The organism is Caulobacter sp. 10L414, from assembly GCF_056395525.1.
In genome coordinates this window covers 1-55439 of the sequence record NZ_JBFTJR010000020.1, presented here as the reverse complement: position 1 = coordinate 55439, position 55439 = coordinate 1, and the positions used below count along the sequence as shown (strand labels likewise).

Sequence of the window (55439 nt, the reverse complement as noted above, 5' to 3'; positions counted from 1 at the left end):
AAGGCGGCGCTGAAGCCCCCGCGGACGACGGCGTCGTGGACGCCGAGTTCGAGGAAGTGGACGGCACCGACAAGCCGGCTTCCTAAGCCATGGACGCGCCGGCGAACGATCCTTCGAGATCCGTTCGCCGGCGCGCTCGTTTTGCGGTGCGCCCGATTGACGCCTTGCGGCGGGGCGCCCTCTCCCCCACCTCTTTCTCGACACCCCCTGTCTTGTTGAGCCTTACGGGCGCCGAACGCTGACGATGCGCGACTATTACGAAATTCTCGGCGTGAACCGGACCTGCGACGACGCGGGCCTGAAATCCGCCTTCCGCAAGCTGGCGATGCAGCACCACCCCGACCGCAACGGCGGTTGCGAGGACGCGAGCGGCCGGTTCAAGGAAATCAACGAGGCCTACAGCGTCCTCTCCGACCCGCAGAAGCGCGCGGCCTACGACCGCTTCGGCCACGCCGGCGTCAACGGCCCGCAAGGCGGCCCGGGCGGCATGGGCGGCGGGTTCGACGCCAGCGACATCTTCGGCGACGTGTTCGGCGATGTCTTCGGCGAGATGTTCGGCGGCGGCCGTCGCCAGTCCAACGGCCCTCAGCGCGGCCAGGACCTGCGCTATGACCTGGAGATCTCCCTGGAGCAGGCCTATGCCGGCGCCGAGGTCGAGATCACCGTCCCGGCGGCCATGACCTGCGAGGTCTGCGACGGCTCGGGCGCCAAGCCCGGCACCAGCCCCACCGTCTGCGGCTCGTGCGGCGGCGCCGGCCGCGTGCGCGCCACCCAAGGCTTCTTCTCGGTCGAGCGCGCCTGTCCGCGCTGCGGCGGTTCGGGCCGCCTGGTGCTCGACCCCTGCGCCGGCTGCCATGGCCACGGCCAGGTCCGCAAGGAACGCATCCTGTCGGTCCGCATCCCGGCCGGCGTCGACGACGGCGCCCGCATCCGCCTGGCGGGCGAAGGCGACGCCGGCGTGCGCGGCGGCCCGCGCGGCGACCTCTACCTCTTCCTGTCGGTCAGCCCGCACGAGCTCTTCGAGCGCGACGGTCTGGATCTTCTGTGCACCGTGCCGGTGCCGATGACCGTGGCCGCCCTGGGCGGCGAGATCGAGGCCCCGTGCCTGAAGGGCGGCGAGACCTGCGACGGCACCTGCCGCGTCAGCGTCAAGGTTCCCGAAGGCGCCCAGACCGGCAAGACCGTCCGCCTGAAGGGCAAGGGCATGCCGTCGCTGCGCAACCGCCAGCGCGGCGACCTGGTGGTCGAGCTGTTCGTCGAAACCCCGACCCACCTCTCCGCACGGCAAAAGGAGCTCCTCAAGGAGCTGGCCGGCCTGTGCGACGAGAAGCAGAACCCCAAGTCGGCCAACTTCGTCGGCAAGGCCAAGCGCTTCTGGGAAGAAGTGACGGGGAACTGACCTTTCCCGACCCATTTCCGACTTCTGAAAGGCCCGCCCCCGTGACGGGCCTTTCGCATGTCAGCCTGGCCGCTTGCGAGCCCCGCCGAACTCTGCGCCTCTGCGGCAGCGAAGTTGGGGCGAAGCGATGAGCGGCGACACGGGGCGGGACCAAGGCTTGTTTCAGGGCCTTCTTCGGCGCGTGGTCGGCCCCAAGCCCCTGGCCGCCCCCTATCACGCCTTCACCAGCGCCTTCGATCGCGAGATCGAGGCCGATCACATAGACGACGTCATCGGGGCCCCCACACCCGAAGACGCCGCCTTGCTGAACCTGGCCTGGCGGGAGATGCAAACGGGCCTGCTGCCCTGGCGTACGCGCCTTCTGGTGGCGGCCGGCGAGGCTTCCGCCCGGATTCGCGCTGCGTCGCGGCCCAATGCGCTGGACGACACCATCATCGCCCTTCTGCTCGATCATTCCGGCTCGATGCGCGGCCAGAAGATGCTGTACGCCGCCGCGACCGCGGATCTCGCCCAGGAATTCCTGAGCGCTTTAGGGGTAGGCGTCGAGGTGCTGGGATTCACCACCTCGCGGTGGCGCGGCGGGCGTTCGCGCACGGAATGGGTCAAGCGCGGCCGTCCCGACGATCCCGGCCGGCTGAACGATCTGCTGCACATCGTCTATCGCGCCGCCGGCGATCGCCGCGCCAGCCTGGGCGACTATGCCTATCGCGCGATGTTGCGGCCCGACCTGCTCAAGGAAAACGTCGATGGCGAAGCCGTGCTCTGGGCGGTGGATCGTCTGCGTCGCCAGCCGCAGACGCGCAAGGTGCTGCTGGTGCTGTCGGACGGCGCGCCGGTCGATGATTCCACGCTCGAGGCCAACACGCTCGACTATCTCTCTCGCCATCTGGCGCATGTCGTCGGAGACCTCGCGGCCTCGGGCGATGTGGAGATCGCCGCCCTGGGCATCGGCTTCGACGTGCGCGCCTACTATCCGAATGCGGCCCATGCCGCGGACGCCATAAACATCGGCGCCGAGACCCTGGCCTTGCTGGAGCGGCTGCTGACGACCCCGCCGACCAAAACCTAGAAATCGCTCCGACGGTCGGGCGTTTGCGTTTTCTGCAAACTGCCCGCCCGCGCCGAAAAACCCCGGTCGCACCCCTTAACGAAAACCGCGACGCTCTGTACTTTCCGGTCGGATGAACGCCCCCGTTTCTCCGCCTGTCCAGACGTTCGACGCCACCGGCGCCACGCCGGTGATGCAGCAGTTTTTCGACATGAAGACCCGCCAGCCGGACGCGCTGCTGTTCTTCCGGATGGGCGACTTCTACGAGCTGTTCTTCGACGACGCGATCCGCGCGGCGGCCGCCCTGGGCATCTCCCAGACCTTCCGCGGCACCCATGCCGGCCAGCCGATCCCGATGGCCGGCGTGCCGCATCACGCGGCCGAGGCCTATCTGTCGAAGCTGATCCGCATGGGCTTCAAGGTCGCCGTCTGCGAGCAGATGGAAGACCCGGCCGAGGCCAAGAAGCGCGGCTCCAAGTCGGTGGTCCGCCGCGACATCGTCCGCGTCGTCACGCCGGGTACGCTGACCGAGGACGGCCTGCTGGACGCCCGGGGCGCCAACCGACTGGCGGCGGTGGCCATCCGCGCCGGCCAGGCGGCCGTGGCGGCCGTGGAGCTGTCCACCGGCGAGGTCGAATGCTTCTCGACCGGCAAGGACGGCGTCGGCCCGCTGCTGGCGGCCCTGTCGCCGTCCGAGACCCTGGTCGCCGACCGCCTGCTGGCTGACGACCACCTGGCCCAGACGCTGAAGATCTGCGGCGGGCTGATTCAACCCATGCCATCCGCCCTGTCCGAGCCGCAGGCCTCCGAGACCCGGGTCAAGCGCCTCTACGGCGTCGACACCCTGGACGGTTTCGGCGGCCTGGCGCCGGCCGAGGTCGGGGCGCTTGGCCTGATCGCCGCCCACCTGGAGATGACCCAGGCCGGCAAGCTGCCGGCCCTGCGCGCGCCCCGCCGCGCGGCCGAGGCCGACGTCATGTCGATCGACCCGGCCACCCGCTCCAGCCTGGAGATCGACCGCACCCAGAACGGCGACCGCAACGGCTCGCTGCTGGCCGCCATCGACCGCACCGTCACGCCCGGCGGCGCGCGCCTGCTGGCCTCGCGCCTGGCCCGCCCCCTGCTCGACCCGGCCGCCATCGACCAGCGCCTGGACGCCGTCGAGTGGTTCGTCGAGCACCGCTCGTTGCGCGAACGCCTGCGCGAGCAGCTGAAGGGCTCGGGCGACATGGCGCGCGCCCTGGCCCGCCTGGCCCTGGGCCGTGGCGGCCCGCGGGATCTCGCCTGCCTGCGCGACGGCCTCAAGACCGGCGAGAAGCTGGCCGGCATGGTCGGCGGCTCGGGCGACCCGCTGTCGCCGCCGCCGGTCGAGCTGGAAGGCGCGCTGGCGGCCCTGACGCCGTCGCTGCACCAGGGCGTCTCGCAGCTGCTGAACACCCTTGAGGCGGGACTTGGCCCCGACCTGCCGGCCCTGGCCCGCGACGGCGGCTTCGTGGCCCCCGGGATCCGCCCCGAACTCGACCAGGCCCGCGCCCTGCGCGACGACAGCCGCCGGGTCGTGGCCGCCCTGGAGCAGCGCCTGATCCAGGAAGCGGGCATCCCGCTGAAGATCCGCCACAACGGCGTGCTCGGCTATTTCGTCGAGGCCACCGCCGGCAAGGCCGATCCGCTGTTCCAGCCGCCGCTGAACGCCACCTTCATCCACCGCCAGACCCTGGCCAACCAGGTGCGCTTCACCACCGTGGAGCTGGCCGACCTGGACGCCCGCATCGCCCAGGCCGCCGAGCGGGCCCTGGCCATGGAAGTGGCCGCCTACGAGGACTGGCGCGCCGAGGCCTGCGCCCTGGCCGAGCCGATCCAGGCCGCCGCCGAGGCCCTGGCCCGCCTGGACGTGGCCTCCAGCCTCGCCGAATGGGCCGAGGACGCCGGCGCCGTGCGCCCGACCGTCGACAAGTCGCTGGCCTTCGAAGCCAAGGCCGCCCGCCACCCGGTGGTCGAGGCCGCGGTGCGTCGCGCCGGGGACCCCTACACCCCCAACGACTGCCGGCTGGACGCCGCCGGCGAGGTCGCAGCGCGCCTTTCCATCGTCACCGGTCCGAACATGGCCGGTAAGTCGACCTTCCTGCGCCAGAACGCCTTGCTGGCCATCCTGGCCCAGGCCGGCTGCTACGTGCCCGCCAAGAGCTTCCGGCTGGGCGTCGTCGACCGCCTGTTCAGCCGCGTCGGCGCCGGCGACGACCTGGCGCGCGGTCGCTCGACCTTCATGATGGAGATGGTCGAGACCGCCGCCATCCTGACCCAGGCCACCCCGCGCAGCCTGGTCATCCTCGACGAGATCGGCCGCGGCACCGCCACCTATGACGGCCTGGCCATCGCCTGGGCCTGCGCGGAGTCGCTGCACGACACCAACCGCTGCCGCGCCCTCTTCGCCACGCACTATCACGAGCTGGCGACGCTGGAGGAGCGCATGGCGCACGTCTCCAACCTCAGCCTCCGGGCCAAGGAATGGAACGGCGACCTCGTCTTCCTGCACGAGGCGGCCGACGGCCCGGCCGACCGCTCCTACGGCGTGCAGGTGGCCAAGCTGGCCGGCGTGCCGCCGCAGGTGGTCGCCCGCGCCAAGGAGGTGCTCGACCGCCTGGAGAGCAAGACCGAATCACCGGCCAAGCTCGACGACCTGCCGCTGTTCGCGGCCTCGGCCCCCATCGCCGCGGCGCCTGTCGTTTCGGCGCCCAGCGCCGTGGATGGCGCGCTGAAGGAGCTGGACGTGGACGGCATGAGCCCGCGCGAGGCCCTGGAGGCGCTTTATCGCCTTAAGGGTCTGCTCAAGACCTAGGATCAATCATAGGAGCATGGCGGCGGCCGGTTCCGGTGGTCGCTTTGGCCGCCCGCCTCGGACACCCATATAACCGCCATGCCTCGCCGCCTCCGCCCCACGCCCCTGGAACACGTCGTCGACGGTCACGCCCTGCGCGCGCGTCTGTCGGCCGCCGCCCTGGACGCCATCGGCGACGAGGCCGCCCAGCGCGCACGGGCGATCGACATCCTCAAGCAGGCCCTGTTCCGCGGCCGGATGATCGCCAAGGAGCGGCTGGAGAACGGCGCCGGCGGCCTGGAGACGGCGCGCCTGCTCAGCGGCGTCACCGACGAGGTGATCACCGCCCTCTACGACTTCACCACCGTGCACGTGTTCCGGGCCCGCAACCCCACCGAGGGCGAGCGCCTGGCGCTGCTGGCCGTGGGCGGCTACGGCCGCGCCACCCTGGCCCCGTTCAGCGACATCGACCTGCTGTTCCTGCGGCCCTACAAGCAGACGCCGCACGTCGAGAGCGTGATCGAGTACATGCTCTATGCGCTGTGGGACTTAGGCTTCAAGGTCGGCCACGCCTCGCGCACCATCGAGGAGTGCGTGCGCCTCTCGAAGGAAGACTTCACGATCCGCACCTCGATCCTTGAGGCCCGGCGTCTGACCGGCGACGAGCGCCTGGCCGCCGACCTCAAGAAGCGGTTCCGTGACGAGGTGATGAAGGGCACCGGCCAGCAGTTCGTGGCCGCCAAGCTGAAGGAGCGCGACGACCGCCAGGCCCGCGCCGGCGCCAGCCGCTACATGGTCGAGCCCAACGTCAAGGAGGGCAAGGGCGGCCTGCGCGACCTGCACACCCTGATGTGGATCGCCGAGTACCTGCATCCGGTCGACGCGCCGGAGGACGTCTTCAAGATGGAGGTGTTCTCGGGCCGCGAGACCAAGGCCTTCATCCGCGCCTTCGACTTCCTGCACGCCGTGCGCGCCCACCTGCACTTCACCACCGGCCGGCCCGAAGAGCGACTGACCTTCGACCTACAGCCCGAGATCGCCCGCCGCATGGGCTATGGCGACCGGGGCGACGCGCCGGCGGTCGAGCGCTTCATGCGCCGCTACTTCCTGATCGCCAAGGAGGTGGGCGCCCTCACCCGCGCCTTCTCGGCCAAGCTGGAAGCCGAGCACTTCAAGAACGAGCCCAAGGGCATCTCGCGCTTCCTTCCGGGGGCTAAGCCCAAGCGCAAGGCCCTGGACGCGCCGGGCTTCTACGAGGACGGCGGGCGCCTGAACATCGACGGGCCGGAGATCTTCGAGACCGATCCGGTCAATCTGATCCGGCTGTTCAAGATCGCCGACGAGCGCGACCTTGATCTGCATCCCGACGCCTTCACCGCCGTGACCCGCAACCTCGCCCTGATCACCTCGAAGGTGCGGCGCGATCCGGAGGCCACACGGGCCTTCCTCGATCTCCTGGCGCGCGGCAAGCGCAGCTACCGCACCCTGACTCTGATGAACGACGCAGGCGTGCTGGGCCGCTTCATCCCGGAGTTCGGCCGCGTCGTCGCCCAGATGCAGTTCAACATGTACCACTCGTACACGGTGGACGAGCACACCCTGCGGGCCGTCGGCCTGATCGGCGACATGGCCGCCGGGCGCCTGTCGGAAGACCATCCGCTGGCCGTGTCGATCATGCCGCTGATCGAGGACCGCGAGGCCCTGTTCCTGGCCATGCTGCTGCACGACACCGGCAAGGGCGGCGTGGGCGGCCAGGAGAAGGCCGGGGCCCGATCGGCCCGCAGCGCCTGCGAGCGCCTGGGGGTCGAGCGCAGCAAGGTCGAGCTGGTCGCGTGGCTGGTCGAGAACCACCTCGTGATGAGCGACTTCGCCCAGAAGCGCGACGTGTCGGATCCCGGCACCGTGGCGGCCTTCGCCCGCATCGTCGAGAACCCCGAGCGCCTGCGCCTGCTGCTGGTCATCACCGTGGCCGATATCCGGGCCGTCGGGCCCGGCGTGTGGAACGGCTGGAAGGGCCAGCTGCTGCGCGAGCTCTACAACGCCACGGAGGCGGTCTTCCGGGGCGGCCGGGGCAGTGACGCCACCGCCAACGTTCAACGCCACCAGGAGGCCGCTGCAGCGGCCGCGCGCGAGATCCTGATCGCCGCCGACCCCGCCGCCAAGGGCTGGGCCGCGGCCATGGAGGACGCCTATTTCGGCGCCTTCAGCCCGCAGGACCTGCTCGACCACGCCGCCCTGGCCCGCCGGGCCGCCATCCAGGGCGGCGCGGCCGCCGAGGGCAAGGTCAATCCCGGCGCCAACGCCGCCGAGATCGTCGTCGCCGCCAAGGACCGTCGCGGCCTGTTCGCCGACCTGGCCCTGGCCATCTCCTCACTGGGCGGCAACGTCGTGGGGGCCCGGGTCTTCACCTCCCGCCAGGGTCAGGCCCTCGACGTGTTCTACGTGCAGGACGTCACCGGCGCGCCGCTCGGCTGCGAGAACCCGCGCGCCCTGCGCCGCCTGGCCGACGCGCTGGAAGCGGCCGGCAGGGGCGAGGGCGTCAACGTCGAGGCCCGGCGCGGCGGCGAGCTGGCCCGCACGGCCGCCTTCGCCATCGCCCCGACCGTGGTCATCGACAACGAGGCCTCGCACGAGGCCACGGTGGTGGAGGCCTCCGGTCGCGACCGTCCGGGCCTCCTGCAGGCCCTGGCCCGCACCCTGGCCGACAACGGCCTGTCCATCCAGTCGGCCCACATCGACGGCTATGGCGAGCGAGCAGTCGACGCCTTCTATGTGCAGACGGCCGAAGGCGGGAAGCTGGCCGACGGCCGCAAGGTCTCGGCGCTGAAGAGCGACCTGCTGTCGGCGCTGGAGCAGAACGAGGCGGGCGCGCCCAGCACCCGTCCGGGTCTCAAGCGCGCGCGGGCCAGCGTCGCGCGCTGACGCGCGTCGATCTCGCGCCCTCCACCTGGTCTCCACTGAACCTCCCCGCGAAAGCGGGGAATGACGGCTCGCGCCTGGCGGAGGGGCGATCGCCTGTCCGCCCCCGGGTGAACGCGGCGCGCGGAAATCAATTCGAGATTCTGGTCAAATTATTCAGCGACGCTGACGCCGCCTGCTTGTGGAAAAATTCCGCCGCCGGAGCTTTCGACCAAGCGCTACCGGAAGCCATTTTTCCTTTCCCAACAAGGGATTAGGCGAAAACAGCGCCCTTCCCGCCCTCGCCTGTGGCGAACGGCGCGACCCAGGATACGGCCGCGCCTTTCTTCATGCGCCACAGAAGACCCCGAAAACGGGGTCGATCAGACGCCCCGCGTCAGGCGGTTGCAAAGATCGTCCAGCTGCTCGAGCGTCGCGTAGCGGACGATTAGCGAGCCGGCGCCGCCGCGATGGTCGATCTCGACATCGAGGCCCAGCACCGACGAGAGGTCGGCTTCGAGGGCCTGGGTGTCGGTGTCCTTGGCGCGCGGCGCACGCGGCGGCGCCGAGCCGCCGTTCTTGGCGCGCGGGGTCGCATCGCCGGTCTGGGCGACGCGGGCCAGGGTCTCGGTCTCGCGCACCGAGAGGCCGCCGTCGATGACCTGCTGGGCCAGGGCGCCCGGATCGGCGGCCGTGGCGATGGCGCGCGCGTGGCCCGCCGTCAGGGCGCCGGTGACCAGGTGCTGCTGCACCGCCTCGGGCAGGGCCAGCAGGCGCAGGGTGTTGGCCACGTGGCTTCGGCTCTTGCCGATCGTCTGGGCGATGGCGTCCTGGGTGCGGCCGAACTTGTCCATCAGCACGCGGTAGCTCAGCGCCTCTTCGAGGATGTTGAGGTCCGAGCGCTGGACGTTCTCGATGATGCCGATCTCGAGCACGGCCAGGTCGTCGAGCTCGCGCACGATGATCGGCACGCTCTTGAGGCCGGCGCGCTGGGCGGCGCGCCAGCGACGCTCGCCGGCGACGATCTGGTACTCGCCCGGAGCGCCCGGCGCGGGCCGAACGAGGATCGGCTGCAGCACGCCCTTCTCGGCGATCGAGTTGGAAAGTTCTACCAGGTCTTCCTCGCGGAAGGTCCGGCGGGGCTGGTCGGGATTACGCTTCAGCAGCTCGATCGGCGCCTCGCGCGAGCCGGCGGTATTGTCGCCCGGCGCCTGGGCCGGAGCGGCTTCGACCTCGCCCAGCAGCGCCGACAGACCGCGACCCAGACCCCGACGGCCTTCCGACATCCCCGCTTCACCGACCACGACCATCTCCTCGAAACTTCAACTTCAATAACGACTTGGGCCTGTATCCTCAGGCCGGCGCTCAAATGGGTAGGCCCTGTGGATCAGGCGGCCTGGGCCTGGCGGTCCTTCTCGCGGCTGATCACCTCGCGGGCCAGTCGCAGGTAGGCCTGGCTGCCGGCGCACTTGAGGTCGTAGAGAAGCACCGGCTTGCCGAAGGACGGCGCCTCCGACACGCGGACGTTCCGCGGTATGACCGCGTCGTACACCTTGTCGCCGAAATGCTCGCGCACGTCGCGGGCCACCTGCTCGGAGAGGCTGTTGCGGCGATCGTACATGGTCAGCACCACGCCCTGGATCTCCAGGCGCGGGTTCAGGCTGCCGCGCACGCGCTCGATGGTGCGGATCAGCTGGGTCAGGCCTTCCAGGGCGAAGAACTCGCACTGCAGCGGCACGAACACGGCGTCGGCGGCGGTCATGGCGTTGACCGTCAGCACGTTCAGCGACGGCGGGCAGTCGATCAGCACGTAGGTGTAGGGGCCGTTGGCGCGCAGCGGCTCCAGGGCGTCGCGCAGACGGTACGAGCGGCGCGCCACCTGGCCCAGTTCGAGCTCGACGCCCGACAGGTCGGCGTCGGCCGGGATCACGTCCAGGCCCGGCAGCGAGGTCTGCACGGCCGCCTCGATCACCGGCGCTTCGCCCATCAGCACGTCGTACAGCGTCTTCTTGCGCTGCAGTCGGCCGATCCCCAGGCCCGTGGAGCAGTTGCCCTGCGGGTCGGCGTCGATCAGCAGGACGCGCTCGCCGCAGGCGGCCAGCGCCGTGCCCAGGTTGATGGCCGTGGTGGTCTTGCCCACCCCGCCCTTCTGGTTGGCGACCGCCAGGACTCTCAGCTCAGACTTTGCGGACACGGCTCAGCCCCTTGATTTGCACGACATGGCCGCGCGGGTCGCTCTTGGAGCCCCGCACGTCCGACTCGAACTTCCAGGTCTTCTCGGCTTCAGCGATCTCGGCGGCGACCTCCTGGCCCTTCAGGAACCAGGCGACCGCGCCGCGCTTGAAATAGGGTTGCGCGTATTCCAGCAGGCGCGGCATCGGCGCGCAGGCCCGGGCCGTGACCACCTGCACCTTGAGGTCCAGGCTTTCGGCGCGGGCGTTGTGGATCTCGACCGGCAGGTCGAGCTCGCGGCAGACGGCGTCGAGGAAGCGGCAGCGCTTGGCCATGCTCTCGACGAGGTGGACCTTGGCCCCCGGAACGGCCTTCAGCAGGATCGCCAGCACCACGCCGGGCAGGCCCGCGCCCGCGCCCAGGTCGGCCCAGGTCTTGGCCTCCGGCGCGAAGGTCAGAAGCTGGGCGCTGTCCCAGGCGTGGCGGTTCCAATAGGCGGCCATCGAGGCCGGCCCGACGAGGTTCATCACCTCGTTCCACTCGGCCAGCAGCTCGCGATAGCGCGCCAGGTCGGCGACCTGGGCGTCGGTCGACCCCGTCAGCCTCTGGAAGGCCGCGGCGTCGACCGGGTCGAGCGTTTCGATGACGAGATCAGCAACAGCCATCAGGCGGCCCGGCCCCGTCGCACGTGGGCCAGCAGGGCCGTCAGGGCGCCGGGGGTGACCCCCTCGATGCGGGCCGCCTGGCCCAGCGTCAGGGGCTTCACCCGGATCAGCTTCTCGCGCACCTCGTTGGAGAGGCTGCCGATGTCGCGGTAATCGAGGTCGGCCGGCAGGCGCAGGTCCTCGTCCTTGCGCAGGGACTCGGCGTCGGCGCGCTGGCGGTCGAGATAGCCGGCATAGGCCGCCTCGATCTCGATCTGCTCGCGGGCCATCGGGCTCCAGTCGGCGATCTCTGGCCACACACGGACCAGGTCGTCGATACCGACGTCCGGATAGGCCAGCATGGCCAGGACGTCGCGGCGCTGGCCGTCGGCATTGACCTTGAAGCCGGCCTTCACGGCCTCGGCCGGGGTCATGTTCAGGGTGCGGGCGCGGCTGCGCACGGCCTCCAGCTCGGCCTTCTTGGCGGCCCAGGCGCCGGCGCGAACCTCGCCCACGACGCCCAGTTCGACGCCGCGCTCGGTCAGGCGCTGGTCGGCGTTGTCGGCGCGCAGGGTCAGGCGGAACTCGGCCCGGCTTGTGAACATGCGGTAGGGCTCGGTGACGCCACGGGTGACGAGGTCGTCGATCATCACGCCGATATAGGCCTCGTCGCGCGCGAAGACGGCCGGCTCCCGGCCCAAGGCGGAAAGGGCCGCGTTCATGCCGGCGACCAGGCCTTGCGCCCCGGCCTCTTCATAGCCCGTGGTGCCGTTGATCTGGCCGGCCAGATAAAGGCCCGGCAGGCGCTTGGTCTCCAGCGTGGCGTAGAGCTCGCGCGGATCGACATAGTCGTATTCGATCGCATAGCCGTAGCGGATCACCTCCACGGCCTCGAGGCCGGGGATGGTGCGCAGGAACAGAAGCTGGGTTTCGGCCGACACCGAGGTTGAGACGCCGTTGGGATAGACGGTGTCGTCGTCCAGGCCTTCCGGCTCCAGGAACACCTGGTGGCTGGTCTTGTCGGCGAAGCGGACGACCTTGTCCTCGATCGACGGGCAATAGCGCGGGCCGATCCCCGTGGCGCGACCGCCATAGACGGCGGACTCGCCCAGGCGATCGGCGATGATCCTGTGGGTTTCCTCGGTCGTGAAGGTGATGCCGCAGCGGATCTGCGGCACGTCGATCTTCTCGTTGAGGAACGAGAACGGCACGGGCTCTTCGTCGGCCGCCTGCATGTCGAGGCGGTCCCAGGCGATGGTCTTGCCGTCGAGGCGGGCGGGCGTGCCGGTCTTCAGACGGCCCATGTCGAAGCCCAGGCCGTAGAGACGGTCCGACAGACCGATCGACGGCTGGTCGCCGACGCGGCCGGCCGGGATCCGGGTCTCGCCCTGGTGGATGACCCCCTTGAGGAAGGTGCCGGTGGTCAGCACGACTTTGGGGGCGCGATAGACGCTCCCCTCCCCGTCGACGGCGCCGGCCACGTGGCCACCCTCGACGATCAGGTCTTCGGCCGCGGCCGCGACGACGTCGAGGTTGGGATAGGCGAACAGCTCGGCCTGCATGGCCTCGCGATAGAGCTTGCGGTCGATCTGCGAGCGTGGGCCGCGAACGGCCGGGCCCTTCGACCGGTTGAGCATGCGGAACTGGATGCCGGCCTTGTCGGCCATGCGGCCCATCAGGCCGTCCAGGGCGTCGATCTCGCGCACCAGGTGGCCCTTGCCCAGGCCGCCGATGGCCGGGTTGCACGACATCTCGCCGACGGTTTCACGTTTGTGGGTCAGCAGCAGGGTGCGCGCGCCGGTGCGCGCGGACGCCGCCGCGGCTTCACAACCGGCATGACCGCCGCCGATGACGATGACGTCCCAGGACTGGGGCGAAGAGTTGGACAAGGGAGAAACGCGCCTCAATGCGGAACGCCCCCGACCCAGCGGGAGCGTGCCTGACTTATAGCTTCAAGCCGCCCTGTGGGCGAGTCGAGTCCGGGGCGTTTCACGTGAAACGCGGTGCGCGTATCTGTGGTCAGGCTGTGGACGGTTCAAGCCCCTGTTCCACGTGAAACATTCACTTTCCAATGCAGAAGCTTGAAAAGACACGGTCAAGCACGTCTTCCGGATCGATGCGGCCTGTGATCCTGGAAAGTGCACGGGAAGCGAGGCGAACGTCCTCCGCGGCCAGTTCCACGTCGTGCTTTTCGGCCAGGGCGCGCTCAAGATAGGCCCTCGCCTCCCCCAGACGTTCGGCGTGACGGATGCGGGTCGCGGCCGGAAACTCGGCGCCCGACAGGGCTTCGACCACGTGAGCGGTCAGGGCGGCGCGGATCGGACCGCCCCCCTCCTCCCGCGCCGACAGCGCCACCACGTGCAACCCCAGCTGCGCCTTATGGGCGCGTATGGCCGCCACGGCGGCCGGCTCTACCAGATCGATCTTGTTGATCACCAGCCAGTCGCCGGCGCGGACAATTGCGTGGTGTTCAGAATGTTTCACGTGAAACTCGCCGGCGTCGACGACCCACATCCGCAGGTCCGCCTCCTCGGCCCAAACCCGCGCGCGGCGCACGCCCTCGGCCTCGATATCGTCGGCGGTCTCGCGGATCCCGGCCGTGTCGGCCAGCAGCGCCTTGTAGCCGCCCAGCACCAGGGGAACCTCGATGACGTCCCGCGTGGTGCCCGGCGTCGCGGTGACGATCGCGGCGTCGCGTTCGGCCAGGGCGTTCAGCAGCGTGCTCTTGCCGGCGTTCGGCGCGCCGACCAGGGCGATGCGGAAACCGTCCCGCACCCGGCGACCACGTGCGACATCGGCCAGGGCCGTGTCGATCTCGCCGGCCAGGGTCTGCAGTCCGGGCCGGGCGCGGGCCGCCACGTCTTCGGGCAGCTCCTCGTCCGGAAAGTCGACGGCGGCTTCCAGCATGGCCAGGGCCTGGACCAGCAGGTCGCGCCAGGCGTCGTAGCGACGGCCCAGGGCGCCGCCCAGCTGGCCCAGCGCCTGCTTGCGCTGGCCTTCGGTCTCGGCGTCGATCAGGTCGCCCACGGCCTCGGCCTGGGCCAGGTCGAGCTTTCCGTGCTGGAAAGCCCGCCGTGTGAACTCCCCCGGCTCGGCCAGTCGCAGGCCCAGGGCCGACAACGCGCCGAGCAGCGACTCCACGACCGCCCTGCCCCCGTGCACGTGAAACTCGGCGGCGTCCTCGCCGGTGTAACTGGCCGGTCCCTGGAACCACAGCACCAGGGCGTCGTCGAGCGCGACGCCGTCGTGGCGCAGGGTCCGCAAGGCCGCCTGGCGCGGCTTGGGCAGGTTTCCCGTGAGGGCGCGAACGGCCTCGCTGCTGGCGGGACCCGAGACGCGGATCACCGCCACGGCGGCGCGGCCGGCCGCCGTCGCCGGCGCGTAGATCGTATCGACCATCAGATCAGTCGCGCTTGCCGACCGCCGCTCCGGCCGCGGCCGTCATCAGCTTGCGGAAGCTGTCCTGGGCGCCGGCCCCGAACGCCATCCAGTTCTTCAGCAGCTCCTCGGGCGCCAGCATCGCCATGTTGGCGTCCATGCGGGCCTGCATCTCCTTGACGAGATGGTCGTTCAATCCGCTCACGTCGGGCAGGCCCAGGAAGGCCCGCGCTTCGACCGGGGTGCAGTCGATCTCGATCGTCATCTTCATCGAAAAAGTTCCCTGGCGGCAGGCCACGAGATTGTGACGCCGCGCACTGCTCGGGGCAGGTTAGAGCGCTTCGGTCGAAAGTCCCATCGACGGCTTATTGTATGTGGAGAGCCCCATGAGCGAGACCCTCACGATCAACACGCCCGATGGCGACTTCTCGGCCTATGTGGCGCGCCCCGCCACGGGAGACGCTGCGCCGGCCATCGTCGTCATCCAGGAGATCTTCGGCGTCAACCAGGTGATGCGCGACATCTGCGACAAGCTGGCCGGCGAAGGCTTCCTGGCCGTGTGTCCCGACCTCTTCTGGCGGATCGAGCCCGGCATCGACATCACCGACAAGTCGGAAGCCGAGTGGAAGAAGGCCTTCGAACTGTTCAACGCGTTCGACGTGGACGCCGGCGTCGCCGACATCGACGCCACCATCGACGCGGTCCGTCCCCTGTCGTCGGGCAAGGTCGGCGCGGTCGGCTACTGCCTGGGCGGCCTGCTGGCCTTCCTGACGGCGACCCGCACCGACGCCGACGCCTCGGTCTCCTATTACGGTGTCGGCCTCGAGAAGCATGTCGGCGAGGCCGAGAAGCTGGAGAAGCCGCTACTGCTGCACGTGGCCGAGGAAGACAAGTTCGTGCCCAAGGAAGCACAGCAGGTGATCTTCGCCGCGCTGAAGGATCACCCGCAGATCACGCTTCATACCTATGCCGGCCGCGACCACGCTTTCGCGCGTGAGGGCGGCGACCACTATGACGCCGCCGACGCCTCGCTCGCCAATGGCCGCAGCCTGGCCTTCTTCAAGAAGACCCTCGCCTGATGCTGGCCGTCGAAGCCAAGGCTGCCGGCGGGCCCGAGGTGCTGGAGGTCGTCGAGCGCGACCTCCCCTCGCCCGGCCCCGGCCAGATCCTCGTCCGTCACGCGGCCGTCGGTCTGAACTTCATCGACACCTATCACCGCTCCGGCCTCTATCCGGTGAAGTACCCGCAGGTGCTGGGCCTAGAGGCCGCGGGCCACGTGGTAGCGATAGGTGAAGGCGTCACCCGCTTCGCGGTGGGCGACCGCGTCGCCTACAACGGCACGATGGGCGCCTATGCGCAGGCCTCGGTGGTCCCGGCCGATCGCGCCGTGAAGGTTCCGGAAGGCGTCGACCTGGAGGTCGCGGCCGCCGTCCTGCTCAAGGGCATGACGGCCGAATTCCTGATCCGCCGCTGCTTCCCCGTGAAGGCCGGCCAGACCGTGCTGGTCCACGCGGCCGCCGGCGGCGTCGGCCAGATCCTGGTGCAGTGGGCCAAGGCCCTGGGCGCCAGCGTCATCGCCACCGTCGGCTCGGAGGCGAAGGCCCAGATCGTGCGCGACCTCGGCGCCGACCACGTGATCCTCTACGACCACGAGGATGTCGCAGCGAGGGTGGCCGAGATCACGGGCGGGGCCGGCGTGCCGGTCGTCTATGACGGCGTCGGCAAGGACACCTTCCAAGGCAGCCTCAAGAGCCTGGGCCGCCGCGGGGTGCTGGTCACCTATGGCAACGCCTCGGGTCCCGTACCGCCGTTCGCGCCGCTGGAGCTGGGGGCCAAGTCGGCCTTCATCACCCGCCCTCGCCTGTTCGACTACATCGTAACCACCGACGAGCTCGACGAGAGCGCCGCGGCCCTGTTCGAGGTCCTGGCCTCGGGCGCGGTGAAGATCGACATCGGCCAGCGCTTCCCGTTGGCGGAGGCTCGGGCCGCGCATGAAGCGCTGGAGGGGCGCAAGACGACCGGCGCGACGGTGCTGGTTCCCTGACGACGTGCAACGAAAGCCTCGTCCTTCGACAAGCTCAGAATGAGGCTTTCGACTGCGGTGGACGGGAACCACATGCTCCCCTTCTGAGGGAGCTTTCGCGGGGGGCTGAGGGGCGGCGCCGRCSGTGGAAGTCCCCCTCCGGCCCTTCGGGCCACCTCCCCCCAAAGGGGAGGATCTAGAACCACCGACCAACAAAAAGGCCCCGGATCGCTCCGGGGCCTTTCTCGTGTTTCACGTGAAACACCAAGCTTAAGTATTCATGCTCTGGAAGAAATCGCCGTTCGTCTTCGACTGGCGCAGCTTGTCGAGCAGGAACTCGATGGCGTCCGAAGCGCCCATCGGGTTGAGGATCCGGCGCAGCACGTAGGTCTTCTGCAGCTGGTCGCGCGGAGTGATGAGCTCTTCCTTGCGGGTGCCCGACTTGAGCACGTCGATGGCCGGGAAGATGCGCTTGTCGGCCACCTTGCGGTCCAGGACGATTTCCGAGTTACCGGTGCCCTTGAACTCTTCGAAGATGACTTCGTCCATGCGGCTGCCGGTGTCGATCAGGGCCGTGGCGATGATCGACAGCGAGCCGCCCTCTTCCACGTTGCGCGCGGCGCCGAAGAAGCGCTTGGGACGTTGCAGGGCGTTGGCGTCGACACCGCCGGTCAGCACCTTGCCCGACGACGGGACGGTGGTGTTGTAGGCGCGGCCCAGGCGGGTCACCGAGTCCAGCAGGATGACGACGTCGCGCTTGTGCTCGACCAGGCGCTTGGCCTTCTCGATCACCATCTCGGCGACTTGCACGTGGCGCGTGGCCGGCTCGTCGAAGGTCGAGGCGATGACCTCGCCCTTCACCGTGCGCTGCATGTCGGTGACTTCTTCCGGGCGCTCGTCGATCAGCAGCACGATCAGATAGCACTCGGGGTGGTTGGTCTCGATCGACTTGGCGATGTTCTGCAGCATCACCGTCTTACCCACGCGCGGCGGGGCGACGATCAGGCAGCGCTGGCCCTTGCCGAGCGGAGCGACGATGTCGATGACGCGGCCCGAGCGATCCTTGATGGTCGGATCGGGCAGTTCCATGTTCAGGCGCTCTTCGGGATAGAGCGGCGTCAGGTTGTCGAAGTGCACCTTGTGGCGCACGTTTTCCGGGCTTTCGAAGTTGATCTTCGAGACGCTCGTCAGGGCGAAGTAACGCTCGCCTTCACGGGGCGAACGGATCGCGCCCTCGACGCTGTCGCCGGTGCGCAGGCCGAACTTGCGGATCTGCGAGGGCGAAACGTAGATGTCGTCCGGACCCGGCAGGTAGTTGGCTTCCGGCGAGCGCAGGAAGCCGAAGCCGTCCTGCAGCACTTCCATGGTGCCCGAACCGAAGATCTCCACGCCTTCTTCGGCGAGGGTCTTCAGGATGGCGAACATCATGTCCTGCTTGCGCATCGAGTTGGCGTTCTCGACCTCGAAGGTCTCGGCGAACGCCAGCAGGTCGGCCGGGGACTTTTCCTTCAGTTCCTGCAGCGACATGCGCGTCAGGCCCATGGCGGCGATGGCCGCCGTGATCTCGGAGTTGTCGTCCTCGTCGCCGGCGTCGCCCTCGATGGCGATTTCAGCGGCTTCGGCGACGATCTCGACGGCGGCCTCGTCCGTGGTTTCCCCAAGGGCTTCCACGGGGGCGTCCAGTTCGAGCGGGACTTGCGGATCGGTTTCTTCAGTCATGCATAGACTCGCGGTCGCCCGGATACGATCCGGGCTTGGATAGAAATTCAGCCGGCTTCAGACGAAGGCGGCGATGGGGTCGCGCCATGACGACGGCGCGTATCGATCAGGGGAACGGATCATGAGGCGCACCAGGACGGGCGCGATCCGTGAAAGGCGGGAACGCAGCGGTATGACCGCAACGTCTGACCAAGACGGGAACCACAAGGCGGGTTCCTGGTCAAGCGCTACCGATGGAGTCCTGTGGGGGCTCCATCGCCTGGCGGGGGATAAGGATGGGAGAACGCCGGGTCGGGCGCTCTCCGACTAGTTCAGGTACTTGGTCGTCACCGACAGCACGATGACGATCGCCGCCACGAAGGGCAGCTCGTTGGTCGCCCGCCAGAACTTTTCCGAGCGGGTGTTCTGGCCGGCCTCGAACGCCTTTCGGGCCTTCGACAGGAAGCCGTGCCAGCCGAACAGGAAGAACACGCCCGCCAGCTTGGCCAGCATCCAGGGCTTGGCCAGAAAGTCCCAGCCGCGGATGGCGCCGTCGGCCATGATCAGCCCCAGGCCGAAGACCAGGGCGGCGATCATCGCCGGATTGATGATCCCGCGCAGCAGCCGCCGCTCCATGACCTTGAAGGTCGCATCCATCTCCGAGCCGAGCGTCGCGCCGGTGTGATAGACGTAGAGGCGCGGCAGGTAGAGCATGCCCGCCATCCAGGCGATCACGGCCAGGATGTGCAGGCCGCGGATCAGGTTGAAATGCTCGACCAGGAAGTCGGTCACGCGCGGGCTCCAGGGGCGGCTTTGAGGCAGGTTTGGTCGCTTCCGCAGACCTGCGGCGCTTCCGAAGAAAGCGCCTCGGTGACGAGAGTCCCCAAACAATCGATGAACACGGGCGATACGCCAAGCGCCGGCACGCGGGCATAGATCGAGCCGCCGTGCTCGTAGGCCAGTTCGCGGTATTCGACGTCCAGCTCGACCAGCGTCTCGATGTGCTCGGAGACGAAGGCGATCGGCGTGACCACCAGGGCCAGGCCGGCCTGGGCCGCTGCCTTGACCTCGTCGTCGGTGGACGGGCCGATCCACTTCAGCGGGCCGACCCGGCTCTGATAGCTGATCTTCCAGTCGACCCCCTCGCCCAGGATGTCGCCGAGCCTTTCGACGACCGCGGCCGCGGTGGCCTCGACCTGGCGCTGATAGGGATCGCCGGCGGTGATCACCTTTTCGGGCAGGCCGTGGGCCGAGAACAGGATCCGCGCCGGCCTGGGCGATCCGGCCTTGGCGTACTCGGCCCGGATCAGATCAGCGTGCGCCTGCACGAAGTTTTCCGCCGTCGGATAGCAGCACACCGTCGTCGTCCGGCCCGGCCCCTTGCGGTAGGCCTTCTTCCACGCCTTCAGCGACGAGGCCGTCGTCGTCGTCGAGTACTGCGGATAGAGCGGCAGCAGCACCACCTCGTCCGGCTTCCACGCCTTCACCGCCCCGGCGGTCTCGCCGCTCAGCGGATCCCAGTAGCGCATGGCCATGAAGGCCTTGATCGTGTCGCCCGGCAGGCGCTGGGCCAGCACCGCCTCCAGCGCCCTCGCCTGCTTGTCGGTTTCCGGCAGCAGGGGCGAGCCGCCGCCCATCAGGGCGTAGTTGGCGCGCGCCGACTTGGCCCGGGTGGTCGAGATCAGCGCCGCCACCGGATAGCGAACGAAGAACGGCGCCTGGATGATCGCGGGATCACGGAACAGGTTGAACAGGAACGGTCGCACCGCGGCCTGGCCGTCGGGCCCGCCGAGGTTGAACAGGACGACGGCGATCTTCCGTCCGGCCTGGGCGCTGCTCTTCAAGTCGCTCACAGGCCGGTCACCCGCTTCAGCACCTGCTCGACATGAGCGATCGGCGTGTCGGGCAGGATGCCGTGACCCAGGTTGAAGATATAGGGGCCCTGTCCCCACTGTGCGAGCATCTGCTCGACGCGTTCGTCCAGAGCCGCGCCGCCGGCCCGCAGCAGCAGCGGATCAAGAGCGCCCTGGATGGTCTTGGTCTTCTGGATGCTCTGGCCCAGCTTCGCCGAGGCCGAGGTGTCGAGCGCCACGCCCTCCACCGGCACGGCCTGCGCGTAGGCCTCGACGAGCGTTCCGGCCCCGCGGGGGAAGCCGATCAGCGGCACGGTCACGCCGCGCGCGCGAAGGCCCTCGGCGATGGCGATGTGCGGCCTGGTCACCAGGCGCTCGAAAAGCGGCTCGGAGAGGCCTTCGGCCCAGCTTTCGAACAGCTTCAGCGCCTGGGCGCCGGAAGCGGCCTGCATGGCCAGATAATCGACCGTAGCGTCGACCAGGATCTGGATCAGTCGGTCCAGCTTGTCGGCGTTCTGATAGGCGAAGGTCCGCGCGCCCGAGCGATCGCTGGATCCGCCCTCGATCATGTAGGTCGCCACCGTCCACGGCGCGCCGGCGAAGCCGATCAGGGCCTTGGAGGGATCGATGTCGGCGCGGACGCGCGAGAGCGTCTCGCCGACGGCCTTCAGGGCCTCGCCGGCCTGCTGGGTCTTGTCGGCCATGGCGTCCAGATCAGGCAGCTCGCCGAGCTTGGGGCCTTCGCCGGCCTCGAACCACACCTTTTGGCCCAAGGCGCCGGGGATCAGCAGGATGTCGGCGAACACGATCGCCGCGTCATACGGAAAGCGGCGCAGCGGCTGCAGGGTGACCTCGGCCGCCTTCTCCGGGTTCAGGCAGAAGCTGATGAAGTCCTGAGCCGTCGCCCGCACGGCGCGATACTCGGGCAGATACCGGCCCGCCTGGCGCATGAACCAGACCGGGGGACGCTCGGCGGTTTCACCGGCCAGCACGGAGAGAAACTTCGGGATCGGAGAGCTCGTCATACCGGCGGTTAAATCCCGGCGAGCCGTTCCACTCAAGTCCGTGCGACCCCGTACCCTCTTATTCTTCTTAAAAATAAGAATCTTAGAAAGAGAGGAGGGAGGAGGAGGGCAAGTGCAACACGGGGATAAGTCCGCCCCGGTGGACAACTCCAACAGGCCCTACTCGGTATGCCCCAGCTTGGTACACATGGGAGTCATACCTTGTGAACTTCGTGGACAAGCTTCCAAGCCACGAGATTCCTTACGAAACCCAGACGATGGTGAATGGGAAATTAACCATCCGTTAGGACTTTCCACAAGCGCGGGACAACGCGCGGGCACAGGTCCCGGAGGTCAGGTTCAAGCTGGGGATTGTCCGGCGTCAATGAGGCCGTTTATCACAGGGGCGCGGCGCAGCGTCGCGCTGGGGCGCATTTGGCGCCCGCTTGTCCCCAGAAGGCTCCCAGAGTGGTAAAGCAACCCTTAACGGATGATCCACAGGATGGGGCCTCGGCTGAGACCGATCGCCACACCGCGCGGTTCGCCACCTACTTCCATATCCACCTGGTTTCGGACTCCACGGGCGAGACCTTGAACGCCATGGCGCGGGCGGTCTGTGCACGCTTCACCGATATCCTGCCGATCGAACACATCTACGCGCTGGTTCGTTCCATCCGGCAGCTGGACCGCGCCCTGGAAGAGATCGCCGGGGCGCCGGGGGTGGTTATGCACACCATCATCGATCCGGGCCTGCGCGCGGCGCTCGAGGAGGGCTGCCGCAAGCTCGACATGCCGTGCATCGCCGCGCTGGATCCCGTGGTCAGCGCCATGTCGCGCTATCTGGGGGCCAAGATCTCCACGCGCGTGGGTGCGCAGCACGCGTTGAACAACGACTATTTCGACCGCATCGAGGCCCTGGACTACGCCATCGCCCATGACGACGGCCAGGGCGGCCAGGACCTGACCCAGGCCGACGTGATCCTGGTCGGCGTCTCGCGCACCTCCAAGACGCCGACCTGCATCTATCTGGCCCACCGCGGCGTCCGCGCCGCCAACGTGCCGCTGGTGCCGGGCCGTCCGCCGCCCGAGCAGCTGTTCGAGCTGAAGAACACCCTGATCGTGGGCCTGATGACCACGCCCGAGCGGTTGATCCAGATCCGCCGCAACCGCCTTCTGTCGCTCAAGGAGAATAGAGAGAGCGACTATATCGACACCGACAGCGTGCGCGCCGAGATCATCGCCGCCCGCCGCCTGTTCGAAAAGAACGGCTGGCCGATCATCGACGTGACCCGCCGCTCTGTGGAGGAAACCGCCGCGGCGATCATCAACCTGCTGTCGGGCGGCCGCGGCCAGGTCGAGGTGCTGGGATGAGCGCCCCCTCCCCCACGCCGATCGTTCTGGCCTCCACCAGCTGGACCCGCCAGACCATTCTCAAGAACGCCGGCGTGCCGTTCGAGGCCGTGGCCTCGGGTGTGGATGAAGAGGCCGCCAAGGCCGGGCTGCTGGCCGAGGAGGTCACGCCGCGCGACGTCGCCGACGCCCTGGCCGAGATGAAGGCGGTCAAGGTTTCCCGCAAGCGGCCCGGCCTGGTCATCGGCTCGGACCAGACCCTGGAGCTGAAAGGCCGGCTGTTCGACAAGGTCGACACCATCGAGGCCGCCCGCGCCCGGCTGCTGGAGCTGCGCGGAGAAGTCCACAAGCTGCATTCGGGCGTTGTCGTGGCCCGTGACGGCCGGCCGATCTGGCGCATCGTCGAGACCGCGAAGCTGTCGGTCCGGCCGTTCAGCGAGGCCTGGCTCGACGGCTATCTGGAGCGCAACGGCGAGCAGATCCTGTCGTCTGTCGGCTGCTACATGCTCGAAGGCGAAGGCCTGCAGATGTTCGACCGTATAGACGGCGACTACTTCACCATCCTCGGGCTGCCGATGACCGGCCTGCTCGACTTCCTGCGCCTGCACGGAGCCCTCCAGGCATGAGTTTCAAGATTACCGGCCAGGCCCTGGTGGCCGGCGTCTGCGGCCAGCCGATCGTCCATTCGATGAGCCCGCTGCTGCACAACGCCTGGCTGGCCGGCGCGGGGATCGACGGCGCCTATGTGCCGATGGGTCCGGCGGAAGACCGGTTCGAAGCCTTCGTGAACGGCTTCCGGGGCGGCGTCATCCGCGGCCTGAACGTCACCATCCCCTTCAAGGAGCGCGCCCTGGCCTGCGCCGACGAGGCCAGCGACCTGGCCCGCCTGGCAGGCGCGGCCAACCTGCTGCGGTTCCGCGAAGACGGCACGATCTTCGCCGACAACACCGACGGACCGGGCCTTCTGGGCGCCATCGCCGCCCAGGCGCCGGATTTCGACGTCACCGCCGCGCCCGTGGTGATCCTGGGGGCCGGCGGCGCGGCGCGCGGCGCGGCCGCGGCCCTGCTGCTGGCCGGCGCGCCCAGGGTGGGGATCGTCAACCGCACGGTTTCCAAGGCCCAGGCGATCGCCGACGCCCTTGGCGACAGGGTCACGGCCGCCGGCGAGGCCGATCTGCCCGCTCTGCTGGCCGAGGCGGGCCTGGTCATCAACGCCACCTCGCTGGGCCTGGGCGGCGGCGACGGCCCGCCGGCCGACCTGACCCTGACGCCGCAAGGCTGCGTGGTGATGGACATGGTCTACAAGCCGCTGCGCACCGAGTTCCTGCAACGGGCGCAGGCCGCCGGCCGGTCGACCGTGGATGGTCTGGAGATGCTGCTGCTGCAGGCCGTGCCGTCGTTCGAGGCCTTTTTCGGCCAGGTGCCGCCGGCCGATGTCGACGTGCGCGCCGTCGCCCTGGCCCATCTGGGGGAAGCCGCCAAGTGATCATCCTCGGCCTCACCGGCTCCATCGGCATGGGCAAGTCGACCACGGCCAAGATGTTCGAGGCCCAGGGCGCGCCGGTCTACGACTCCGACGCCGCCGTGCACGCGCTCTATTCGGCAGGCGGCGCGGCCGTGGCCCCGGTCGAGGCGGCCTTTCCAGGCGTCGTGGTCGACGGGGCGATCGATCGCGCCCGGCTCAGCGCCCAGGTGGTCGGCGATCCCGAAGCCCTGGAAAAACTGGAGGCCATCGTCCACCCGCTGGTCGGCGCCCACCGCATCGGCTTCTTCGAAAAGGCGCAAGCCGCGGGCCACGACATCGTCGTGCTGGACGTGCCGCTGCTCTATGAGACCGGCGGCCTGAAGAACGTCCACAAGGTGGTGGTGGTCAGCGCCCCGGCGCAGGTCCAGCGCGAGCGGGTGCTGGCTCGCCCGGGCATGACGCCTGAGAAGTTCGAGGCGATCCTGGCGCGTCAGCTGCCCGACGCGGAAAAGCGCGCCCGCGCCGATTTCGTGATCGATACGGGCAAGGGTCTGGATGCAGCCAGCGACCAGGTGCGCGACATCCTGACCCTGTTGAGAACCTCGGCCCAAGCTTGATGCCGGAGTCGAACCGGCCCATTGAAAGGCCATGGCCCGGGAAATCATCCTCGACACCGAAACCACCGGCTTCGATCCGAAGACCGGCGACCGCCTGGTCGAAATCGGCTGCATCGAGGTGGTGGACTACATGCCCACCGGCCGCTCGTTCCACGAATATTGCGATCCGCTGCGCGACATGCCGGCCGAGGCCGAGAAGGTGCACGGCCTCTCGGCTGCGTTCCTGACCGGCAAGCCGAAGTTCCACGAGATCGCCGACAAGTTCCTGGAGTTCGTCGGCGACAGCGTCGTCGTGGCCCACAACGCCTCGTTCGACCGCAGCTTCGTCAATTTCGAGCTGGAGAAGTGCGGGCGTCCCCCGCTGCCGGAAGAGCGCTGGGTCGACACCCTGGCCATGGCCAAGAAGCGCTTTCCGGGCATGTACAACTCGCTCGACGCGCTGTGCAAACGCTTCAAGATCAGCCTCGACAGCCGTGACAAGCACGGGGCGCTGATCGACTCCCACCTGCTGGCCGAGGTCTATCTCGAACTGCAGGGCGGCAAGGAGCGCGCGCTGGAGCTGACCCACGCGGTGTCGGCCAACGCCATCAGCGCCGCCCGCGCCGGCGGCTACGGCGCCCGTCCGCGTCCCCTGCCCTTCCGCTCGACCGACGACGAACGCGCCGTGCACGCCGACTGGATCAAGAAGAACCTCAAGGACAAGGCCGTCTGGCTGAAGTTCGACCTGCCGGAACTGGCCCCGGCGGCGGAGTAACCTTGGAAAACCTCTCCCAGAGGGAGAGGGAGGGGCCCGCCGCGTAGCGGTGGGAGGGTGAGGGGTTACACCCTTCGCCGATTTCCAAGGCTGTGCCGGCACGCCGGCTAGCACCGTAACCCCTCATCCTCCCATGCTGCGCATGGGCCCCTCCTTCTCCCTCTGGGAGAAGGTGAAAAGGATCAGACCTTCAGATCCGCCGTCACGGGCGCGTGGTCGCTGGGGCGTTCCCATTCGCGCACGGTGTCGTGCACCTTGGCCGAGACCTTGCCGTCGACGATGGCCGCCTCGCGCAGGCCGGGGCTGGCCAGAATGTGGTCCAGGCGCAGGCCGCGGTTGGACTTGCGGAAGTCGGCGGCGCGATAGCTCCACCACGAGAACAGCTTTTCCGGCTCGGGCACAGCCAGGCGCGGCAGGTCCAGCAGGTCCATCGACTTGATCAGGGCGTCGAAGGCCTCGAGCTCGGGCGGGGTGTGGCTGACCACCTTCAGCATCTGGCGGTGGCTCCAGACGTCGTTTTCGCCTGGCGCGATGTTCAGGTCGCCGGTGACGATCAGCGGCGCCTTGGGATCGCGCTTCTTCAGGGCGGCCGTCAGGGTCTCGTAGAAATCGAGCTTGTGGTCGAACTTCGGATTGGCGACGCGGTCGGGCAAGTCGCCGCCGGCCGGGATGTAGAAGTTCTGGATCTCGACCCCGGCCACCTTCACGGCCACGCAGCGTGCATGGCCCTCGCGGCAGTTCATCAGGGTGGGGGCGTCCTCGATCGGCAGGCGCGAGGCGATGGCCACGCCGTGCCAGCCCTTCTGGCCCATGATCTTCAGGTGCGGCAGGCCCATGGCCTCGAAGGCCTCGCGCGGGAACTCGCTCTCCTGGCACTTGATCTCCTGCATGCACAGGACATCGGGAGCGGTCTCGTCGACGAAACGCGCGGCCTGTTCGGCGCGCAGGCGGACGGAATTGACGTTCCAGGTGGCGATACGGAGGCGCATGCCGCTCCCCTACCCCGGTTTAGCGTCGCCACAAAGAAAAACGCCCGGACACACGAGGCGTCCGGGCGAAAGTCAGGTCTCTCATGCCGCCGCCGGGAGGGGATAGATCCGGCACGGTTTGCGAAGAGCGGGTCGGGCGCTCATCGCCATGCGTGATAAAAGTGCCACGCCGAAACTTTTAGTCAAGCGAAAAACAGCTTCTCTATTGCATGTTGTGAGAATGTCACAAACCGGCCGGCTTGCACGGATGTCAGCCGGTGGCCGGCTTGCCCGTGCGGCGGCGCGGATCGGTCAGCACGAACAGCTTCGGATCGATGGCGCCGACCTTGTCGAGGCCCGACAGGCGCACCCGGGTCTGGCCGCCCTTCACGTCGCTGATGGTCCAGCCGATCAGTTCGGGTTCGTTGCTGAAGTTCATCTCCAGCCGGCCCAGGGTCTGGCGCTTGGCGTCCTGGGCGACGATCGTGAAGCCGTCGGCCAGCTTGCGCACGCTGGTGATCTTCACGCCGCGATCAAGGCGCACCTCGCGCGCCAGCAGCAGGGCCAGCGGCGTGCGGCTGAGCGGATAGCTCTCGAAGGTCTTCAGGCGGCTGTCGAAGATGTTGACGTTATTGCCGTTGCTGACGACCAACAGGCCGCCCGGGCCGTCATATTCGAAACGCGCCTTGCCCGGCCGCTGCAGCCACAGGGTGCCTTGCGTGGTCACGCCGCGCGGATCGGTCTGCACGAAGCGGCCCTTGGCGTTGGACAGGCCCTGGATATAGGCCGTCGCCTTGGCGATCAGCGCCTTGTCCTCGTCCGACAGCTCCTGGGCCAGGGCCGGCGCGCCGAAAGCGGTCGCCATCAGGCCCGCGCCGCCGGCGGCGATCAGGGTGCGACGGTTCATGGTGGTCTGCGTCATGCGAACTCCTTCACCTCCACCTTTGCCCTGTGCGCGCGTCGCGGGAAAGGCCATGGGGCGGCCGTTTTCCGGCGCTGCGATGAAGGGCCGTTCAGGTTGGGGCTGGAGAACGCGGCCGAACGGCCGAGGTTTCGCGGGAGGGCGCCGTCAGGCGGCCTTCTTGGCGTCCTTGTCCTTCTTGGCCTTCTTGTCCTTCTTCGGCTTGTCGGCCTTTTCCGCCTTGGGCTTCTTGGCCTTCGGCTCGGGACGCGGCGCGTGAAGGTCGACGGCGGCCATCTCGGCCAGCAGGTCGAGGAAGCCGTCGCGCTTGCCGGCCTTCAGCAGCGACAGGATGCGGGCGTCGGCGGCGGCCACGCGCGGCAGGCTCTCTTCCAGGATCAGCCTGCCGGCCTCGGTCAGGCGCACGGAATTGGCGCGGGCGTCCTGTTCCGAACGCTGACGTTCCAGGTGACCCTTGGCGATCATCCGGGCGACCATGTCGGCCAGGGTCGAGCGGTCGATGCCGGTGGCCTTCACCAGGCCCGTCTGGGTGACGCCCTCGTGCTGGGCCACCGCGGCCAGAACTGCGAACTGGCGCTGGGTGATCCCGCCGGCGCCGGTTTCTTCCACATAGATGTCGAGAGCGGTCTGCAGCACCCGGTGCAGCAGGTGGCTGGGCGAGCGGTCCAGCACCCCGACCTCGCGCGCCGCGGTCTTGTCGCTCTTGTGCTTGGCCATGTCGTCCGCCCCGTTTCCGCTGACGGACGTCCAGCTAGCACGCTAACGCGTCGGTTTGACGACAGATGGTCCGTGGGCGGTAGATGCTTCCCATTTGGGGGAGCTGTCGCCCCCGGGTCCAGCCGGAGGCTGGMCCGAGGATAAACTCCGCGACCGAGGCGCGCCGCAGGCGGACTAGAACCCGGCGTCGGGCGGCTCGGGGGTCTTCTGGTCGTCCGGCTTGGCCATGTGCTTCATGATGAAGGGCGTCTGGGTCAGCGAGAAGACGATGGCCAGCGGCAGCAGGGCGATACGGAACTTCACCCAGGTCGGGGTGTCCTGGGTCAGGCGCACCACCTCGTTGGCGATGGCCGCCACCGCGAAATAGCCGCCATAGCGCAGGGTCAGGGTCCGCCAGGCGGCGTCCGACATGTGCAGCGCCTCGCCCATCAGCGCCTTCAGCGGCGCGCGATTGAGGAAGACCCCGCCGATCATGAAGGCCGCCAGGGCGCCGTTGACGACGGTGACCTTGATCTTCACGAACACGTCGCTGTGGAAAACCAGGCCCAGGACGCCGAAGATCAGCGCCATCAGGCCCGAGAACAGCGGCAGCAGGGCCACGCGCCGCTCGACGGCGTAGCCGACGACCAGGGCCAGGGCCGAGGCGGCGACCAGCACCCAGGTGGCGGTCTGGAAGTTCTTGGTGGCGAAATAGGTGACGGCGAAGGCGATCGGCGCGCCATAGTCGACGGCGGTGCGCACCCAGGCGGTCTTCTTCTTGCTCTCGGCGGTCACGCGCTCAGTCCTCCAGGCCGACCAGCGAGCGCGAGAAGGCGCGGGCGTCGAACGGCTGCAGGTCGTCGATCCCTTCGCCGACGCCGATCAGCTTGATCGGGCTGTCGGAGGCGCGGGCGACGGGGATCAGCACGCCGCCGCGGGCGGTGCCGTCCAGCTTGGTCATGACGATGCCCGAAACGCCGACGCTGTTGCCGAACACCTTTTCCTGGGCCAGCGCGTTGCGGCCGACGGTGGCGTCGAGCACCAGCAGGGTCTCGTGCGGGTAGTCGGGATCCACCTTCTTGACCACGCGGATGACCTTCAGGAGCTCGTCCATCAGGCCCTGCTTGTTCTGCAGGCGGCCGGCGGTGTCGATCAGCACCACGTCGTAGCCTTCGGCCTTGGCGCGCTCGACGGCCTCGAAGGCCAGGGCGGCGGCGTCGCTGCCGGTGGGCTTGGACATGAAGTCGGCGCCGGCCCGGTCGGCCCACACCTTCAGTTGCTCGACGGCGGCGGCGCGGAAGGTGTCGCCGGCGGCGATCAGCACGCGCGCGCCCTTCTCGGTCAGGTCGGCGGCGATCTTGCCCAGCGTCGTGGTCTTGCCCGAACCGTTGACGCCGATGAACAGGACGACATAGGGGCGCGGCCCGTCCAGCGGGTCGAAACGGCCTTCGCGATCGGCCAGCTCGGCGGTGATCAGTTCGGCCAGGGCTTCCTTGACCTCGCGGTCGCTCGAGGCCTTGCCGAAGCGGGCCTTGCCGAAGGCGTCGGTGATGCGGGCGGCGATCTGCGGGCCGAGGTCGGCCTCGATCAGCATTTCCTCCAGCGCGTCGAGCTGTTCCTGGTCCAGCGGCTTCTTGGTGAAGGCGCCGGTGACCTGGTCGGTCATCTGCTGGGAGGACTTGGCCAGGCCGGCGGTGAGCCGCTGGAACCAGCCTTGTTTCTGCGAGGGCTTTTCGCTCATCCGCGCTCCTGTAGCGAGGTGGGTGGAAAAGTGAAGACGCGATTTACGATTCAGGGTTAGCGCCACGGAAGCGTGAACGGTTGCGCTTGAGCCCGGAGCATGGCGTCTAGAGCCGATGGATCCCCTGGCCGCCGCCCTTTTCTGGCTCGACTACGCCGCCGCCGCCGTGTTCGGCGCGACCGGGGCGCTGGCCGCCGCGCGGCGCAAGCACGACATCGTCACCTTCGGCTTCTTCGCCGCCATCACCGGCGTGGGCGGCGGCACGCTGCGCGACCTCCTGATCGGCGCGCCGGTGTTCTGGATCCAGCGACCGGGCTACATCCTGGCCTGCCTGGCGGCGGCGCTGGTGATCTGGCTCTTGGGCCAGCGCGGCTGGCGGTTTCGCGCCCTGCTGTGGCTCGACGCCCTGGGCATGGCCGCCTACGCCGTGGTCGGCACGGCGAAAGCCTTGAGCCTGGGCGTGCATCCCTTCACCTCGGTGATCATGGGCGTGCTCACCACGGCCTTCGGCGGGGTGGTGCGCGACGTGCTGGCCGAGGAGCCCAACCTGCTGCTGCGCCGCGAGATCTACATCACCGCCGCCCTGCTGGGGGCTGCGGTGTTCGCGATCCTGCAATGGCTGAATGTCGGCTTCTGGCCGGCGGGCGTGGCCGGCTTCACGGCCGCCTTCTGCCTGCGCGCCGGCGCGATCAAGCTGGGCTGGAGCCTGCCCGGGTTCATGGGCGGGGAAGAAAAGCCGTCCTGATCCTTCTCCCCTTGTGGGAGAAGGTGGCGGCCGAAGGCCGACGGATGAGGGGTCTCTCAGACCCCCGGCGCCGCACCTCGCCGACCCACCGTCGCAGCGGCGCCGATCATCGACCCCTCACCCGACCTGCTTCGCAGGCCACCCTCTCCCGCAAGGGGAGAGGGATCACGTATCGAAGTCCGGATGCTGCCTCGACACGACCGGGCTCGCCGAGCCGCCCATCGGCGGGCGCACCGGCATGTCGGCCAGATGCTCGATCCAGGCGGGCCGGCGGTCGATCGCCAGCTGGACCACCGGCTCGACCGCCGACGGATCGTCGAAGGCGAACACGGCCAGGTCGATCTTCTCCTGGCTCCATTCGTAGGTCAGCGGCGTGCCGCAGGCGGCGCAGAAGCCGCGGCGGATCGCGTTCGAGCTCTGGAAGGTCGCCCGCTCGCCCCGGGTCCAGGTCAGGTCGGCCTGGTTCACCGTCACCAGCGCGCCGAACGGACCGCCGAACGCCTTCTGGCACATCCGGCAATGGCAGATGGAAGCGCGGCCGGGCTCGCCCGCCACCCGGAACCGCACCGCGCCGCACTGGCAGCCGCCGCTCAAGCCCATGATCCCCTCCACCGCCGAGGCTGCACCAGAGGTCAGATCCCGCGTGACAGCAAGGCCCGACGCGGTGTTGAACGGATGCAGTAATGCGTTCGAGTTAGTAAATCGTGAGAAAATACAACCGCTTCGATAGGGCGTACCGATTCCTCTCGCGCAAGGCGGAGGTCTCGATGACGGGGTGGCGACTGGTTCTGGCGGCGGCGTTGCTGGCGGCTCCGGCCGTGGCGCTGGCCGACCCCTGCGAAGGCGCCCTGCCGGCGCCCGGCGCGCGTTTCGACGGCCCGGTCCGCTATGTCGGCGACGGCGACAGCCTGTGCGTGGGCAAGAGCAGCGATCCGTCGACCTGGATCGAGGTGCGGGTGTCTGACTTCTACGCGCCCGAACTGAACTCGCCCGGCGGTCGGGCGGCCAAGACCCTGCTCGAGGACGTGGTCTGGCGGCAGTACCTGCAATGCCGGGCGATCAAGCACTCGTACGACCGGGTGGTGGCCCGCTGCACGATCGACGGCGCCTCGGTGGGTGATCTGCTGCGGGCGCGCGGCGGCGTCGAGGGCGGCAACGGCCGCGGCGGCCGGCGCTAGGTCTTGGGCGTCAGCTGGAAGGTCACGCGATAGCCGTCGTGGTCCGACAGCACCGGCTCGTTGGCGCCGTCGAAGGTGGCCTCCACCCGCGTCGGCGTGACGTCGACCTTGTCGCCGTCGAGGAAGCCGATCAGGTCCTGGGTGTCTAGCCACGGCGCGTCGCCGTCGTAGGAAATCTGGGTGTCGCAGGCGCCAGGCAGGTTGTGGCACCAGCGGCTGACGACCTCGAACGGATAGTCGGCCATCACGTAGTCGAAGCGGTCGGGCGCGTGCATGACGTTGAAGTCGCCGCCGACGATCAGCGGCGCGCCGGGCGTGCGGTCGGCGGCCATGAAGCGCTTGAACTCGTCGGCCTGCAGGTGGTGGGCCATGCGGTTGCGCGGCCGGGGCACGCGCGAGGCGCCCTTGGAATTGAGGTGGGTGTCGGCCACCTCGACCGGCGTCGGCAAACCCGGCACGTTCAGGCTGACCAGCATCACGCCCTTGTTGGCCAGGCAGTCCAGGCCCGCGCAGTAGTGATAGGCGTGCGACTTCACGTCCTCGATCGGGTGGTTGCTCAGCACCCACAGGCCGCTGGAGCCCCACTTGCCCAGCCCCTCGCCCTTCCAGCGATAGGCCACGCGGCGATAGTCGGGCTTTTCGCCCTTGGCCCACAGGCTGGCGTCGCGCTGCTTCCGCTTGGGGCCGCGCGCCACGTAGGGATAGCCCGAGCGGTCGACCAACTCGCCGATCTCCTTGCGGAAGCCTTCCTGGATCAGCACGACGTCGGGCTCGGTCCCGGCCGCGCGCATCTTGGCCAGCTCGTCGCCGATCTTCTTCAGCGCCTCGCCGCGACCCTTCTTCACCGGCCAGGGCAGGCCGGCGACATTGTAGGTCATGACGCTGAAGCTGACCGGCGCCCCGTCCGCCCGCGCGTCATCGGCCCGCGCCGCGACGGGCGCGGCGAGCAGACCGGCGAGGAGAGCCGCGAGCAGGCGCCTCAAGCGGCCCGCTCGGCGATCACGCGGGCGCCGTCGTGGCCGGTGACGCGGAAGGCCACGATCTGGCCGGCCGGCGCCTCGCCGGTGAAGGCGATCTCGGTGAAGTCTTCCGCGCGCGCCAGGCCGTCGCGCTCGACCAGGCCCGGCAGCACCCGGCCGACCTGGGCGGCCAGGTGGCGTTCCAGGCCGCGCTGGCCCGCTTCGCGCAGGCGCCTGGCGCGGTCCTTGATGACCGGGCCCTTCACCGGCGGCATCCGTGCGGCCGGCGTGCCGGGGCGGGCGCTGTAGGGGAAGACGTGCAGGAAGGCCAGGCCCGCCTCCTCGACGAGACGGACGGTGTTTTCGAACGCCTCTTCGCTCTCGGTCGGGAAGCCGGCGATCAAATCAGCGCCGAAGGCCACGTCCGGGCGCACGGCCCGCACGCTGGCCACCAGGTTCAGCGCGTCGGTGCGATTGTGCCGGCGCTTCATGCGCTTGAGGATCAGGTCATCGCCCGCCTGCAAGGAAAGGTGCAGGTACGGCATCAGCCGCGGCTCTTCGGCGAACAGCTTCAAGAGGTCCGGATCGATCTCGGCGGCGTCGATCGAGGAAAGACGCAGGCGCGGCAGGTCGGGAACCATGCGCAGGATGCGGCCCACCAGCTGGCCCAGGGTCGGCTGGCCCGGCAGGTCGGAGCCCCACGAGGTCACGTCGACGCCGGTCAGAACGACCTCGCGATAGCCTTCCGCCGCCAGCTTGCGCACCTGTTCGACGACCTCGCCGGCCGGGGCCGAGCGCGAGTTTCCGCGGCCATAGGGGATGATGCAGAAGGTGCAGCGGTGATCGCAGCCGTTCTGCACCTCGACATAGGCGCGGGCGCGGTCCTTCAGGCCGTCGATCAGGTGACCGGCGGTCTCCTTGACCGACATGATGTCGTTGACCCGCACGCGGGCCGTGGTCTCGACCAGGGCGCCGGGGGCGGCTTTCTCGGCGTTGCCGAGCACGAGATCCACTTCCGGCATGGCGGCGAAGGCGGCCGGATCGATCTGGGCGGCGCAGCCGGTGACGATGATCCGCGCGCCCGGACGCTCGCGGCGGGCCTTGCGGATCGCCTGGCGGGCCTGGCGCACGGCCTCGTTGGTCACCGCGCAGGTGTTGAACACCACGGCGTCCGACAGGCCGTCGGCGGCGGCGCGGGCCCGCATGGCCTCGCTCTCATAGGCGTTCAAGCGGCAGCCGAAGGTGACGACGTCGACGCCGTCGGGGCCCGACATCGTCGTGGCCGGACCGCCCTCCTCGCCGACTTCCGGCTTGGGTTTCGGCTGGGCCTTGATGACCGTGTAGACGCTCATGACTTGATGAACGCCGCGAAGGCGTCCTTCCAGTCGTCGTGCCAGCGCGACAGGGCCGGGCGGTTCTCGATGACGTCGCCCATGGCCCAGGCCATGCGCTTTTCATCCAGCGCGCGCGGCACGTCGTTGTCGGGGCACAGGATGTAGAAGTCGCCGGCGGCGATGCGGGCCAGCATGAAGTGGACGACCTGCTCGCCTGTCCAGGCCGCGTCGGGCTTGCCGCCCTGGCCGCGCTTGGTCATGCCGGTGAAGGTGTAGCCGGGGATCAGCAGGTGGGCGCTGACCTGGCAGTCGACGATCTCGCGCAGGGTGTGGGCGAGCCCTTCCGTCAAGGCCTTCACCGCCGACTTGGAGACGTTGTAGGCAGTGTCGCCCGGCGGCTGGGTGATGCCCTGCTTGGAGCCGGTGTTGATGATCAGGCCGGGACGGCCGCTTTCGGCCATCTCCTCGCCGAACACCTGGACGCCGTTGATCACGCCCCACAGGTTGACGTCGAGGATGCGCTTCCAGGCGTCGTCGCCCGAGAAGGCGTCGCCGCCGCCGCCCACGCCGGCGTTGTTCATCAGCACGTCGACGGCGCCGAAGCGCTCGACCGCGATGTCGCGCAGCGCCTCGACGGCGGCGCGGTCGGCCACGTCGGTCGGCACGGCCAGGGCGCCGATGGCTTCGGCCTCCTGCTTCAGCTTGCGGCCCGTGACGTCGGCCATGACCACGTTGAGGCCCAGCTCGACGAAGGCCTTGGCGGCGGCCAGGCCGATGCCGTCGGCCGCGCCGGTGACGACGGCGGTCTTGCCGGGCGCGAGGGCGGGGTGCAACTCGCTCATGCGGCCACGGTCTCGGGCAGCTTGCCGGTGAACTCCAGGGCCACCGGGCCGGTCATGATCACGTGGCCGTCGGTCTCGCGCCATTCGATGACCAGCGGGCCGCTCTCGAACTCGACGGTGGCGACCCGGTCGGTCAGGCCCCGGCGCACGGCGGCGACCTGGGCGGCGCAGGCGCCGGTGCCGCAGGCGGCGGTGAGGCCCGCGCCGCGTTCCCAGACCTTCAGCTTGATGTGGTCGCGCGAGACGACGTGGGCGAAGCCGACATTGACACCTTCCGGAAACAGCGGGTGGTGCTCCACCAGGCTGCCGGTCTTCTCGGCGAACTCGTCCGAAACGGGGGCGTCGACGAAGAACACCACGTGCGGATTGCCCATCGAGACGCAGACCGGGGTGTGCACCCACGGCGCGTCGATCGGGCCGACCTGCAGCTCGACCCGGGCGGTGTCCATCTCTTCGGCCAGCGGGATCTGTTCCCACGACAGGCGGGGCTCGCCCATGTCGACGGTGACGCGCTTGTCGCCGGCCATGACGCCCGACAGGCGCCCGGCGCTGGTGTCGAAGGCCACGGCGTCCTTGCCGCCCGACTGCATCAGCAGCCAGGCCACGCAGCGGGTGGCGTTGCCGCAGGCGCCGGCGACCTCGCCGTCGGCGTTCCAGAAGCGCACGAAGGCCGATGCCCCTTCCGCCTTCGGCGGATCGATAGCCACCACCTGGTCGCAGCCGATCCCGCCCTGGCCGCGTTTGGCGATCTGGCGGATCTCCTCGGCGGAGGGTTCGAACGGCTGGGTGAGGGTCTCGATGACGACGAAGTCGTTGCCGAGCCCGTTCATCTTCAGGAAGGTGCGGCTCATGGGCGGCTATATAGTCGAAAACTCCGTCCAGCGGCAGGGGATGCGGCGATCGGCCGGAGGGACGGGCTTGAGGTGTAATTTCGAGATCACGCAAGGGGTGGAGTTCACCGGCGCGTTCGGCTGCCTGGACGTCCACAACGCCTACGCGCTGACGGCCGCCGAAGCCGAAGGCCAGCGGGTCGTGCTGCGTTTCGCCGCCAACCAATACCGCACTTCCGGCCGGCCGATGGCCTTCGACCTCGTCTTCGATGGCGCGAGCCTGTTCGAGACCGACCTGCCGGCCGACCTTTCGAACCTCTGCATCGAGGAGATCGGCTTTCTGGTCCCGGATGATCGGGATTATGGCCCGATCCTGGATCGCGGCCGGGCGGACGACGGCGATCATCTGGCGTTCAAGTGGCAGATCGAGGCGCTGGAAGGCGTGGTGCGGATCGCGGCCGAAGCGGCCGAGGTTCGCGTGACGATCGGCCCTCCGGCGGAAGACGTTCGCCCCGCCCGTCGCAAAAGGTGGTTTGCTTGACCGAAGACCTGCGCCTGCGCGCCCGGCTTAGGGCGCTCTATCACGGCGCCTCGCCCGCGGCCGTGCGGTTCCGCTATGCGGTGATCCTGATCGACCTGCTGATCATCGGCTTCTTCATCGCCGCGCCGTTGATGCAGCACCACGGGGTGACCTTCTACCTGCTCGACTACGGGGTCGCGACCTTCCTGGCCGCCGACCTGATCGCCCGCGCCATCGCCCACGGCGACATCAGGAGCTGGCTGAGGAAGCCGATCGTCTGGGTCGACCTCTTCGTGCTGGCCACCATGCTGTTCCCCGCCTGGCTGTTCAATTTCGGCTTCCTGCGGGTGCTGCGGCTGTGGACCCTGGTGCGCAGCGAGTTCTTCTGGCGCACCGTGGCGCGGCGCTATGACGACACCCGCATCGAGGACATCACCAAGGCCGCCTCGTCGCTGCTGACCTTCGTCTTCGTGGTGACGGGCTTCGTCTATTCCAGCTTCGCGGGCCGCCACGACGGCATCGCCGGCTATGTGGACGCCCTCTATTTCACCGTCACCAGCCTGACGACGACGGGCTACGGCGACGTCACCCTGCCGGGGATGTGGGGCAAGCTTCTGTCGATGGCGGTGATGATCGGCGGGGTGTCGCTGTTCATCGGCCTGATCCAGTCGATCCTGCGGCCGCACAAGGTGACCTATCCCTGTCCCGACTGCGGCCTGCGCAAGCACGATCCCGACGCGGTGCACTGCAAGGCCTGCGGCAAGATGCTGTGCATTCCGGATGACGGGGCTTAGGCGTCAGCGCCGTCGAGGTTCGACGAACAACAGGGTTTTCTGCAGGCTCCCGTCGGCCATGCGCTCGAACTGGCTGGTGGCGACGCGGGTGTACGCCACCTCGTCGTCGAACCGTCCGGCGATCTCGAAATCGCAGTACCAGACCGCATAGTAGGGTCGGCAGGACAGCTTGGAGACCGAGGCCAGCGCGTTCTTGGCCTTCTCATGTTTCATCGATTTTGGAACCCAGGCGTCGTAGTCGCCCTCCCAATGGGCGGCGACGTAGTCTCGCACCTCGGTCTCGGTTGGTTGGGCGGGCAGGGGCGTGACCCGCGCCGTCTCCGAAGACGCACAGGCCGCAACCAGCAGCGCCAATCCCGCGGCGATCGTCAGCTTTCGCATGTGTGGTTTGCCCCGCTCATACGGCCATAGGCCGGAAGTGCGTGCAAGGTGGACTCCGCCGAGGTCAAAAATGGCCTAGCCAGCGGCGGGAATGGCATTAACGTCCCCCGCCATGCTGACGCTCCGTTCCGTTTCGCCCGCCGCCCTGGCGCTCGCCCTCCTCGCCGCCGGCCCCGTCCGCGCCCAGGAGGCCGCCGATCCCCACCTGGCGCTGGAAGGCGTCGAGACGCCTTCGTCGCTGGACTGGGTCAAGGCCGAGAACGCCAAGACCCTGCCCGTTCTGACGGGCGATGCGCGCTACCAGGGCCTGCACGACGCGGCGCTCAAGGTGCTGGCCGCCAAGGACCGCATCGCCGCCCCGACCTTCGTCGGGGATAGCGTGTTCAACTTCTGGCAGGACGCCGACCACGTGCGCGGTGTCTGGCGGCGCACCAGCCTGGAGAGCTACCGCTCGGCCGATCCCAAGTGGGAAACGGTCATCGACCTGGACGCCCTGGCCAAGGCGGAAGGCAAGAACTGGATCTGGAAGGGCGCCGACTGCCGGCCCAAGACCCATGACCGGTGCCTGGTGAACCTGTCGAACGGCGGCAAGGACGCCGTCGAGGTGCGCGAGTTCGACCTGACGACCAAGAGCTTCGTCAAGGACGGCTTCTTCCTGCCCGAGAGCAAGCAGACCATCGACTGGCTGGACGCCGACACGCTGATCCTGACCCGCGACTGGGGCGCGGGCACCACCACCGACAGCGGCTACGGCATGGTCATCAAGACCCTCAAGCGCGGCCAGTCGCTCGGCGAGGCCGTCGAGGTGTTCCGCGGCGAGAAGGCCGACGTCAGCGCTCGTCCGCACGTGCTGCGCGACGCCAAGGGCAATCGCGTGGTGCTGATCGAGCGCGCCACCGACTTCTTCCACACCAAGACCTTCCTGCTGGACGACGCCGGCAAGGTGACCCTGCTGCCGATCCCCGAGCGCTCGTCGATCCGCGGCATGGTCGACGGCGACCTGATCCTGACGGTCGAGGAAGCCTGGAACTACGAGAAGCTGCCGTCGTTGGGCCGCAACTTCCCGGCCGGCGCCCTGGTCTCGGTCAGCCCCAAGGCCCTGCTGCCCAAGCCCGTCACGCCCACCGGCGACATCGTGGTCAGCAACGACTGCGACCCGTGCACGATCTTCGCCCCGGGCGCGCGCCAGTCGATCGACCAGGTGGCGGTGACCGACAACCGCGTGGTCGCAGTGATCTACGACAACGTCAAAGGCGGCATCCGCAGCTTCAGCGACCACGGCGAGTTCGGCTGGCGCAGCCAGGGCCTGCCGGGCCTGGACAACGCCGCCGTCTCGATCGTCGCCACCGCCGACAGCGGCGACCAGGTCTTCTACACGGTCGAGGGCTTCATCACCCCGACGCAGCTGAAGCTGGCCGACGCGACCAAGACCGGTGCGGTGACGGTCAAGACCCTGCCGGCCCGCTTCGACGCCTCCAAGCTGGTGGTCGAGCAAAAGGAAGCCGTCAGCAAAGACGGCACGAAGATCCCCTACTTCCTGGTCAGCCAGAAGGGCGCGAAGCTCGACGGCTCGGCCCCGACCCTGCTGCACGCCTACGGCGGCTTCCAGATCTCCAAGCTGCCGGTCTACGACCCGCTGATCGGCAAGCTGTGGCTCGAGCGCGGCGGCAGCTACGCGGTGGCCAACATCCGCGGCGGCGGCGAGTTCGGTCCGGCCTGGCACGAGGCGGCGCTGAAGGCCAACCGCCAGCGGGCCTACGACGACTATTTCGCCGTGGCCGAGAACCTGATCTCGACCAAGGTCACCAGCCCGCGTCACCTGGGGGCGTATGGCCGAAGCAACGGCGGTCTGCTGATGGGCGTCGCCTTGACCCAGCGGCCCGACCTCTGGAACGCCGTGGTGGTGGAAAGCCCGCTGCTGGACATGATCCGCTACACCCAGCTGCCGGCCGGGGCCTCGTGGATCGGCGAGTACGGCGACCCGGCCATCCCGGCCGAACGGGCCTGGATCGCGGCGTACAGCCCCTACCAGAACCTCAAGGCCGGGGTGAAATACCCGCTGGCCTACATCACCACCTCGACCAAGGACGACCGGGTCCACCCCGGTCACGCCCGCAAGTTCTCGGCCCGCCTGGCCGATCTGGGCCAGCCCTACATGTACTACGAGAACACCGACGGGGGTCACGCCAACGGCGCCGACCCGGCGGCCAACGCCAAGCGCTGGGCCCTGCACTACACCTACCTGTCGCGCCAGCTGATGGATCACTAGATGCGTAAGCTCACCCTGGCCCTTTTCGCCGCCACGAGCCTCATGACCGTTTCCGCCCACGCCGCTCCCGACACCGCGCCAGCAGCCGCCGCCCGCACCCCGCTGGCCGAGCTCGGCAAGGACGATCCCTACATCTGGATGGAGGAGATCGAGGGCCAGCGCGCGCTCGACTGGGCCAAGGCCCAGAACGATCGCACCCTGCCGGTGCTGCAGGGCGACGCGCGCTATGCCGGCCTGCACGACGCGGCCCTGACCATCGTCAACGCCAAGGACCGCATCCCCGGCGTCTCGTTCGTCGCCGAGGACGACCTGCGGAACTACTGGCAGGACGCCGACCACGTGCGCGGCGTCTGGCGGACCACCACCCTGGAGAGCTACTGCACGGCGCAGCCGGCCTGGTCGACGATCCTCGACCTCGACGCCCTGGCCAAGGCCGAGGGTAAGAACTGGGTCTGGAAGGGCGCCGACTGCCTGGCCCCGGAAAGCCGGTATTGCCTGGTCTCGCTGTCGAACGGCGGCAAGGACGCCGTGGTCGTGCGCGAGTACGACACCAAGACCAGGACCTTCGTCGCCGGCGGCTTCGAGCTGCCCGAGGGCAAGCACCGGTTCGACTGGATCGACAAGGACACCCTGATCGTCGCCACCGACTGGACCCCGGGCGAGGTGACGACCTCCGGCTATCCCTACGTGGTCAAGCTGGTCAAACGCGGTCAGCCCCTGTCGGCCGCCAAGGAAGTCTACCGCGGCGCCAAGGATGACGGCGGCTACGGCGTCAGCCCCTACGCCCTGCGCGACCATGACGGCGTGGTGCGGGCGGTGTTCGTGCTGCGCCCGCTCGACACCTTCAACGCCGAGACCCACCTGGTGGTCGGCGAGACGACGGTGAAGCTGCCCTTCCCGCTGAAGTCGTCGATCCAGGCCCTGGTCAAGGGCCAGCTGGTGTTCAGCGTCGAGCAGGACTGGGACCAGCAGGGCCTGAAGACCGGCGACCTGGCCGCCTTCGACCTCGCCGCGCTGAAGGCGGACCCGGCCAAGGCCAAAGCCAAGCTGATCCTGCGCCCCACGGCCCGGGAGTCGGTGCAGGGCGTCACCGCCACCCGCGACCGGCTGGTCGTGGCGCTGTTCGAGAACGTCAAGGGCGCGGCCTATGCGTATGACGTGAAGGACGGCGCCTGGTCGCGCACCAAGCTCGACCTGCCGGCCAATTCGACGGTCGGCCTGGGCTCGGCCTCGGACAAGGATGACCGCCTGTTCGTCAGCGTGACCGGCTATCTGACCCCGACGACCTACTGGCTGGCCGACGCGGCCACCGGCAAGCTCGACCAGGTCAAGGCCGCGCCCGCCAAGTTCGACGCCTCGACCCACGTGGTCGAGCAGTTCGAGGCCACCTCCAAGGACGGCACCAAGATCCCGTACTTCTTGGTCCGCCCGAAGAACACCAAGTACGACGGCTCGACCCCCACCTTGCTTTACGCCTACGGCGGCTTCCAGGCATCGATGACGCCGGGCTACTCGCCGACCATGGGCAAGCTGTGGCTGGAGCGCGGCGGCGCCTATGTGGTGGCCAACATCCGCGGCGGCGGGGAGTTTGGTCCCAGCTGGCACGAGCAGGGCCTCAAGGCCAACCGCCAGCGGGTCTATGACGACTTCTTCGCGGTGTCCGAGGACCTGATCGCCCGCAAGATCACCTCGCCCCGGCGCCTGGGGATCATGGGCGGCTCGAACGGCGGCCTCTTGATGGGCGTGGCCCTGACCCAGCGTCCGGAGCTCTACAACGCCATCGTCATCCAGGTGCCGCTGTTCGACATGGTCCGCTACAGCCAGATCGGCGCGGGCTCGTCGTGGATGGGCGAGTACGGCGATCCGCAGATCCCGTCCGACCTAGCGGTGATCGAGAAGTACTCGCCCTACCAGAACCTCAAGGCCGGCCAGAAGTATCCCGAGGTGTTCATCGAGACCTCGACCAAGGACGACCGCGTCCACCCGGCCCACGCCCGCAAGGCGGCGGCCAGGCTGGAGGCGCTGGGCTACCCGGTGCTGTACTACGAGAACGTCGATGGCGGTCATGCCGCCAGCGCCAACCTCGCCGAGACCGCCCGCCGGGTGTCGCTCGAGTACACGTATCTGACCCGCAAACTGATGGACTGATCACGCAAGGTCCGTAAACCGGACTGCAATCTCTGAGCGTCATGATCACGGTCGGCCTTTCTGGAGGTCCGTGATCAGCGCTCGGGGGGCGCCCGTGAAGATCGACGTTGTCGAGGCCCTGCAGCTAACGCCGGAGGACAGCGCCCGCTGGACCTCGCTGCAGACGCTGCAGCCGCGCCTGGATTCTCCTTTCCTGTCGCCGGAATGGGCCAAGGCGGTCGCCGTCGCCCAGGGCGACAAGGGCGAACGCGTGAAGGTCGCCGTCATCCGCGACGAGGGCGGCCAGGCCCTGGCCTTCCTGCCGGCGCGCATCAAGGCGGGCGTGGCCATGCCGGCCGGCGCGCCGATGTGCGACTACCAGGCCTTGGTCTCCGCGCCCGACGTGGCCGTCGATCCGCGCCATCTGCTGGCGGCCCTCAAGGCCCAGCGGCTGGACTTCTGCCACATGCTGGCCGACGACGAGACCCTGGCCCGCCACGGCCGCGGCCAGGCGGACTCGTGGATCGTCGACGTCTCGGCCGGCTACGAGGCCTATGCCGCCGACCGCAAGACGGCCGGGGTGGGCGTCCTCAAGGACATCGACAAGAAGCGCCGCAAGGCCGAGCGCGAGGTCGGGCCCTGCCGCTACACCCCGATGTCGGACAGCCGCGCCGACTTCGACCAGCTGATCGCCTGGAAGCGCGAGCAGCTGCTGGCCACCGGCCAGACCGACCTGTTCAAGACCGACTGGGTGACCCGGCTGGTCACCGACCTGTTCGAGCGCCGCGACGGCGATTTCGGGGGCGGCCTCTACACCCTGCACCTGGGCGACGAACTGGCGGCGGTGCACCTGCACCTGCGCGGCAAGCACACGATCCACGGCTGGCTGATCGCCCACAACGCCAAGTTCGAGCGCTATTCGCCCGGCCTGCTGCTGTTCCAGGACATCCTGAAGGGCATGAACGCCGGGTCCTACCATCGGCTGGACCTGGGCACCGGGGACTACCGCTTCAAGCGCGAGCTCTCCAACGCCCGCCAGACCGTGGTGTTCGGCTTCTACGGCGCGCCCTCGCCGGCCACCTTCGTGCGCTCGGCCGCCTGGGGCGTGCGCCAGGTCGCCGAGGCCCTGCCGCTGGGCCGGATGTCAGCCCTGCCGGGCAAGGCGATGCGCCGCATCGACCTGCTGCGTGGGCTGCACTGAGGCTGACCCGGCCTTCCCCACCAGCTAGACTGCCGGCGGGAACGGGAGGACGATCATGCGGCGGCTGCTTCTGCTGATGGTGCTGTGCGCGGGCGGCTGCGCTTCCGGCGTCTCCTCGGGCGACGCCCCGCCCAGCGCCTGGGCGGTCGCCCGCATCGAGACCGGCATCACCGCGATCGAGGACATCCAGGCCGTCGGGGTCGGCGACAGCGCCGGCATGGCCCGCGCGGCCCGCACCCGTGTTCGCGACCTTCGCTGCGGTCCGGCCGAGGCGGGCCGCTTCCAGTGCGCTTACCGGACGGCCCGGCGGGTCGCGCCAGACGAATGGACGCCGAGGACGCGGATCTTCGAGCGGGCGGCGCATGTTTCGCCGAGCCAGCCCCAGGCCGAAGGCTGGGTCGTGGTCGAACCGGCGGCGCGCTGAGGCCCTACCCGGCCTTGCCGGTCTCCAGATAGGCCTTCAGGCGGTCCTGTTGCTGGCCCAGCACCTGGTCGACGATCGGGGCGATCTTGTCGAGGCCGCCGCGCATGTAGCCGCCGGCGTCATAGCTCCAGGTCACCGTGGTCTGGCCGTCCTTCTCGGCCAGGGCCCAGATCATGTGGCCGGTCGCGCCCGACAGCTGCAGGGGGCCAAGGCCCCCGAACAGGGTCAGCTGCTTGCCGGGCTGGGCGTTGACGGTGGTCATGTGCAGCACCGAGCCGCCGTTCGGCATCTTCTCGCAGAAGCACGCCCCCGACGCCGCGCCCAGCGACAGGTTGGCGGCCGAGCCCGACCAGGTGTGCTCGCTGCTCCACCACTTGGCCGGCTGCACCAGCGCCGCCCAGACCTCGGCGGCGGGCTTGGCGACGACGACCGAGCGCTTGGTCGCAAAGCCGTTCGGCTGGGCGTCGAGCACCTCGGCGTTCGCGGCGCCGGCGGCCAGCAGCGCGGCGAGGGCCAGGACGGGGGCGGCGAGCTTCATGGCGCATCTCCAGGAACGATGTTCCTCGATGAAGCGCCGCTGTTGGATCGGAGACAAGAAAAAACCCCGCACGAGGCGGGGCTGAATCTACGCCGTGAAATGGCTTGATATCGCCACGCTCCACGACGGCCCTCCGAAAAGGGTCTTAGACGCGGATGGTCAGACCAGGGCCGCTAACGAGAACATATGTAGAATTCTAGAGGTGCTTTGTCAAGTGAGACAGGCCCAGGCCAGCCAGAACACAGCCCCTAATTCCTGAAATCGTTTGTCTGGAAAGTTTGTGAAAATAGTACTTTCCGCGCCCGTCTTCGTGTTTTCCAGTTCGAATGAAGTCCAGGCGATCCAACGATACAGAGCAGATCATATCCGCTTTGACCCATAGACCGAGGCTTACCCACCTGTCGGGCAGGGGTGGGTCGAGGTCGATCCGACAGTGATAGTCCATGGCGGGCGTTGGAGCTGTGGTGCTCAGCGGGACGATCGTGCAGAGGCCGGGTCGACCCCGGATCCTAGGACTGATGACTACGACAGGCCGCCGCTTGACCATCTCCGGTACGCGAAAGCCGCCACCGAAGTCGCACATCAGCACGGTTCCGGTATCCGGATGCTCCCTTATCGCCACGCCAACTCCCTTGCGGTCGTCCGCCGGCGGATTTGACGGCAACCCAGGGGTGCAATCAAGTGGCGACTGCCGTCAGCCCTACGCCTTCTCGAACACCAGCGGGCCGCCCCAGAAGCTCTGGACGAGGCCGTTCTGCGGGCCGGGCTGGCCGGTGGTCAGGAACACGCGGCCGCCGCCGGTTCCCGGGTCGTACTCGGGATGGCGCTCCAGGTAGCGCTCCAGGGAGTCGGCGGTGGACTGGGGCTGGTGGATCACCGGCGTGCCGGCCGGCAGGGCGGCGCGGAAGATGTCGGCGATGATCTCGTAGTGGGTGCAGCCCAGCACGGCGCGGTCGGGATAGCGGCCGATGCGGGTCTTCAGCGCCTGGACGTAGCCCTCGACGGCCTTGGCCAGTTCGACCACGCCGGCGTCGGCCTCGATCATCGGCACCAGGTCCGGACAGGCTTGCGAAAACACCGCCAGGTCCTGCTTTCGCTTGTCGATCTCGATCTCGTAGACGCGCGAATTGGTCGTGCCCTGGGTGGAGAACACGCCCAGCACGTCCAGCTGCTCGACCTTGTCGCCACGGCGCTCGGCCTCGTGCTCCCAGGGCAGGCCGGTGGCCGCCTCGATGGTCGGCACGATGATGCCCAGGATGTTGATCGGCCGGCCCAGCTGCTTGCGATAGCCCGGCAGCCAGGTCTGCTGCAGGCGGCGAAGGGCGATGGCCGAGGCGGTGTTGCAGGCCAGGACGACCAGGCTGGCGCCGGCCTCGAACAGGCGCTCGCAGCCGGCCCGCGTCAGGTCGACGATCTCCTCGCCGGGACGCCCGCCATAGGGGGCGTTGGCCTGGTCGGCCAGATAGACGAAGTCCGCCTGGGGCAGACGCTGCACGAGGGCGCGGTGGACGCTCAGCCCCCCCACGCCGGAGTCGAAGACGCCGATGGTCATGCAGCGAGCATTAGACCCGGTCGCGCGCGTCGTCCATGCGCCGGGGCGGCTTCGGCGAAAGGTTACGGTCCTGTCATGTGACGGGGGCGCGACCTTGGCCTAGGGTCCGGCCACACTCAACGGAGAGCCTTCCGTGCAACGTCGCACCTTCCTTCTCACGACCGCCGCGGCCGCCGCCGCGAGCGCCGCCGCGCCCGGCCTTTCCTTCGCCGCGGAGACCAACCCCTTGCTCGCCACGTGGACCGGTCCGTACGGCGGCGTTCCCGCCTTCGACAAGATGAAGATCGCCGACCTGAAGCCGGCCGTCGAAGCGGCCATGGCCAAGAACCAGGCCGAGATCGACGCGATCACCGCCAACAAGGCCGCGCCGACCTTCGAGAACACCATCGCCGCCCTGGAAGACAGCGGCCGCACGCTGAACGACGTGGTCTGCTACTACGGCATCTGGGGCTCGAACCTCAGCTCGCCGGAGTTCCAGGCCATCGAGCCCGAGCTGGACGCCAAGTTCGCCGAGTTCGGCGACAAGATCACCCAGAACGCCGCGCTCTTCGCCCGCATCGAGGCCGTCTACAACAGCCCCGAAAAGGCCAAGCTGACGCCCGAGCAGCAGCGCGTCACCTGGATCTACTACACCAACTTCGTGCGCGCCGGCGCCAAGCTGGACCCCAAGGCCAAGGCCCGGGTCGCGGCCATCAACACCGAGCTGGCCGGCTACTTCACCAAGTTCAGCCAGAACCTGCTGGCCGATGAGGAGACCTATATCGAGCTGACCGACGCCGACCTGGTCGGCCTGCCGGACTCGATCAAGGGCGCGGCCGCCTCCAGCGCCGAGCAGCGCAAGCTTCCGGGCAAGCACATCATCGTCAACACGCGTTCCAGCGTTGACCCCTACCTCACCAACTCGCCGGTGCGCGCCACCCGCGAGAAGGTCTGGAAGGCGTTCGTCAACCGCGGCGACAACGGCGGCGCGACCGACAACAACGCCATCATCTCGAAGATCCTGAAGCTGCGCGTCGAGCGCGCCAAGCTGCTGGGCTACCAGACCCACGCCCACTGGCGCCTCGAGAACGCCATGGCCAAGACGCCCGACAAGGCGATGGCCCTGATGGAAGCCGTCTGGACCCCGGCCATCGAGCAGGTGGCCAAGGACGTGGCCGAGATGCAGGCCATCGTCGACGCCGAGAACGGCGGCTTCAAGATCGAGCCGTGGGACTACCGCTTCTACGCCGAGAAGGTCCGCAAGGCGAAGTACGACCTCGATATGAACGAGGTGAAGCCGTACATGCAGCTGGAGAAGCTGCGCGAGGGCATGTTCTGGGCCGCCGGCCAGGTCTACGGCTTCGAGTTCAAGAAGGTCGAGGGCGTTCCGGTCTACCACCCGACCATGACCGTCTACGAGGTGCTGCGCGGCGGCAAGCACGTGGGTCTGTGGTACTTCGACCCCTATGCCCGCCAGGGCAAGCGCTCGGGCGCCTGGATGAACGCCTATCGCAACCAGGAGCGCTTCAAGAAGCCGATCGCCACGATCGTCTCCAACAACTCCAACTTCATCCAGGGCAAGCCCGGCGAGCCGGTGCTGATCTCGTGGGATGACGCCAACACCCTGTTCCACGAGTTCGGCCACGCCATCCACGGCCTGAACGCCGACACCACCTACCCCACCGTCTCGGGCACCAACGTCGCCCGCGACTATGTCGAGTTCCCCAGCCAGCTGAACGAGCACTGGCTGTCGACGCCGGAGGTGCTGAACAAGTTCTGCGTCCACTACCAGACCGGCAAGCCGATCCCGCAAGCCCTGGTGGACAAGATCAAGAAGGCCTCGACCTTCAACCAGGGCTTCGACACCACCGAGTACCTGGCCAGCGCCCTGATCGACATGAAGCTGCACCTGGCCGGCGACGTGGACATCGATCCGGACGCCTTCGAGCGCGATGAGCTGACCAAGCTGAAGATGCCCAAGGAGATCGTCATGCGGCACCGCACGCCGCAGTTCGGTCACGTGTTCTCGGGCGACGGCTACTCGGCCGGCTACTACAGCTACCTGTGGGCCGACACCCTGACCGCCGACGTGGCCGAGGCCTTCCAGGAGGCCCCGGGCGGCTTCTACGACAAGCCCACCGGCCAGCGCCTGATCAAGACCATCATGTCGCGCGGCAACTCGGTCGACCCGGCCGAGCAGTTCCGCGCCTTCCGCGGCCGCGACGTGAAGATCGGCGCCCTGATGCGCGACCGCGGGTTCCCGGTGCCCCCGGGCGCCTGATCGCCGTCTCTGATCTAGGCTGAAACGAGAGCGCCCCGTCTGGTCACCCAGGCGGGGCGTTTTTGTTAGATCCTCCCCCTCTGGGGGAGGTGGCGCGAAGCGCCGGAGGGGGGCCGCTTTCAGCTTCCACAATCGTCGGCCGATCTCGCAGCCACTCCCCTCTCCGTCGGCTTCGCCGACACCTCTCCCATAGGGAGAGGATCTTCCTAAGCCGCCCGCCGCGCCGCGCTGGCGCCCGAGCCGATCTTGAACCGGCTGACCAGGCGCGCCAGTTCGGCCGCCTCGTTGGACAGCGAGTGACTGGCGGCGGTCGACTGCTCGACCATGGCCGCGTTCTGCTGGGTGGCCTGGTCCATCTGGTTCACCGCGACATTGACCTGGGCCAGGCCGGTGGCCTGTTCCTGGGCGCCGGCGGCGATCTCGGCGACGGTGTGGTTGATGTCCTGCACGCCGGCGGTGATGCGGCGCAGGGCCTCGCCGGTCTGGCCGACCAGGGCCACGCCCGCGTCGACCTGCTGGCCGGAGGCGCCGATCAGGCTCTTGATCTCCTTGGCCGCCTCGGCCGAGCGCTGGGCCAGGGCTCGCACCTCCGAAGCGACCACGGCGAAGCCCTTGCCCGCATCGCCGGCCCGCGCGGCCTCGACCCCGGCGTTGAGCGCCAGGAGATTGGTCTGGAAGGCGATCTCGTCGATCACCCCGATGATGTTGCCGATCTCGCGCGAGGACGCCTCGATCTGCGTCATCGCCGCGACGGCGCGCTCGACGACCTCGCCGCCGGCCTCGGCGTCCTTGCGGGCGGCGTCGACGGACTTGCGGGCGTGGCCCGCGCCCTCGGCGGCGCGCCGGACCGTGGCGGTGATCTCGTCCAGCGCCGCGGCGGTCTCTTCCAGGCTGGCGGCCTGCTGCTCGGTGCGGCGCGACAGGTCGTCGGCCGCGTGGCTGATCTCGCCCGAGCCGGCGCGGATGCCGCCGACCGCGCCGGTGATCGTCGTCATGGTCTCCTGCAGCTGGCCCATGGCGGCGTTGAAGTCGCTCTGCAGCTTGCGATAGGCGGGCGGGAAGGCCTGGTCGAGCCGGGCGGTCAGGTCGCCGGCCGCCAGGCGCTCCAGGGCCTGCCCGACCTGGGCGACGACGGCCGCCTGCTCCTGGGTCGCGGCGGCGCGTTCGGCCTCGTTGGCGCCGCGCTCGGCCTCGGCCTGGCGGCGATGGGCGGCCGCCTCGCCCTCGACGCGCAGCTTCTCGATGGCGGCGTCCTTGAAGGTCGAAACGGCCTGCGCCATCGCGCCGATCTCGTCACGGCGGCCCAGGGCGGGCACGGCCACGGCGTTGTCGCCGCCGGCCAGGCGACGCATGGCGGTGGTCATGGCGTCGACCGGCGTGGCGATGCTGCGCGCCAGTAGCCAGCCCATCAGCACGGCGATGGCAACGGCGGCCGCGCCGCCGAGCGCCAGCGCCAGGGTCGCGGCGGTGAACGCCTTGTCCTGGGCCTTGATGCGGGCGGCCAGTTCGGCGCTCTCGGCCTCGTCGATGGTCTTCAGCGCCTTGCGCACATTGGTCAGGCGGCCGCTCTTGCCGATGTCGAGGCGGGCGGCGTCCAGCTGGGCCGGATCCTGGGCGGCGGCGATCTGGGCGCGCGTCTCGGTGCGGAACACGCCCACGGCTTGGTCCAGCTGGGCCAGGCGCGCCTTCTGGTCCTCCTGCTCGGCGCCGTCCGTCAGGACCGCGTGCGCCTCGTCGTACTTGGCCTGGAAGTCCTCGTACTTCTTGACGAACGACGGATCGAGGCTGGCCACGAAGCCGCGCGCGGCGTTCTGCTGCTCGACCAGTTCGGCCGACGCCTTCTCGACGGTGGCGCGATAGGCGTAGCTCTCGGCGTTCAGGGCGGTGACGCGCTGGATCGACGACAGCCCGTTCCAGGCCAGGGCGCCGGCGCCGGCCACGGCGGCGACCAGGACGGCGAAGGCGACCACCAGCTTGTGCGCCACCTTGAGGTTGCTGAGCATCTAGAGAACTTCCCAGGATAGAATTGGGAAGATCTTCGACGAATTCGATTAATGGATATTATTCATGAGCATCGAAGGCCCCGGTCAGGAGACATTTGTCGATGCTCGGCGCGGTCGAAATCATTGCATTGCAAGGAGAGGCAGGCAGACTGCGTCATCTCGACGCATATATCGACTCGACACCGAAGGTTTCGAATAATCGTCCGTATACTGAGTACTTGGGACTACAGATTGAACGAAATCGCCGTTTCGGGGAGATTTCGTCTTATACCCGCATTGCGGGAATCGTGAGACAAATAACGACGCACGGCCGCAACCGGGGGGGCGGGGCCGCGCGTACTGCAAGCATGGCCGAGCTTTCGGCCGAGCAAGGACGCCCCCGATGGAAGCCCCCCGTCCCCTGCCCTTGATCCGCCCCATGCTGTGGCTGGCCGCCGCCGCCTTCACGGCCGGCTTCGGCGGCTATCTGCTGATGGGCCTGGGCGCGCGCTAGGGCGAACCGTTCAGCGTCGAATGTGAGGGGGGACCTCGGAGGTCATCAACACCACGGCCATCGCCGCGCCCCTGATATCCATGCCCGCATTGAGGGCCTTGTCGGCGGCGGCGACCTCGGCCGTCGCCTCGACGACGGATCTGTAGTGCGCTCGGTCCAGGCAGCCCGTCTTCATATGGGCGCGCCCGAGCGACAGCGCCTGCACATACTCCGGCTGCTTTCTGAGCTTGGCCTTGGCCGTGACGCCCTCCACCGTCCTGACGGATGCGAAGTCGGCGAAGGTCTTCACGCCCAGGGTTTCGAGCAGGGCCTGGGCCAGGCCGACGGGCGCGAAGACGGCGAACCGCCAGGCCTCGCCCTCGGTGAAGCCCAGCTCGAGCAGTCCCGGGACCTGGAGGGGCGCGTCGTCGACGTTCGCGGTCAGCACGGCGAGCGCCGCGTCGAAGCGGGCCCGGTCCATGGCTGACGGCTTTGCGAACAGCATGGGCCGGGTCCGTCTCGGCCTCAGCGGCCGCCGGTCGAGCCGAAGCCGCCCGCGCCGCGGTCGGTCTCGTCGAGGCTGGCCACCAGGCTCCAGGCGGCCTGCACGACCGGCGCGATCACCAGCTGGGCGATGCGGTCGCCGCGACGGATTACGAAGTCCTCGGCGCCGAGGTTGGCCAGGATCACCTTCACCTCGCCGCGATAGTCGCTGTCGATGGTGCCCGGCGAGTTCAGGCAGGTGATCCCGGCCTTGGCCGCCAGGCCCGAGCGCGGCCGCACCTGGGCCTCGAAGCCCTGCGGCACGGCGAAGGCGAGACCCGTCGGCACCATGAACCGGGCGCCCGGCTTCAGGGTCAGGGGCGCGTCCTCCTCGACGGCGGCGCGCAGGTCCATGCCGGCGGCGCCGACCGTCTCGTAGGCGGGCAGCGGCAGGCCGTGGGCGTGGGCGAGCTGGACGACGGGGATGTGGGGCGTGGTGGTCATTTAGGTCAGAGCTTCCGCGATGCGTTGGGCGATGGCCTGGGCGACGGCGTCCTTGGACGCGCGCTCCCAGCGTTCGGTGTGGTCCTTGGCGATCAGCAGGACCGCGTTCTCGGTTCCGCCCATGACGCCCGGCTCGGTGACGTCGTTGGCGATGATCCAGTCGCAGCCCTTGCGCGCCAGCTTGGCGCGGGCGTGGGCCTCGACGTCGTCGGTCTCGGCCGCGAAGCCGACCACCAGCTTGGGCCGATCGGGGCCGGAGGCGGCCAGGGTGGCCAGGATGTCGGGGTTCTCGACGAAGGTCAGGGCCGGCGGGCCGCCCTTGTCCTTCTTCAGCTTCGAGCCGAACACCTCGTCGACCCGCCAGTCGGCGACGGCGGCCACGAACACGCCGACCTCGGCCGGCAGGGCGGCCTCGCAGGCGGCCAGCATCTGGCGGGCGCTCTCGACGTCGACGCGGGTCACGCCCGGCGGGGTCGGCAGGGCGACGGGGCCGCTGACCAGGGTGACGCGCGCCCCCAGGCGAGCCAGCGCCTCGGCGATCGCATAGCCCTGGCGGCCGCTGGAGCGGTTGGTGATCCCACGCACCGGGTCGATCGCCTCGAACGTCGGGCCGGCCGTGACCAGGGCATGCTTGCCGGCCAGGGGGCGCGCGGCGGGGCCGGCGAGCATGGCGAGGATGGCGGCGAAGATCTCCGGCGGCTCGGCAAGGCGTCCGGGGCCGAACTCGCCGCAGGCCATGGCCCCCTCGTCGGGGCCGATGAACGACACGCCGTCGGCCTTCAGGGTCGCCACGTTGCGCTGGGTGGCCGGGTGCAGCCACATGCGCACGTTCATGGCCGGCGCCATCAGCACGGGCTTGTCGGTGGCCAGCAGGGTGGTCGAGGCCAGGTCGCCGGCCAGGCCGCCGGCGGCCTTGGCGATCAGGTCGGCGGTGGCCGGCGCCGCCACCACCAGGTCGGCCGAGCGCGACAGCTGGATGTGGCCCATCTCGGCCTCGTCGGTCAGCGAGAACAGGTCGTCATAGACCTTGTCCTCCGACAGCGCCGCCAGCGACAGGGGGGTGACGAACTGCGCGCCGGCCTTGGTCAGGATCGGCCGCACGCCGATCCCGGCCTTGCGCAGCAGGCGGGTCAGCTCCAGGGCCTTGTAGGCCGCCACGCCGCCGCCGACGATCAGGAGCACGCGCTTGCCGCCCGGGATGTCGTTCACCTTGAAGGCCTCTCGTCCGTCGGTTCCCCTCCGCGCATAGAGCGCCTCGCGCCCGCAGGCAATCCGGCGCGCGCGGCGGGCGGGCGAACGGGGCGCGAAAGCTTAACAGCGGGACTCGACTCGCGTTCTTTTTTCGTTCACTAATCGTTAAGGTAGTAAATAACGGGGTGAGGCGATCATGACGGGAGCGTGGCGTTTCGGACTTCTGGCTGTGCCGGCCTTGCTGCTGGCGGCCTGCGACGGCGGGGCTTCGGCGGTGAAGGCGCCCAAGGGCGGTGAAGTGGCGTCGAGCCAGGGCGCAAACAGCGGCGGCGGCGCGCCGGCGTCGACAGAGGTCGCCGAGGCCTCGGCGGCGGCGCGGCAGGCGGCCGATCCGCGCGACGCGCCGGTGCGGCTGATCGCCGGCCGGCCGATGTGGGCCGCCAACCGCACCCGCGGCGCCGAGGAGAACGCCCGGCGCGGCTTCGAGCGGTTCGGGGAGGCCTTCGGCGCCCGCGACGTCGACGACTATGTGCGCAAGACGCACGCCTTCGTGGCCAAGCCGCCGGCCGGCGCCCAGACCCTGACGCGGTCGAACGGCGACACCCTGATCTATGATCCGGCCGGCAACGTCTTCGCCGTGGTCACCCGGGCCGGGGCGCCGCGCACCATGTTCAAGCCCGACGACGGCGCCGACTACTGGCGCCGCCAGAAAGAGGGCGCGGCCCGCCGCACGGCCGCGTCCGAACGGCGCGGGCAGGACGGCGCCGGCTGACCGGACTGGCGAGAGGGGGGCGAAGGCATGCAGGAACAGCCGATCCCGGACGCGGCCGTGCGTGATCCGACGGCGACGGAACTGGCGCGGATCTGGGTGGCCGAGCATGGCCTGCACTGCGCTTTGCGCATCGGGGCCTATGACGAGACGCCGATCGACGAGGCCCGGGCCTGGGGCATGATGCTGGCCGACCTGCTGCGTCATCTGGGACGCGGGCTGTCGGACTATTATCACCGCGATCCGGTCGAGGTCGTCGACGTGCTGCTGGAGGCGATGCGCGACGAGCTGGCCAGTCCAAGCTCGCCGCTCGAGGGCGGCCTGGCGCGATCGCGCGAGGACGAGCCGGACGCCGGCCAGGCCAAGGCGCACTGACGCGGCAAGGGGCGTCGCGGGCTCGCGTGCGCCGTGTCACAGTCGCGGGCGTGATCCGCGGCTAAGGGCGAAGGTTCGGCCGTGCCGGCGGCCGGATGGCCGGGTGCGGGCGGGACGGGGTCCCGCCGTGTCCGGACGCCTGACACGGCGCTCGCGCGCCCGGCGGCGATGTTAACGAGGGGGCGATGGGCGTGATCGATCGACGCAAGCTGCTGGGCCTGTGCGCGGCGGCCGGAACAACGGCGCTGGCGGCCGGCATGGCGCGCGGGGCTTTTGCAGGGGCGGCGCCGGCCAGGCTCGCCGCCTTTCCCAGGCCCGACCGCGAACTGCGGCTGCCGGTTCCGGGCGGGCGGGTCTATACGCGGATCAACGGCGACCTCGACGCGGCGCTGGCCGGGACCGCGCCGCCGCCGATCGTCATGGTCCACGGCGGGCCGGGCGGCACCCATTCGGGGTTCCTCGACGCTCTTGCCCTGTCCGACGAGCGGGCGGTGATCCTCTACGACCAGCTCGACAGCGGGCTGTCGGATCATCCGATGGATCCGGCCAACTGGACGGTGGGCCGCTTCGTCGACGAGCTGGAGGCCGTCCGCGAGGGGTTGAAGATCCCGCGCTGGCACGTGCTGGGCCACAGCTGGGGCGGGACGGTGGCGCTGGAGTACGGTGCGCGGCGCTCGCCGGCCCTGGCCAGCCTGATGCTGGCCAGTCCGCTGGTCTCGACCCGCAGCTGGATCGCCGACGCCAACCTGCTGCGCGACGACCTGCCGCCGGCGGTGCGGGACCAACTGACCCGTTGCGAGGGGCCGCCGCCCTCGCCGAGCGACAAGGCGTTCTTAGCCGCCTGCGACGCGGCGACCGACGCCTTCTACGCCGCCTTCCTGACCCGCGAGCCGCCCTCGCCGGCCCACCGCGCCTATCGGCCGCCCGGCGACCGGGGCTTCAACCCCGTGCTCTACAAGACGATGTGGGGCGCGACCGAGTTCTCGGCCACCGGCACGCTGAAGACCTATGACGGCGAGCCCCTGCTCGACCGCCTGGACGGGCCGCGCACCCTGTTCCTGGTCGGCCAATACGACGAGGCCCGTCCGGCCACGACCCTGGCCTTCTCGCGCCGGGCCAGGGGATCGGAACTGGCGGTGGTTCCCGGCGCCGGCCACGCCACCTTCACCGACCGTCCCGAGGAAACGACGGCCGTGCTACGCCAGTGGCTGCGCCGACGCGACGCCTTGCCGTCCTGATCGGAGCGCCAGGTCTTGGGAGATCCCGCGATGCAACGAGCGAGCGACTCGCGCCTGCCGGTCTGGCTGGGCGTGCTGCTGGCGGTGGCCGCGGCGCCGGTGGTCCTGCTCACGCGGCTGTGGCCGGGCAAGCAGACGGCCGATCGCACGCCCGGCGAGGTGGCCGGCGTGCTGCGGGCGTTCATCGACGGAACGGGCGGTGTCTGGGACTGGGACGACTTCGAAAGCACCCCCATCACCGATCCGCGCCTGGACGCGCTTCGACATCGCGCCGTTCAGGCCGGTCCGCCGGACACCGATGTCGAGGCGCTGGCGGCGGTGCTGGCCGAAGTCGAAGCCATGGCCCGGAACGATGCGGGCTCTCCAGGCGGCGGCTAGGCCGGGTGCTCAACGACCCAAGGCTTGGCCGCGACGGCGCCCTAAGGCCCGTCACCGCGGCCGCAGCGAAGCCGGGCGCCGGAACCGAACCTGTTGGCGTGTGAGGTCCGCGGCCTTGCGGACCGCTGACGCGTCCCTTCAGCCGGTACGGCAGGCCTTGTCGTGGGCGCTCGACCGAGCCTGGGCTCCCGGGGCGTATCGATGATCACCCTGCTGGCGCCCCCAAACCCGGTGTTCCCCGCGAAGGCGGGGACCCAGGCGGGGTCTACGGGTCATCCTCGGCCCCTTCCGTCCTCGAAAGACAGCCTGGACCCCCGGCCTTCGCGGGGCGCTCGATGGAAAAGGGCCAGGTTGGCTGAACGCCGATCCGAAGCGGGTCGGCGCTCGACCGACCGCTCTCGCTAACGCCGCTTCTTGCGCGCGCCAGCGGCGGTCTTCTTGCGGCTGCCCGGCTTGACCGCCTTGCCCTTGCCGGCCTTGCCCGAGCGGGCGGCGGCCTTGCCTTTCCCGCCGCCCTTCTTGGCGGCGGCGGCGCACTTGGCCTTGGCGGCCTTCAGGGCCYTGCCCTTCTTGCCCCGGGTCGAGCAGGGGGCGGCGCGGGCCGGCGCCGCCGAGGCGGYGCGGGTC

54 protein-coding genes and 2 pseudogenes (1 of these 56 running past the window's edge) are annotated in these 55439 nt (G+C 69.2%); 26 read left to right on the top strand and 30 right to left on the bottom strand.

The window, feature by feature from the left end:
- The 5 genes from dnaK to AC1DCG_RS10415 form a co-directional block, all read left to right on the top strand.
- On the top strand, window positions 1-86 hold the final stretch of the coding sequence (gene dnaK, locus AC1DCG_RS10435) for a molecular chaperone DnaK (RefSeq protein ID WP_477028786.1). 1822 nt of this gene lie to the left of the window's left edge; 86 of the gene's 1908 nt are visible here — the last part of the coding sequence; its start codon lies off the left edge, out of view; the stop codon is at window positions 84-86.
- Window positions 87-244: 158 nt separating this feature from the next.
- On the top strand, window positions 245-1399 hold the full coding sequence (gene dnaJ, locus AC1DCG_RS10430) for a molecular chaperone DnaJ (RefSeq protein ID WP_477028785.1): 1155 nt from the start codon (window positions 245-247) through the stop codon (window positions 1397-1399).
- 127 nt (window positions 1400-1526) lie between these two features.
- Window positions 1527-2468, top strand: a complete 942-nt coding sequence (locus AC1DCG_RS10425; RefSeq protein WP_477028784.1) for a cobaltochelatase CobT-related protein — start codon at window positions 1527-1529, stop codon at window positions 2466-2468.
- Between the two features lie 112 nt (window positions 2469-2580).
- Window positions 2581-5283 (top strand): DNA mismatch repair protein MutS, encoded by a 2703-nt coding sequence (gene mutS / locus AC1DCG_RS10420; RefSeq protein ID WP_477028783.1) that lies wholly within the window; start codon window positions 2581-2583, stop codon window positions 5281-5283.
- Between the two features lie 78 nt (window positions 5284-5361).
- Window positions 5362-8184, top strand: a complete 2823-nt coding sequence (locus AC1DCG_RS10415) for a [protein-PII] uridylyltransferase (protein ID WP_477028782.1) — start codon at window positions 5362-5364, stop codon at window positions 8182-8184.
- 359 nt (window positions 8185-8543) lie between these two features.
- Here AC1DCG_RS10415 and AC1DCG_RS10410 read toward each other — a convergent pair whose 3' ends face one another.
- From AC1DCG_RS10410 to AC1DCG_RS10385, 6 genes are all read right to left on the bottom strand, one after another.
- Window positions 8544-9446 carry a ParB/RepB/Spo0J family partition protein gene (locus tag AC1DCG_RS10410; RefSeq protein WP_165258947.1) on the bottom strand — a complete coding sequence of 301 codons (903 nt, stop codon included), beginning with the start codon at window positions 9444-9446 and terminating at the stop codon, window positions 8544-8546.
- A 101-nt stretch (window positions 9447-9547) separates the two neighbouring features.
- A complete protein-coding gene (locus AC1DCG_RS10405; RefSeq protein WP_165258607.1) occupies window positions 9548-10354 on the bottom strand; it encodes an AAA family ATPase in 807 nt (268 codons plus the stop codon).
- A complete protein-coding gene (gene rsmG, locus AC1DCG_RS10400) occupies window positions 10338-10997 on the bottom strand; it encodes a 16S rRNA (guanine(527)-N(7))-methyltransferase RsmG (protein ID WP_477028781.1) in 660 nt (219 codons plus the stop codon). The genes AC1DCG_RS10405 and rsmG overlap by 17 nt, the downstream gene beginning before the upstream one ends.
- Window positions 10997-12865 carry a tRNA uridine-5-carboxymethylaminomethyl(34) synthesis enzyme MnmG gene (gene mnmG / locus AC1DCG_RS10395; protein ID WP_477028780.1) on the bottom strand — a complete coding sequence of 623 codons (1869 nt, stop codon included), beginning with the start codon at window positions 12863-12865 and terminating at the stop codon, window positions 10997-10999. Before mnmG ends, rsmG begins: the two co-directional genes overlap by 1 nt.
- Before the next feature lie 172 nt (window positions 12866-13037).
- Window positions 13038-14375: a tRNA uridine-5-carboxymethylaminomethyl(34) synthesis GTPase MnmE gene (mnmE, locus tag AC1DCG_RS10390; RefSeq protein WP_477028779.1), complete on the bottom strand. Its 1338-nt coding sequence runs from the start codon at window positions 14373-14375 to the stop codon at window positions 13038-13040.
- Between the two features lie 4 nt (window positions 14376-14379).
- On the bottom strand, window positions 14380-14625 hold the full coding sequence (locus AC1DCG_RS10385) for a DUF6489 family protein (protein ID WP_058347082.1): 246 nt from the start codon (window positions 14623-14625) through the stop codon (window positions 14380-14382).
- Window positions 14626-14740: 115 nt separating this feature from the next.
- Between AC1DCG_RS10385 and AC1DCG_RS10380 the strand changes: the two genes are divergently transcribed.
- A complete protein-coding gene (locus AC1DCG_RS10380; RefSeq protein ID WP_477028778.1) occupies window positions 14741-15433 on the top strand; it encodes a dienelactone hydrolase family protein in 693 nt (230 codons plus the stop codon).
- Window positions 15433-16398 carry a quinone oxidoreductase family protein gene (locus tag AC1DCG_RS10375; RefSeq protein WP_477028777.1) on the top strand — a complete coding sequence of 322 codons (966 nt, stop codon included), beginning with the start codon at window positions 15433-15435 and terminating at the stop codon, window positions 16396-16398. Before AC1DCG_RS10380 ends, AC1DCG_RS10375 begins: the two co-directional genes overlap by 1 nt.
- Window positions 16399-16647: 249 nt before the next feature.
- Here the strand turns inward: AC1DCG_RS10375 and rho are convergent, their stop codons facing one another.
- The 4 genes from rho to hemE form a co-directional block, all read right to left on the bottom strand.
- Complete coding sequence (gene rho / locus AC1DCG_RS10370) at window positions 16648-18096, bottom strand: transcription termination factor Rho (protein WP_165258595.1); 1449 nt, start codon at window positions 18094-18096, stop codon at window positions 16648-16650.
- A 306-nt stretch (window positions 18097-18402) separates the two neighbouring features.
- Entirely contained in the window at window positions 18403-18915 is a 513-nt protein-coding gene (locus tag AC1DCG_RS10365; protein WP_477028805.1) for a CopD family protein, read from the bottom strand.
- Window positions 18864-19919 carry a ferrochelatase gene (gene hemH, locus AC1DCG_RS10360; protein ID WP_477028804.1) on the bottom strand — a complete coding sequence of 352 codons (1056 nt, stop codon included), beginning with the start codon at window positions 19917-19919 and terminating at the stop codon, window positions 18864-18866. The genes AC1DCG_RS10365 and hemH overlap by 52 nt, the downstream gene beginning before the upstream one ends.
- 5 nt (window positions 19920-19924) lie before the next feature.
- Window positions 19925-20953, bottom strand: a complete 1029-nt coding sequence (hemE, locus tag AC1DCG_RS10355; RefSeq protein ID WP_477028776.1) for a uroporphyrinogen decarboxylase — start codon at window positions 20951-20953, stop codon at window positions 19925-19927.
- A 447-nt stretch (window positions 20954-21400) separates the two neighbouring features.
- Here hemE and AC1DCG_RS10350 point away from each other — a divergent pair, with 447 nt between their 5' ends.
- Genes AC1DCG_RS10350 through dnaQ form a run of 5 tightly spaced genes read left to right on the top strand, consistent with a single transcriptional unit; the run spans window position 21401 to window position 25118 of the window.
- The gene (locus AC1DCG_RS10350) at window positions 21401-22303 is read left to right on the top strand and encodes a pyruvate, phosphate dikinase/phosphoenolpyruvate synthase regulator (protein ID WP_165258589.1); all 903 of its coding nucleotides are present in this window, start codon (window positions 21401-21403) and stop codon (window positions 22301-22303) included.
- Window positions 22300-22908, top strand: a complete 609-nt coding sequence (locus tag AC1DCG_RS10345; protein WP_477028775.1) for a Maf family protein — start codon at window positions 22300-22302, stop codon at window positions 22906-22908. The genes AC1DCG_RS10350 and AC1DCG_RS10345 overlap by 4 nt, the downstream gene beginning before the upstream one ends.
- Window positions 22905-23768, top strand: coding sequence for a shikimate dehydrogenase (gene aroE / locus AC1DCG_RS10340; protein ID WP_477028774.1), 864 nt, complete (start codon window positions 22905-22907; stop codon window positions 23766-23768). The genes AC1DCG_RS10345 and aroE overlap by 4 nt, the downstream gene beginning before the upstream one ends.
- Complete coding sequence (gene coaE / locus AC1DCG_RS10335) at window positions 23765-24364, top strand: dephospho-CoA kinase (protein ID WP_477028773.1); 600 nt, start codon at window positions 23765-23767, stop codon at window positions 24362-24364. Before aroE ends, coaE begins: the two co-directional genes overlap by 4 nt.
- A 31-nt stretch (window positions 24365-24395) precedes the next feature.
- Window positions 24396-25118 carry a DNA polymerase III subunit epsilon gene (gene dnaQ / locus AC1DCG_RS10330; RefSeq protein WP_477028772.1) on the top strand — a complete coding sequence of 241 codons (723 nt, stop codon included), beginning with the start codon at window positions 24396-24398 and terminating at the stop codon, window positions 25116-25118.
- A gap of 9 nt (window positions 25119-25127) precedes the next feature.
- Here dnaQ and AC1DCG_RS10325 read toward each other — a convergent pair.
- The 6 genes and pseudogenes from AC1DCG_RS10325 to ftsY all read right to left on the bottom strand — a co-directional run.
- Window positions 25128-25245, bottom strand: a pseudogene (locus AC1DCG_RS10325) (hypothetical protein); the annotation flags it as partial.
- 55 nt (window positions 25246-25300) lie between these two features.
- A complete protein-coding gene (locus AC1DCG_RS10320; RefSeq protein WP_477028771.1) occupies window positions 25301-26107 on the bottom strand; it encodes an exodeoxyribonuclease III in 807 nt (268 codons plus the stop codon).
- Window positions 26108-26357: 250 nt separating this feature from the next.
- A complete protein-coding gene (locus tag AC1DCG_RS10315) occupies window positions 26358-27008 on the bottom strand; it encodes an outer-membrane lipoprotein carrier protein LolA (RefSeq protein WP_477028770.1) in 651 nt (216 codons plus the stop codon).
- A 147-nt stretch (window positions 27009-27155) separates the two neighbouring features.
- A complete protein-coding gene (locus AC1DCG_RS10310; RefSeq protein WP_165258575.1) occupies window positions 27156-27725 on the bottom strand; it encodes a MarR family winged helix-turn-helix transcriptional regulator in 570 nt (189 codons plus the stop codon).
- A 174-nt stretch (window positions 27726-27899) separates the two neighbouring features.
- Window positions 27900-28499, bottom strand: a complete 600-nt coding sequence (locus tag AC1DCG_RS10305; protein WP_477028769.1) for an inner membrane-spanning protein YciB — start codon at window positions 28497-28499, stop codon at window positions 27900-27902.
- Between the two features lie 4 nt (window positions 28500-28503).
- Window positions 28504-29445, bottom strand: coding sequence for a signal recognition particle-docking protein FtsY (gene ftsY / locus AC1DCG_RS10300; RefSeq protein WP_165258571.1), 942 nt, complete (start codon window positions 29443-29445; stop codon window positions 28504-28506).
- A 115-nt stretch (window positions 29446-29560) separates the two neighbouring features.
- Between ftsY and AC1DCG_RS10295 the strand changes: the two genes are divergently transcribed.
- The gene (locus AC1DCG_RS10295) at window positions 29561-30190 is read left to right on the top strand and encodes a trimeric intracellular cation channel family protein (RefSeq protein WP_477028768.1); all 630 of its coding nucleotides are present in this window, start codon (window positions 29561-29563) and stop codon (window positions 30188-30190) included.
- 165 nt (window positions 30191-30355) lie between these two features.
- Here AC1DCG_RS10295 and AC1DCG_RS10290 read toward each other — a convergent pair whose 3' ends face one another.
- Entirely contained in the window at window positions 30356-30790 is a 435-nt protein-coding gene (locus tag AC1DCG_RS10290) for a GFA family protein (protein WP_477028767.1), read from the bottom strand.
- A 167-nt stretch (window positions 30791-30957) separates the two neighbouring features.
- Between AC1DCG_RS10290 and AC1DCG_RS10285 the strand changes: the two genes are divergently transcribed.
- Entirely contained in the window at window positions 30958-31368 is a 411-nt protein-coding gene (locus AC1DCG_RS10285; RefSeq protein WP_165258565.1) for a thermonuclease family protein, read from the top strand.
- On the opposite strand, the gene AC1DCG_RS10280 is transcribed toward AC1DCG_RS10285, so the two are convergent.
- The 4 genes from AC1DCG_RS10280 to dapF are packed head-to-tail and all read right to left on the bottom strand — an operon-like array spanning window position 31365 to window position 35354.
- Window positions 31365-32351, bottom strand: a complete 987-nt coding sequence (locus AC1DCG_RS10280) for an endonuclease/exonuclease/phosphatase family protein (protein ID WP_477028766.1) — start codon at window positions 32349-32351, stop codon at window positions 31365-31367. The two genes, AC1DCG_RS10285 and AC1DCG_RS10280, sit on opposite strands and share 4 nt — an antisense overlap.
- Window positions 32348-33679: a tRNA (N(6)-L-threonylcarbamoyladenosine(37)-C(2))-methylthiotransferase MtaB gene (gene mtaB, locus AC1DCG_RS10275; protein ID WP_165258561.1), complete on the bottom strand. Its 1332-nt coding sequence runs from the start codon at window positions 33677-33679 to the stop codon at window positions 32348-32350. The genes AC1DCG_RS10280 and mtaB overlap by 4 nt, the downstream gene beginning before the upstream one ends.
- Window positions 33676-34587 (bottom strand): SDR family NAD(P)-dependent oxidoreductase, encoded by a 912-nt coding sequence (locus AC1DCG_RS10270; RefSeq protein ID WP_477028765.1) that lies wholly within the window; start codon window positions 34585-34587, stop codon window positions 33676-33678. Before AC1DCG_RS10270 ends, mtaB begins: the two co-directional genes overlap by 4 nt.
- A complete protein-coding gene (dapF, locus tag AC1DCG_RS10265) occupies window positions 34500-35354 on the bottom strand; it encodes a diaminopimelate epimerase (protein ID WP_477028764.1) in 855 nt (284 codons plus the stop codon). Before dapF ends, AC1DCG_RS10270 begins: the two co-directional genes overlap by 88 nt.
- Here dapF and AC1DCG_RS10260 point away from each other — a divergent pair.
- Both AC1DCG_RS10260 and AC1DCG_RS10255 read left to right on the top strand, forming a co-directional pair.
- Window positions 35302-35874, top strand: coding sequence for a hypothetical protein (locus AC1DCG_RS10260; protein WP_477028763.1), 573 nt, complete (start codon window positions 35302-35304; stop codon window positions 35872-35874). The two genes, dapF and AC1DCG_RS10260, sit on opposite strands and share 53 nt — an antisense overlap.
- Entirely contained in the window at window positions 35871-36647 is a 777-nt protein-coding gene (locus AC1DCG_RS10255; RefSeq protein ID WP_205691611.1) for a potassium channel family protein, read from the top strand. The genes AC1DCG_RS10260 and AC1DCG_RS10255 overlap by 4 nt, the downstream gene beginning before the upstream one ends.
- 3 nt (window positions 36648-36650) lie before the next feature.
- On the opposite strand, the gene AC1DCG_RS10250 is transcribed toward AC1DCG_RS10255, so the two are convergent.
- Window positions 36651-37028 carry a hypothetical protein gene (locus tag AC1DCG_RS10250; RefSeq protein WP_477028762.1) on the bottom strand — a complete coding sequence of 126 codons (378 nt, stop codon included), beginning with the start codon at window positions 37026-37028 and terminating at the stop codon, window positions 36651-36653.
- Between the two features lie 112 nt (window positions 37029-37140).
- On the opposite strand from AC1DCG_RS10250, the gene AC1DCG_RS10245 reads away from it, so the two are divergent.
- From AC1DCG_RS10245 to AC1DCG_RS10230, 4 genes are all read left to right on the top strand, one after another.
- Window positions 37141-39297 (top strand): prolyl oligopeptidase family serine peptidase, encoded by a 2157-nt coding sequence (locus tag AC1DCG_RS10245; RefSeq protein ID WP_477028761.1) that lies wholly within the window; start codon window positions 37141-37143, stop codon window positions 39295-39297.
- Entirely contained in the window at window positions 39298-41445 is a 2148-nt protein-coding gene (locus AC1DCG_RS10240; RefSeq protein ID WP_477028760.1) for a prolyl oligopeptidase family serine peptidase, read from the top strand. It begins immediately after the preceding gene.
- A gap of 94 nt (window positions 41446-41539) precedes the next feature.
- A complete protein-coding gene (locus tag AC1DCG_RS10235) occupies window positions 41540-42625 on the top strand; it encodes a GNAT family N-acetyltransferase (protein ID WP_165258545.1) in 1086 nt (361 codons plus the stop codon).
- A gap of 55 nt (window positions 42626-42680) precedes the next feature.
- On the top strand, window positions 42681-43049 hold the full coding sequence (locus AC1DCG_RS10230) for a hypothetical protein (protein WP_477028759.1): 369 nt from the start codon (window positions 42681-42683) through the stop codon (window positions 43047-43049).
- A 4-nt stretch (window positions 43050-43053) separates the two neighbouring features.
- Here AC1DCG_RS10230 and AC1DCG_RS10225 read toward each other — a convergent pair whose 3' ends face one another.
- The 3 genes from AC1DCG_RS10225 to AC1DCG_RS10215 all read right to left on the bottom strand — a co-directional run bounded on the left by AC1DCG_RS10225 (window position 43054) and on the right by AC1DCG_RS10215 (window position 45139).
- Complete coding sequence (locus AC1DCG_RS10225; protein WP_165258541.1) at window positions 43054-43587, bottom strand: SRPBCC family protein; 534 nt, start codon at window positions 43585-43587, stop codon at window positions 43054-43056.
- A 196-nt stretch (window positions 43588-43783) separates the two neighbouring features.
- Window positions 43784-44170 (bottom strand): type II toxin-antitoxin system PemK/MazF family toxin, encoded by a 387-nt coding sequence (locus tag AC1DCG_RS10220; RefSeq protein ID WP_477028803.1) that lies wholly within the window; start codon window positions 44168-44170, stop codon window positions 43784-43786.
- A 117-nt stretch (window positions 44171-44287) separates the two neighbouring features.
- Entirely contained in the window at window positions 44288-45139 is an 852-nt protein-coding gene (locus AC1DCG_RS10215) for a glutamate racemase (protein WP_165258537.1), read from the bottom strand.
- Window positions 45140-45272: 133 nt separating this feature from the next.
- Here AC1DCG_RS10215 and AC1DCG_RS10210 point away from each other — a divergent pair, with 133 nt between their 5' ends.
- On the top strand, window positions 45273-47399 hold the full coding sequence (locus tag AC1DCG_RS10210; protein WP_477028758.1) for a M3 family metallopeptidase: 2127 nt from the start codon (window positions 45273-45275) through the stop codon (window positions 47397-47399).
- Between the two features lie 206 nt (window positions 47400-47605).
- Here the strand turns inward: AC1DCG_RS10210 and AC1DCG_RS10205 are convergent, their stop codons facing one another.
- Window positions 47606-49402 (bottom strand): methyl-accepting chemotaxis protein, encoded by a 1797-nt coding sequence (locus AC1DCG_RS10205; protein WP_477028757.1) that lies wholly within the window; start codon window positions 49400-49402, stop codon window positions 47606-47608.
- A 382-nt stretch (window positions 49403-49784) separates the two neighbouring features.
- Here AC1DCG_RS10205 and AC1DCG_RS10200 point away from each other — a divergent pair, with 382 nt between their 5' ends.
- Window positions 49785-49895, top strand: coding sequence for a hypothetical protein (locus AC1DCG_RS10200; protein WP_240903433.1), 111 nt, complete (start codon window positions 49785-49787; stop codon window positions 49893-49895).
- 10 nt (window positions 49896-49905) lie between these two features.
- On the opposite strand, the gene AC1DCG_RS10195 is transcribed toward AC1DCG_RS10200, so the two are convergent.
- The 3 genes from AC1DCG_RS10195 to coaBC are packed head-to-tail and all read right to left on the bottom strand — an operon-like array spanning window position 49906 to window position 52061.
- Window positions 49906-50355, bottom strand: coding sequence for a hypothetical protein (locus tag AC1DCG_RS10195; RefSeq protein WP_477041474.1), 450 nt, complete (start codon window positions 50353-50355; stop codon window positions 49906-49908).
- A gap of 44 nt (window positions 50356-50399) precedes the next feature.
- Window positions 50400-50861 (bottom strand): dUTP diphosphatase, encoded by a 462-nt coding sequence (gene dut / locus AC1DCG_RS10190; protein ID WP_165258529.1) that lies wholly within the window; start codon window positions 50859-50861, stop codon window positions 50400-50402.
- Window positions 50862-52061 carry a bifunctional phosphopantothenoylcysteine decarboxylase/phosphopantothenate--cysteine ligase CoaBC gene (coaBC, locus tag AC1DCG_RS10185; RefSeq protein WP_477028802.1) on the bottom strand — a complete coding sequence of 400 codons (1200 nt, stop codon included), beginning with the start codon at window positions 52059-52061 and terminating at the stop codon, window positions 50862-50864.
- A 187-nt stretch (window positions 52062-52248) separates the two neighbouring features.
- Between coaBC and AC1DCG_RS10180 the strand changes: the two genes are divergently transcribed.
- From AC1DCG_RS10180 to AC1DCG_RS10165, 4 genes are all read left to right on the top strand, one after another.
- Window positions 52249-52824, top strand: coding sequence for a hypothetical protein (locus tag AC1DCG_RS10180; protein WP_477028755.1), 576 nt, complete (start codon window positions 52249-52251; stop codon window positions 52822-52824).
- A gap of 27 nt (window positions 52825-52851) precedes the next feature.
- Window positions 52852-53196 (top strand): DUF5076 domain-containing protein, encoded by a 345-nt coding sequence (locus AC1DCG_RS10175; RefSeq protein ID WP_477028754.1) that lies wholly within the window; start codon window positions 52852-52854, stop codon window positions 53194-53196.
- Between the two features lie 191 nt (window positions 53197-53387).
- Entirely contained in the window at window positions 53388-54434 is a 1047-nt protein-coding gene (locus tag AC1DCG_RS10170; RefSeq protein WP_477028753.1) for a proline iminopeptidase-family hydrolase, read from the top strand.
- Between the two features lie 30 nt (window positions 54435-54464).
- Window positions 54465-54812, top strand: coding sequence for a hypothetical protein (locus AC1DCG_RS10165; RefSeq protein WP_477028752.1), 348 nt, complete (start codon window positions 54465-54467; stop codon window positions 54810-54812).
- A 401-nt stretch (window positions 54813-55213) separates the two neighbouring features.
- Here AC1DCG_RS10165 and AC1DCG_RS10160 read toward each other — a convergent pair.
- Window positions 55214-55439, bottom strand: a pseudogene (locus AC1DCG_RS10160) (hypothetical protein); the annotation flags it as partial.

Bases quoted from the DNA above. Each gene is read 5' to 3' on its own strand.
- AC1DCG_RS10230 (WP_477028759.1), top strand. From the start codon at position 42,681: ATGCGGCGGCTGCTTCTGCTGATGGTGCTGTGCGCGGGCGGCTGCGCT.
- AC1DCG_RS10385 (WP_058347082.1), bottom strand. From the start codon at position 14,625: ATGAAGATGACGATCGAGATCGACTGCACCCCGGTCGAAGCGCGGGCC.
- AC1DCG_RS10250 (WP_477028762.1), bottom strand. From the start codon at position 37,028: ATGCGAAAGCTGACGATCGCCGCGGGATTGGCGCTGCTGGTTGCGGCC.
- mtaB (WP_165258561.1), bottom strand. From the start codon at position 33,679: ATGAGCGTCTACACGGTCATCAAGGCCCAGCCGAAACCCAAGCCGGAA.
- AC1DCG_RS10180 (WP_477028755.1), top strand. From the start codon at position 52,249: ATGACGGGAGCGTGGCGTTTCGGACTTCTGGCTGTGCCGGCCTTGCTG.
- AC1DCG_RS10295 (WP_477028768.1), top strand. From the start codon at position 29,561: ATGGATCCCCTGGCCGCCGCCCTTTTCTGGCTCGACTACGCCGCCGCC.
- AC1DCG_RS10415 (WP_477028782.1), top strand. From the start codon at position 5,362: ATGCCTCGCCGCCTCCGCCCCACGCCCCTGGAACACGTCGTCGACGGT.
- AC1DCG_RS10410 (WP_165258947.1), bottom strand. From the start codon at position 9,446: ATGTCGGAAGGCCGTCGGGGTCTGGGTCGCGGTCTGTCGGCGCTGCTG.
- AC1DCG_RS10165 (WP_477028752.1), top strand. From the start codon at position 54,465: ATGCAACGAGCGAGCGACTCGCGCCTGCCGGTCTGGCTGGGCGTGCTG.
- AC1DCG_RS10220 (WP_477028803.1), bottom strand. From the start codon at position 44,170: ATGTGCGACTTCGGTGGCGGCTTTCGCGTACCGGAGATGGTCAAGCGG.
- aroE (WP_477028774.1), top strand. From the start codon at position 22,905: ATGAGTTTCAAGATTACCGGCCAGGCCCTGGTGGCCGGCGTCTGCGGC.
- AC1DCG_RS10285 (WP_165258565.1), top strand. From the start codon at position 30,958: ATGACGGGGTGGCGACTGGTTCTGGCGGCGGCGTTGCTGGCGGCTCCG.
- AC1DCG_RS10345 (WP_477028775.1), top strand. From the start codon at position 22,300: ATGAGCGCCCCCTCCCCCACGCCGATCGTTCTGGCCTCCACCAGCTGG.
- AC1DCG_RS10320 (WP_477028771.1), bottom strand. From the start codon at position 26,107: ATGCGCCTCCGTATCGCCACCTGGAACGTCAATTCCGTCCGCCTGCGC.
- AC1DCG_RS10310 (WP_165258575.1), bottom strand. From the start codon at position 27,725: ATGGCCAAGCACAAGAGCGACAAGACCGCGGCGCGCGAGGTCGGGGTG.
- AC1DCG_RS10290 (WP_477028767.1), bottom strand. From the start codon at position 30,790: ATGGGCTTGAGCGGCGGCTGCCAGTGCGGCGCGGTGCGGTTCCGGGTG.
- dapF (WP_477028764.1), bottom strand. From the start codon at position 35,354: ATGAGCCGCACCTTCCTGAAGATGAACGGGCTCGGCAACGACTTCGTC.
- dut (WP_165258529.1), bottom strand. From the start codon at position 50,861: ATGACCACCACGCCCCACATCCCCGTCGTCCAGCTCGCCCACGCCCAC.
- AC1DCG_RS10225 (WP_165258541.1), bottom strand. From the start codon at position 43,587: ATGAAGCTCGCCGCCCCCGTCCTGGCCCTCGCCGCGCTGCTGGCCGCC.
- ftsY (WP_165258571.1), bottom strand. From the start codon at position 29,445: ATGAGCGAAAAGCCCTCGCAGAAACAAGGCTGGTTCCAGCGGCTCACC.
- hemE (WP_477028776.1), bottom strand. From the start codon at position 20,953: ATGACGAGCTCTCCGATCCCGAAGTTTCTCTCCGTGCTGGCCGGTGAA.
- AC1DCG_RS10380 (WP_477028778.1), top strand. From the start codon at position 14,741: ATGAGCGAGACCCTCACGATCAACACGCCCGATGGCGACTTCTCGGCC.
- AC1DCG_RS10240 (WP_477028760.1), top strand. From the start codon at position 39,298: ATGCGTAAGCTCACCCTGGCCCTTTTCGCCGCCACGAGCCTCATGACC.
- AC1DCG_RS10205 (WP_477028757.1), bottom strand. From the start codon at position 49,402: ATGCTCAGCAACCTCAAGGTGGCGCACAAGCTGGTGGTCGCCTTCGCC.
- dnaJ (WP_477028785.1), top strand. From the start codon at position 245: ATGCGCGACTATTACGAAATTCTCGGCGTGAACCGGACCTGCGACGAC.
- mutS (WP_477028783.1), top strand. From the start codon at position 2,581: ATGAACGCCCCCGTTTCTCCGCCTGTCCAGACGTTCGACGCCACCGGC.
- rsmG (WP_477028781.1), bottom strand. From the start codon at position 10,997: ATGGCTGTTGCTGATCTCGTCATCGAAACGCTCGACCCGGTCGACGCC.
- AC1DCG_RS10260 (WP_477028763.1), top strand. From the start codon at position 35,302: ATGACGACGAAGTCGTTGCCGAGCCCGTTCATCTTCAGGAAGGTGCGG.
- AC1DCG_RS10195 (WP_477041474.1), bottom strand. From the start codon at position 50,355: ATGGACCGGGCCCGCTTCGACGCGGCGCTCGCCGTGCTGACCGCGAAC.
- AC1DCG_RS10215 (WP_165258537.1), bottom strand. From the start codon at position 45,139: ATGACCATCGGCGTCTTCGACTCCGGCGTGGGGGGGCTGAGCGTCCAC.
- AC1DCG_RS10270 (WP_477028765.1), bottom strand. From the start codon at position 34,587: ATGGCGCGAGACCGACGGCCACGTGATCATGACCGGCCCGGTGGCCCT.
- AC1DCG_RS10315 (WP_477028770.1), bottom strand. From the start codon at position 27,008: ATGACGCAGACCACCATGAACCGTCGCACCCTGATCGCCGCCGGCGGC.
- AC1DCG_RS10375 (WP_477028777.1), top strand. From the start codon at position 15,433: ATGCTGGCCGTCGAAGCCAAGGCTGCCGGCGGGCCCGAGGTGCTGGAG.
- rho (WP_165258595.1), bottom strand. From the start codon at position 18,096: ATGACTGAAGAAACCGATCCGCAAGTCCCGCTCGAACTGGACGCCCCC.
- mnmE (WP_477028779.1), bottom strand. From the start codon at position 14,375: ATGGTCGATACGATCTACGCGCCGGCGACGGCGGCCGGCCGCGCCGCC.
- AC1DCG_RS10200 (WP_240903433.1), top strand. From the start codon at position 49,785: ATGGAAGCCCCCCGTCCCCTGCCCTTGATCCGCCCCATGCTGTGGCTG.
- AC1DCG_RS10425 (WP_477028784.1), top strand. From the start codon at position 1,527: ATGAGCGGCGACACGGGGCGGGACCAAGGCTTGTTTCAGGGCCTTCTT.
- AC1DCG_RS10245 (WP_477028761.1), top strand. From the start codon at position 37,141: ATGCTGACGCTCCGTTCCGTTTCGCCCGCCGCCCTGGCGCTCGCCCTC.
- dnaQ (WP_477028772.1), top strand. From the start codon at position 24,396: ATGGCCCGGGAAATCATCCTCGACACCGAAACCACCGGCTTCGATCCG.
- AC1DCG_RS10175 (WP_477028754.1), top strand. From the start codon at position 52,852: ATGCAGGAACAGCCGATCCCGGACGCGGCCGTGCGTGATCCGACGGCG.